This window comes from Methylobacterium sp. yr668 (genome assembly GCF_900116245.1).
Taxonomy (GTDB): Bacteria; Pseudomonadota; Alphaproteobacteria; order Rhizobiales; family Beijerinckiaceae; genus Methylobacterium.
In genome coordinates, this window is the sequence record NZ_FOZY01000010.1 from 1 (window position 1) to 55,285 (window position 55,285).

Annotated in this window: 54 protein-coding genes, 1 tRNA gene, 1 pseudogene and 2 riboswitches (1 of these 58 cut by a window edge); of the genes and pseudogenes, 22 read left to right on the forward strand and 34 right to left on the reverse strand. The window is 69.8% G+C overall.

The features are described 5' to 3' along the window. Window positions 1–380: 380 nt before the first annotated feature. The 7 genes from BM419_RS14495 to BM419_RS14525 form a co-directional block, all read right to left on the reverse strand. Window positions 381–752 (reverse strand): RidA family protein, encoded by a 372-nt coding sequence (locus BM419_RS14495; RefSeq protein WP_091926818.1) that lies wholly within the window; start codon window positions 750–752, stop codon window positions 381–383. A gap of 21 nt (window positions 753–773) precedes the next feature. Continuing rightward, complete coding sequence (locus tag BM419_RS14500; RefSeq protein ID WP_091926920.1) at window positions 774–1,502, reverse strand: amino acid ABC transporter ATP-binding protein; 729 nt, start codon at window positions 1,500–1,502, stop codon at window positions 774–776. Between the two features lie 148 nt (window positions 1,503–1,650). Continuing rightward, window positions 1,651–2,343, reverse strand: a complete 693-nt coding sequence (locus tag BM419_RS14505) for an amino acid ABC transporter permease (RefSeq protein ID WP_091926819.1) — start codon at window positions 2,341–2,343, stop codon at window positions 1,651–1,653. A gap of 51 nt (window positions 2,344–2,394) precedes the next feature. Continuing rightward, window positions 2,395–3,117 (reverse strand): amino acid ABC transporter permease, encoded by a 723-nt coding sequence (locus BM419_RS14510; RefSeq protein ID WP_091926820.1) that lies wholly within the window; start codon window positions 3,115–3,117, stop codon window positions 2,395–2,397. A gap of 110 nt (window positions 3,118–3,227) precedes the next feature. After that, a complete protein-coding gene (locus tag BM419_RS14515) occupies window positions 3,228–4,142 on the reverse strand; it encodes an amino acid ABC transporter substrate-binding protein (protein ID WP_091926821.1) in 915 nt (304 codons plus the stop codon). Between the two features lie 55 nt (window positions 4,143–4,197). Continuing rightward, the gene (locus tag BM419_RS14520) at window positions 4,198–4,845 is read right to left on the reverse strand and encodes an RraA family protein (protein WP_091926822.1); all 648 of its coding nucleotides are present in this window, start codon (window positions 4,843–4,845) and stop codon (window positions 4,198–4,200) included. 44 nt (window positions 4,846–4,889) lie between these two features. Beyond that, entirely contained in the window at window positions 4,890–6,197 is a 1,308-nt protein-coding gene (locus tag BM419_RS14525; RefSeq protein ID WP_175556310.1) for an NAD(P)/FAD-dependent oxidoreductase, read from the reverse strand. Between the two features lie 225 nt (window positions 6,198–6,422). Here BM419_RS14525 and BM419_RS14530 point away from each other — a divergent pair, with 225 nt between their 5' ends. Next, a complete protein-coding gene (locus BM419_RS14530; protein ID WP_091926824.1) occupies window positions 6,423–7,325 on the forward strand; it encodes a LysR family transcriptional regulator in 903 nt (300 codons plus the stop codon). A 194-nt stretch (window positions 7,326–7,519) separates the two neighbouring features. Here the strand turns inward: BM419_RS14530 and BM419_RS14535 are convergent, their stop codons facing one another. The 5 genes and pseudogenes from BM419_RS14535 to BM419_RS14550 all read right to left on the reverse strand — a co-directional run bounded on the left by BM419_RS14535 (window position 7,520) and on the right by BM419_RS14550 (window position 14,293). Then, the gene (locus BM419_RS14535) at window positions 7,520–8,701 is read right to left on the reverse strand and encodes an acetyltransferase domain-containing protein (protein ID WP_091926825.1); all 1,182 of its coding nucleotides are present in this window, start codon (window positions 8,699–8,701) and stop codon (window positions 7,520–7,522) included. Then, window positions 8,701–10,758, reverse strand: coding sequence for a TonB-dependent siderophore receptor (locus BM419_RS14540; protein WP_244540776.1), 2,058 nt, complete (start codon window positions 10,756–10,758; stop codon window positions 8,701–8,703). Before BM419_RS14540 ends, BM419_RS14535 begins: the two co-directional genes overlap by 1 nt. Before the next feature lie 181 nt (window positions 10,759–10,939). Beyond that, window positions 10,940–11,133: riboswitch (cobalamin riboswitch) on the reverse strand. A 479-nt stretch (window positions 11,134–11,612) separates the two neighbouring features. Next, window positions 11,613–12,503, reverse strand: a complete 891-nt coding sequence (locus BM419_RS31945; RefSeq protein WP_139257072.1) for a hypothetical protein — start codon at window positions 12,501–12,503, stop codon at window positions 11,613–11,615. 205 nt (window positions 12,504–12,708) lie between these two features. Then, window positions 12,709–13,392: pseudogene (locus tag BM419_RS14545) on the reverse strand (aminotransferase class III-fold pyridoxal phosphate-dependent enzyme); the annotation flags it as partial. A gap of 826 nt (window positions 13,393–14,218) precedes the next feature. Continuing rightward, window positions 14,219–14,293: transfer RNA gene (locus BM419_RS14550), tRNA-Gly, on the reverse strand. Between the two features lie 254 nt (window positions 14,294–14,547). On the opposite strand from BM419_RS14550, the gene BM419_RS14555 reads away from it, so the two are divergent. Both BM419_RS14555 and BM419_RS14560 read left to right on the forward strand, forming a co-directional pair. After that, window positions 14,548–16,317 carry an N-acetylglutaminylglutamine amidotransferase gene (locus tag BM419_RS14555; protein ID WP_056527957.1) on the forward strand — a complete coding sequence of 590 codons (1,770 nt, stop codon included), beginning with the start codon at window positions 14,548–14,550 and terminating at the stop codon, window positions 16,315–16,317. 118 nt (window positions 16,318–16,435) lie between these two features. Beyond that, window positions 16,436–17,260 carry a class II glutamine amidotransferase gene (locus tag BM419_RS14560; protein WP_020092830.1) on the forward strand — a complete coding sequence of 275 codons (825 nt, stop codon included), beginning with the start codon at window positions 16,436–16,438 and terminating at the stop codon, window positions 17,258–17,260. A 2-nt stretch (window positions 17,261–17,262) separates the two neighbouring features. Here the strand turns inward: BM419_RS14560 and BM419_RS14565 are convergent, their stop codons facing one another. Continuing rightward, window positions 17,263–17,601 carry a flagellar protein FlaG gene (locus BM419_RS14565; protein ID WP_091926827.1) on the reverse strand — a complete coding sequence of 113 codons (339 nt, stop codon included), beginning with the start codon at window positions 17,599–17,601 and terminating at the stop codon, window positions 17,263–17,265. 236 nt (window positions 17,602–17,837) lie between these two features. Between BM419_RS14565 and BM419_RS14570 the strand changes: the two genes are divergently transcribed. Continuing rightward, window positions 17,838–18,374, forward strand: a complete 537-nt coding sequence (locus BM419_RS14570; RefSeq protein ID WP_091926828.1) for a TY-Chap domain-containing protein — start codon at window positions 17,838–17,840, stop codon at window positions 18,372–18,374. A gap of 22 nt (window positions 18,375–18,396) precedes the next feature. On the opposite strand, the gene thiC is transcribed toward BM419_RS14570, so the two are convergent. After that, on the reverse strand, window positions 18,397–20,283 hold the full coding sequence (thiC, locus tag BM419_RS14575; protein ID WP_091680898.1) for a phosphomethylpyrimidine synthase ThiC: 1,887 nt from the start codon (window positions 20,281–20,283) through the stop codon (window positions 18,397–18,399). A 71-nt stretch (window positions 20,284–20,354) separates the two neighbouring features. Beyond that, window positions 20,355–20,460: riboswitch (TPP riboswitch) on the reverse strand. A 114-nt stretch (window positions 20,461–20,574) separates the two neighbouring features. Here thiC and BM419_RS14580 point away from each other — a divergent pair. From BM419_RS14580 to BM419_RS14590, 3 genes are all read left to right on the forward strand, one after another. After that, entirely contained in the window at window positions 20,575–21,405 is an 831-nt protein-coding gene (locus BM419_RS14580; RefSeq protein ID WP_091926829.1) for an alpha/beta hydrolase, read from the forward strand. A gap of 15 nt (window positions 21,406–21,420) precedes the next feature. Beyond that, complete coding sequence (locus BM419_RS14585) at window positions 21,421–21,795, forward strand: HNH endonuclease family protein (RefSeq protein ID WP_091926830.1); 375 nt, start codon at window positions 21,421–21,423, stop codon at window positions 21,793–21,795. A gap of 116 nt (window positions 21,796–21,911) precedes the next feature. Beyond that, the gene (locus tag BM419_RS14590) at window positions 21,912–22,982 is read left to right on the forward strand and encodes an acyltransferase family protein (protein ID WP_091926831.1); all 1,071 of its coding nucleotides are present in this window, start codon (window positions 21,912–21,914) and stop codon (window positions 22,980–22,982) included. 6 nt (window positions 22,983–22,988) lie between these two features. Here BM419_RS14590 and BM419_RS14595 read toward each other — a convergent pair whose 3' ends face one another. Both BM419_RS14595 and BM419_RS14600 read right to left on the reverse strand, forming a co-directional pair. After that, window positions 22,989–23,234, reverse strand: coding sequence for a hypothetical protein (locus tag BM419_RS14595; RefSeq protein ID WP_020092823.1), 246 nt, complete (start codon window positions 23,232–23,234; stop codon window positions 22,989–22,991). A gap of 100 nt (window positions 23,235–23,334) precedes the next feature. Further along, window positions 23,335–23,838 (reverse strand): hypothetical protein, encoded by a 504-nt coding sequence (locus tag BM419_RS14600; RefSeq protein WP_091680853.1) that lies wholly within the window; start codon window positions 23,836–23,838, stop codon window positions 23,335–23,337. A gap of 184 nt (window positions 23,839–24,022) precedes the next feature. On the opposite strand from BM419_RS14600, the gene BM419_RS14605 reads away from it, so the two are divergent. Then, window positions 24,023–24,406, forward strand: a complete 384-nt coding sequence (locus BM419_RS14605) for a hypothetical protein (protein WP_026604872.1) — start codon at window positions 24,023–24,025, stop codon at window positions 24,404–24,406. 37 nt (window positions 24,407–24,443) lie between these two features. On the opposite strand, the gene BM419_RS14610 is transcribed toward BM419_RS14605, so the two are convergent. Together BM419_RS14610 and BM419_RS14615 are read right to left on the reverse strand one after the other, a co-directional pair. Further along, window positions 24,444–25,160: a YoaK family protein gene (locus BM419_RS14610; protein WP_091926832.1), complete on the reverse strand. Its 717-nt coding sequence runs from the start codon at window positions 25,158–25,160 to the stop codon at window positions 24,444–24,446. Window positions 25,161–25,164: 4 nt separating this feature from the next. Continuing rightward, window positions 25,165–25,383 carry a hypothetical protein gene (locus BM419_RS14615; protein WP_091926833.1) on the reverse strand — a complete coding sequence of 73 codons (219 nt, stop codon included), beginning with the start codon at window positions 25,381–25,383 and terminating at the stop codon, window positions 25,165–25,167. 96 nt (window positions 25,384–25,479) lie between these two features. Between BM419_RS14615 and BM419_RS14620 the strand changes: the two genes are divergently transcribed. From BM419_RS14620 to BM419_RS14630, 3 genes are all read left to right on the forward strand, one after another. Further along, window positions 25,480–26,349, forward strand: a complete 870-nt coding sequence (locus tag BM419_RS14620; protein WP_175556311.1) for a LysR family transcriptional regulator — start codon at window positions 25,480–25,482, stop codon at window positions 26,347–26,349. Between the two features lie 253 nt (window positions 26,350–26,602). After that, window positions 26,603–28,789, forward strand: coding sequence for a transglycosylase domain-containing protein (locus tag BM419_RS14625; RefSeq protein ID WP_091926834.1), 2,187 nt, complete (start codon window positions 26,603–26,605; stop codon window positions 28,787–28,789). A gap of 292 nt (window positions 28,790–29,081) precedes the next feature. Then, window positions 29,082–30,632, forward strand: coding sequence for a GGDEF domain-containing protein (locus BM419_RS14630; protein WP_091926835.1), 1,551 nt, complete (start codon window positions 29,082–29,084; stop codon window positions 30,630–30,632). A 13-nt stretch (window positions 30,633–30,645) separates the two neighbouring features. Here the strand turns inward: BM419_RS14630 and BM419_RS14635 are convergent, their stop codons facing one another. Continuing rightward, the gene (locus tag BM419_RS14635) at window positions 30,646–31,485 is read right to left on the reverse strand and encodes an aldo/keto reductase (protein WP_056527978.1); all 840 of its coding nucleotides are present in this window, start codon (window positions 31,483–31,485) and stop codon (window positions 30,646–30,648) included. A gap of 297 nt (window positions 31,486–31,782) precedes the next feature. On the opposite strand from BM419_RS14635, the gene BM419_RS14640 reads away from it, so the two are divergent. From BM419_RS14640 to BM419_RS14650, 3 genes are read left to right on the forward strand one after another with little or no spacing between them, the layout of a single operon-like run. Continuing rightward, a complete protein-coding gene (locus BM419_RS14640) occupies window positions 31,783–32,856 on the forward strand; it encodes an adenylate/guanylate cyclase domain-containing protein (RefSeq protein ID WP_091926836.1) in 1,074 nt (357 codons plus the stop codon). Continuing rightward, window positions 32,856–33,059 (forward strand): hypothetical protein, encoded by a 204-nt coding sequence (locus tag BM419_RS14645; protein WP_056527984.1) that lies wholly within the window; start codon window positions 32,856–32,858, stop codon window positions 33,057–33,059. Before BM419_RS14640 ends, BM419_RS14645 begins: the two co-directional genes overlap by 1 nt. Next, window positions 33,056–33,538, forward strand: coding sequence for a YaiI/YqxD family protein (locus BM419_RS14650; protein ID WP_091680845.1), 483 nt, complete (start codon window positions 33,056–33,058; stop codon window positions 33,536–33,538). Before BM419_RS14645 ends, BM419_RS14650 begins: the two co-directional genes overlap by 4 nt. 42 nt (window positions 33,539–33,580) lie before the next feature. On the opposite strand, the gene BM419_RS14655 is transcribed toward BM419_RS14650, so the two are convergent. The 7 genes from BM419_RS14655 to BM419_RS14685 form a co-directional block, all read right to left on the reverse strand. After that, a complete protein-coding gene (locus tag BM419_RS14655; RefSeq protein ID WP_056527989.1) occupies window positions 33,581–33,841 on the reverse strand; it encodes a BrnA antitoxin family protein in 261 nt (86 codons plus the stop codon). Window positions 33,842–33,847: 6 nt separating this feature from the next. Next, window positions 33,848–34,165 (reverse strand): hypothetical protein, encoded by a 318-nt coding sequence (locus BM419_RS14660; protein ID WP_020665400.1) that lies wholly within the window; start codon window positions 34,163–34,165, stop codon window positions 33,848–33,850. 299 nt (window positions 34,166–34,464) lie between these two features. Next, a complete protein-coding gene (tolA, locus tag BM419_RS14665) occupies window positions 34,465–35,460 on the reverse strand; it encodes a cell envelope integrity protein TolA (protein ID WP_056527992.1) in 996 nt (331 codons plus the stop codon). A 4-nt stretch (window positions 35,461–35,464) separates the two neighbouring features. Continuing rightward, on the reverse strand, window positions 35,465–35,959 hold the full coding sequence (locus tag BM419_RS14670) for an ExbD/TolR family protein (protein ID WP_056527994.1): 495 nt from the start codon (window positions 35,957–35,959) through the stop codon (window positions 35,465–35,467). Between the two features lie 54 nt (window positions 35,960–36,013). Continuing rightward, a complete protein-coding gene (locus BM419_RS14675; protein ID WP_020092809.1) occupies window positions 36,014–36,703 on the reverse strand; it encodes a MotA/TolQ/ExbB proton channel family protein in 690 nt (229 codons plus the stop codon). A 132-nt stretch (window positions 36,704–36,835) separates the two neighbouring features. Next, entirely contained in the window at window positions 36,836–37,306 is a 471-nt protein-coding gene (locus tag BM419_RS14680) for a hypothetical protein (protein WP_056527997.1), read from the reverse strand. A 74-nt stretch (window positions 37,307–37,380) separates the two neighbouring features. Beyond that, window positions 37,381–37,860, reverse strand: a complete 480-nt coding sequence (locus BM419_RS14685; RefSeq protein ID WP_020092807.1) for a hypothetical protein — start codon at window positions 37,858–37,860, stop codon at window positions 37,381–37,383. A gap of 413 nt (window positions 37,861–38,273) precedes the next feature. On the opposite strand from BM419_RS14685, the gene BM419_RS14690 reads away from it, so the two are divergent. Both BM419_RS14690 and BM419_RS14695 read left to right on the forward strand, forming a co-directional pair. After that, window positions 38,274–38,702, forward strand: coding sequence for an Hsp20 family protein (locus BM419_RS14690; RefSeq protein WP_012320108.1), 429 nt, complete (start codon window positions 38,274–38,276; stop codon window positions 38,700–38,702). A gap of 102 nt (window positions 38,703–38,804) precedes the next feature. Further along, entirely contained in the window at window positions 38,805–39,089 is a 285-nt protein-coding gene (locus BM419_RS14695; protein ID WP_020092805.1) for a BQ00720 family protein, read from the forward strand. 41 nt (window positions 39,090–39,130) lie between these two features. Here the strand turns inward: BM419_RS14695 and BM419_RS14700 are convergent, their stop codons facing one another. After that, window positions 39,131–39,898: an alpha/beta hydrolase gene (locus BM419_RS14700; RefSeq protein ID WP_056527999.1), complete on the reverse strand. Its 768-nt coding sequence runs from the start codon at window positions 39,896–39,898 to the stop codon at window positions 39,131–39,133. Window positions 39,899–40,005: 107 nt separating this feature from the next. Here BM419_RS14700 and BM419_RS14705 point away from each other — a divergent pair, with 107 nt between their 5' ends. The 3 genes from BM419_RS14705 to moeB all read left to right on the forward strand — a co-directional run bounded on the left by BM419_RS14705 (window position 40,006) and on the right by moeB (window position 42,904). After that, window positions 40,006–41,292, forward strand: coding sequence for a glycosyltransferase family 4 protein (locus BM419_RS14705; protein ID WP_020092803.1), 1,287 nt, complete (start codon window positions 40,006–40,008; stop codon window positions 41,290–41,292). A gap of 200 nt (window positions 41,293–41,492) precedes the next feature. Beyond that, window positions 41,493–42,014 (forward strand): translation initiation factor IF-3, encoded by a 522-nt coding sequence (gene infC, locus BM419_RS14710; RefSeq protein ID WP_020092802.1) that lies wholly within the window; start codon window positions 41,493–41,495, stop codon window positions 42,012–42,014. 104 nt (window positions 42,015–42,118) lie between these two features. After that, window positions 42,119–42,904: a HesA/MoeB/ThiF family protein gene (gene moeB, locus BM419_RS14715; protein WP_091926837.1), complete on the forward strand. Its 786-nt coding sequence runs from the start codon at window positions 42,119–42,121 to the stop codon at window positions 42,902–42,904. On the opposite strand, the gene BM419_RS14720 is transcribed toward moeB, so the two are convergent. The 5 genes from BM419_RS14720 to rpmI all read right to left on the reverse strand — a co-directional run bounded on the left by BM419_RS14720 (window position 42,893) and on the right by rpmI (window position 48,175). After that, window positions 42,893–43,774 carry a DUF1186 domain-containing protein gene (locus BM419_RS14720; protein WP_091926838.1) on the reverse strand — a complete coding sequence of 294 codons (882 nt, stop codon included), beginning with the start codon at window positions 43,772–43,774 and terminating at the stop codon, window positions 42,893–42,895. The genes moeB and BM419_RS14720 overlap by 12 nt on opposite strands. Window positions 43,775–43,783: 9 nt before the next feature. Next, window positions 43,784–46,204, reverse strand: coding sequence for a phenylalanine--tRNA ligase subunit beta (gene pheT / locus BM419_RS14725; protein WP_091926839.1), 2,421 nt, complete (start codon window positions 46,202–46,204; stop codon window positions 43,784–43,786). Between the two features lie 99 nt (window positions 46,205–46,303). Next, the gene (pheS, locus tag BM419_RS14730; RefSeq protein ID WP_042674687.1) at window positions 46,304–47,386 is read right to left on the reverse strand and encodes a phenylalanine--tRNA ligase subunit alpha; all 1,083 of its coding nucleotides are present in this window, start codon (window positions 47,384–47,386) and stop codon (window positions 46,304–46,306) included. Window positions 47,387–47,542: 156 nt separating this feature from the next. Continuing rightward, window positions 47,543–47,920 carry a 50S ribosomal protein L20 gene (gene rplT, locus BM419_RS14735; protein WP_012320099.1) on the reverse strand — a complete coding sequence of 126 codons (378 nt, stop codon included), beginning with the start codon at window positions 47,918–47,920 and terminating at the stop codon, window positions 47,543–47,545. Window positions 47,921–47,971: 51 nt separating this feature from the next. After that, window positions 47,972–48,175, reverse strand: coding sequence for a 50S ribosomal protein L35 (rpmI, locus tag BM419_RS14740; protein ID WP_007561407.1), 204 nt, complete (start codon window positions 48,173–48,175; stop codon window positions 47,972–47,974). A gap of 466 nt (window positions 48,176–48,641) precedes the next feature. On the opposite strand from rpmI, the gene BM419_RS14745 reads away from it, so the two are divergent. From BM419_RS14745 to dapE, 3 genes are all read left to right on the forward strand, one after another. Then, complete coding sequence (locus tag BM419_RS14745; RefSeq protein ID WP_026604868.1) at window positions 48,642–49,772, forward strand: glycosyltransferase family 4 protein; 1,131 nt, start codon at window positions 48,642–48,644, stop codon at window positions 49,770–49,772. 148 nt (window positions 49,773–49,920) lie between these two features. Continuing rightward, a complete protein-coding gene (locus BM419_RS14750) occupies window positions 49,921–52,266 on the forward strand; it encodes an amylo-alpha-1,6-glucosidase (protein ID WP_020092796.1) in 2,346 nt (781 codons plus the stop codon). Between the two features lie 80 nt (window positions 52,267–52,346). After that, a complete protein-coding gene (gene dapE, locus BM419_RS14755; protein WP_091926840.1) occupies window positions 52,347–53,525 on the forward strand; it encodes a succinyl-diaminopimelate desuccinylase in 1,179 nt (392 codons plus the stop codon). Here dapE and truA read toward each other — a convergent pair. Continuing rightward, window positions 53,507–54,268, reverse strand: a complete 762-nt coding sequence (gene truA / locus BM419_RS14760) for a tRNA pseudouridine(38-40) synthase TruA (protein ID WP_091926841.1) — start codon at window positions 54,266–54,268, stop codon at window positions 53,507–53,509. The genes dapE and truA overlap by 19 nt on opposite strands. 220 nt (window positions 54,269–54,488) lie before the next feature. Further along, window positions 54,489–55,285: the 3' portion of a methionyl-tRNA formyltransferase gene (gene fmt / locus BM419_RS14765; RefSeq protein ID WP_091926842.1), read on the reverse strand. 133 nt of this gene lie beyond the right edge of the window; only the last 797 of its 930 coding nucleotides appear in the window; its start codon lies beyond the right edge, outside the window; it ends in the stop codon at window positions 54,489–54,491.

Consider the following 55,285-nt stretch of genomic DNA (forward strand, 5'->3'; position numbering starts at 1 on the left):
ACGCCCAGCCCAAATCCCCATAGGCCCGCCCGCCATCCCGCGGGTTCGTTCATCCAAGACTTTCGTACGCCTCGCGGCGACCGAAACTCTTCAGGTTTTGCGACGGTCCGCTTCCAGGACTACGATCAAGAAAGCGGACGTTCGAAACTGGGTCTTGTTGCTCTTTCGCGCCGTCCAAGCGAGCCATAAGTGTGGGTAGAGCAACGTCGAGTGTCGGACGGACGAGGGATCAATAAATGCATCGCGAGAGCTTTGTATATCTGAGCACCCGCGACGCAGTTTGTTTCGAGCATGACAACGATCTACGCTGATCGCTGGCATTTTGTCATGCCGTATGTCAGTCTATTACAGGATACCGTAAATTAGATTGCTCGAACCTCTCACTTGCCGAACCATGCCGTCACTTCGATTTCCACATCGACATTTTGCGAGAGTTTGGCCTCAACGGTGCTACGCACTGGAAGGGCAGCCCCGAAGTACCGGGCATAGACCTCGTTGAACTCCTTCATCATCTGGATGTCGGACAGCCAGACCGTGCAGCGGATGACGGAGGTGAGATCCAGATCGAACTCCGCGAGCGACGCCTTGATAGTCTCGATCACGTTCTCCGTCTGGACCTTGATGTCTCCCCGCAGCGGGGTCAGGTCAGCGTTCTTCGGCGTCTGTCCGGATAGGAACAGGAGATCGCCCGCGCGCACGGCCTTCGACAGAGGCGCGGAAAGCGGTGAGTCGTAGCGTTGCAGTGCAGTCATCGTACATACTCCAAAGTCAAGCTAGTGCTGCAGGATCTTGGACAGGAAGGCCTGCGCCCGCTCCGACCGGGGGCTGCCGAAGAAGTCGCCCTTCGTGGCGTCCTCGACGATCTCGCCCCGGTCCATGAAGATCACCCGATCGGCGACCTTGCGGGCGAAGCCCATCTCGTGGGTCACGACCATCATGGTCATGCCTTCCTTGGCGAGTTCGACCATCACGTCGAGCACCTCGCCGACCATCTCGGGGTCCAGCGCCGAGGTCGGCTCGTCGAACAGCATCACCACCGGGTTCATGGCCAGCGCCCGGGCGATGGCCACGCGCTGCTGCTGGCCGCCGGAGAGCTGGCCCGGGAACTTGTTCGTGTGGGCGCCGAGCCCGACGCGGGCGAGCAGGTCGAGGCCGCGCTTCTTCGCGTCCTCGGCGCCGCGCCCCAGCACCTTGCGCTGGGCGATGGTGAGGTTTTCGGTGATCGACAGGTGCGGGAACAGCTCGAAGTGCTGGAACACCATGCCGACCCGGGAACGGAGCTTCGGCAGGTTTGTCGCCTTGTCGGCGACCTTGGTGCCCGCCACCGTGATCTGGCCCTTTTGGAAGGGCTCCAGGGCGTTCGCGCACTTGATGAGCGTCGACTTGCCCGAGCCCGAGGGGCCGCAGACCACCACCACCTCGCCCTTGGCGACCTTGGTGGTGCAGTTCGTCAGCACCTGGAAGCTGCCGTACCATTTGCTGATGTCGTCGATGGCGATCATCGTCTCGCCGGGCGCTGTCTGAGGCGTCCCGGGCACGAGGCGACCGGGCTGCAGGCCGGCGTCCTGAGGCGCATAGGTCGCGTCGGCGACGGGTTCGTCAGCATTGGGGGTGGGCATCGGGGAGGAAGTCATGGTCGGTGCCCCCTGATCAGCGGATGATGGCGACGCGGCGCTGCAGGCGGCGCACCAGGAACGAGGCCGAGAAGCAGATCGCGAAGTAGACGGCGGCTGCGAAGACATACATCTCGACGAGGCGGCCATCGCGCTGGGCCACCTTCGAGGCGGCGCCCATGAAGTCGGTGAGCGAGAGCACGTAGACCAGCGACGTGTCCTGGAACAGGATGATGGTTTGGGTCAGCAGCAGCGGCAGCATGTTGCGGAAGGCCTGGGGCAGGATCACGTTGCCCATGGTCTGCCAGTAGTTCATGCCCAGCGCCTTCGCAGCGGCCGTCTGGCCCTTCGGGATCGACTGGATGCCGGCGCGCATGATCTCGGCGAAGTAGACCGCCTCGAACGCGGTGAAGGTGATTAGCGCCGACGGGAAGGCGCCGACCTGGATCGGCGTCGAGGATCCGGTCAGGTAGGCGCCGATGTACGGCACCAGGAAGTAGAACCAGAAGATCACCAGGACCAACGGCAGGGAGCGGCACAGCTCGACGTAGCCCTTGGCGAGATGCCACAGGCCAGGGATGCCTGACAGGCGCGCCATGGCCAGCAGCGTGCCGATGACCACGCCGCCCACGGCCGCCATGGCGGTGAGGGTAACTGTGAAGACCATGCCCTGCCCGAACAGGTAAGGCAGCGACGAGCCGATGACGGAGAAATCGAAGTTCGAGAGCATCGGCGCCTGTCCGAGATGGCCGTCGGGTCGGTGGTCGGTGGCGGGCCTACCTCAGCGCTGGCCGGGGATGGCGACCGCCTTCTCGACGAAGGTCGCCGCCGTGACGACCACGAGGTTGATGACGACGTACAGGAGCGTCGCCGCCGTGAACGCCTCGAACACCTGGAAGGAGAATTCCTGCATCGAGCGCGCCCGGCCGGTCAGCTCCAGCAGGCCGATGGTCAGCGCCACCGACGTGTTCTTGAGATTGTTGAGGAATTCCGAGGTCATCGGCGGCAGGATGATCCGGTAAGCATTGGGCAGCAGCACGTAGCGATAGGTCTGCGCCGTGGTGAAGCCCATCGCCGTGCCTGCCATCCGCTGGCCCCGCGGGAGGGCCTGGATGCCGGCGCGGACCTGCTCGGCGACGCGGGAGGCGGTGAAAAAGCCGAGGCAGACCACCGCCGTGTAGAACGGCGCCTCGGGCAACTGCTTGATCGCGTCCCCGAGGCCCTTCGGCAGCACCTCCGGCAGTACGAAGTACCAGAGGAACATCTGCACCAGCAGCGGCACGTTGCGGAAGATCTCGACGTAGGTCGTGCCGATGGCGTTCGCCGTCTTGCTCGGCAGCGTGCGCAGCACGCCGATGAGAGAGCCGAGGCTAAAAGCGATCGCCCAGGCGCAGAGCGCCGTCACGATGGTCCAGTACAGGCCGGACAGGAGCATGTCCGCATAGATCCCGGTCCCCTCCGGGGACTGGTCGAAGAAGATGCTCCAGTTCCAATTGTAATTCATGCTGTCTTCCCGTTCGCGCGGCCCGCTCCTTGTTCTTGGACGGCCGACCAGGTCGGGACCTGTCGGGCCGCCAGCGGAGCTTTGGCCTTCAGCTGCCATGGAACCGGGCGTTACTTCGGCGGAAGCTGATAGGCGGCGGGGTCCGGGCTATCGGTCGGATGCTCGAATGCGTTCTTGAGCTCCGCCGGCATCGGGAAGTTGTAGTTGATCCCCTTCGGAGGGACGGGCGACAGGAACCACTTGTCGTAGATCGCCTTCATCTCGGGGCTGCGGTACAGGTCCGCCGTCGCCCGGTCGACCACCGCCTTGAACGGCGCGTCGTTGCGGCGAAGCATGATGCCGTACGGCTCGGGCAGGCCGAACGCCTCCTCGCTGATGGCGTAGGCGGCGGGGTCCTTCGAGATCGCGATCAGGACGCTGAGCTGCACGTCGTCCATCACGAACGCGGCCGAGCGGTCGGTCTCCAACAGCAGGAAAGACTCGACCGTGTCCTTCGCGGGCTGAACGGTGATGCCGAGCTTGCGCTCGTTGTTGACCCGATTGAGCTGAACGATGTTGGTCGAGCCGGAGACGGACGTGACGGCCTTGTTCCTCAGATCCTCGACCTTCCGCAGGTTGTTGGCCTTCTTGTAGGCAAACTTGCTCGCCGTCACGAAGTGCGAGTTCGTGAACGTCACCTGCTTCTGGCGCTCGGGGTTGTTGGTGGTCGAGCCGCATTCAAGGTCGATGGTGCCGTTGGTCATCAGCGGGATGCGCGACGACGACGTCACCGGCAGCATCTCGACCTTCAGGTCCGGCGCCGCCAGCTCCTTCTTCAGGGCCTCGACGACCTTGCCGCAGATGTCGATGGTGTAGCCGACGTACTTCTGGTTGTCGTCGATGTAGCTGAACGGCGGGCCGCTGTCGCGGACACCCAGCACGACCTTGTTGCCCTGCTTGATCTTCAGGAGGGTTCCGGTCAGGTCGCCGGCCATCGCCGGGCCGGCCAGCACGGCGGCCGCCATGATCACGCCCAAGATGCGCATCGTTTCCTCGCTACGGTCGGTTGTCGAAGGTGGGGTAGTTCGCGCGTTTGATCGTTCAGGCCTTGGTGACCTTGCCGTACCGGCCGTCGTAGCGGCCCTCCCGGATCATCTGCAGGACCTCGGCCTCGCGGGCTTCCTGGGCCCGCACCGCCTCGATCAGGGCGCCGGCTTGGGCAGGGGGGAAGCTCACGACGCCGTCGAGGTCGCCGACCACCACGTCGCCGGGCTCTACGACCCAGCCGCCGACGCTCACCGGCACGTTGATCGCTCCCGGTCCCTGCTTGTAGGGTCCCCGGTGGATCGCCGCCCGGGCGTAGCAGGGAAAGTCTGAGGCCAGGAACGCATCGGCGTCGCGGATCGCCCCGTCGATCACGAAGCCGACCGCCCCGCGACTTTCGGCGATGGCCTTCATGATGTCGCCGACCAGCGCGCGGGTGGTGTCTCCCCCGCCATCTATCACGAGGACGTCGCCGGCACGCGCCACGTTGAGCGCTTGGTGGATCGCGAGGTTGTCCCCTGCGCGCACCCTGACCGTCAGGGCCGTGCCGACGAGCTTGCCACCCCGGTGGAACGGTCGAAGCCCCACTATGCCCGGCAGTCGGTCGAGGTTGTCGCTGATCGTCGCCGTTGCGGCGTCCCTGAAGGCCGCGATGACATCCGGATCGACGGACGGCGGCAACGGCTGGTGGCTCACACCGGTCATGCGTGCACGTGCTCCCTGTGGTTTCTGGGCGGCGGCGCGGTGCTTCAGGCCGCCCGCGCGTCGGACTGCCGGCGCCGGAAGCGGTCGAGGTTGAACGGCGCGGGATCGAGCGAGGGGGTCCGTTGCAGCATCACGTCGGCGAGCAGCTGCGCGGAGATCGCAGCGGTGGTCAGGCCGATGTGCTGGTGGCCGAAGCAGTAGAACAGGTTGCGGTGGCCGCTCGCCGCCCCGATCGCCGGCAGGGCATCGGGCAGCGACGGGCGCACGCCCATCCAGCGGGTCGCGCCCTCCCGGCGCAGCCCAGGCAGGTACGGGACCGCCAGCTCGTAGAGCTTGTCCGACCGCCTGGGGTTCATCGGCGCGTCGGTGTTCGCGAACTCCACCGTGCCGGCCAACCGGAGGCCGCCGCGCATGGGCGTGGCGGCGAAGAACGGCTCGGCCATGACGCACGGGCGGCTCAGCGACACCTCCGCTCGCGGCAGCATGAGATGGTAGCCCCGCTCCGAGATCAACGGGATGGTGTAGCCGAGCGGCGCCAGCAGCTCGTCGGACCAGCGACCGGCCGCCACGACGACCTGACGGGCCGCCACCGGTCCGGTCGAGGTGTCCAGCAGCCAGCCCTCGCCCTGAGGGTGCAGCTTGGTCACGGCCGTCTGCCTCAGGGTGCCGCCCTTGGCCCGCACGCTCTCGGCAAACCGCGCGCCTAGTGCCCCCGGGCTGACGCAGCGGGCGTTGTCCGGGAAGTACACGGCGCCGGCGATGTCGGTGGCCAGGGCCGGCTCCATGCGACGGGCCTCGGCGCCGTCGATGCGCTCGGCGACGATGCCGTGCTTGCGCAGCATCGGGATCGCGGCGGCCTTCTGCTCCAGGGTCGCCTGCGTCCGGCACACGACCAGACTGCCCCGCACGTCGATCATGTCCTCGGCCCCGGCTGCGGCCAGCAGCGGCCGGTAGCTCGTGACCGCGTCGCGGCACAGGGCGGCCAGCGCCTCGACGATGCGGGACAACGGCTTCGGCCGGGACGCCGCCATCAGGCGGATGCCCCACGGCACCATCCGATGCGCGTAGGAAGGGCGGATCACCAGCGGCCCTGACGGGTCGAGCATGAGCTGGGGCAGCCGGCGCATCATCTCCGGGGAGGCGGGGGGGAAGATGCTGCCGCGGCTGAGGTAGCCCGCGTTGCCGAACGAGGTGCCGCTGGCAGGCTCCTTCGGGTCGAGCAGCATGACATGGCGCCCTTCGAGCTGCAGGCGGACGGCCAGGGCCAGCGCGACGATGCCGGCGCCGATGATCGCCGTATCGCAGCTGCCGTCCGGACCGTTCGTAAGGTTATCCAGGGAGAGTGTTGGCATCTCGGGGCACCGCGTCGGGATCTGGCCGTCGACCACCGAACGATGCCTTCGCGGCATCCGGTCTGGTTCGTTGCCAAAAACTATGCCCCATCCGGACCGTAAAAAAGCGATAGTTACGACTGTTTTGTGATCGATTTATCGACTGATAACTGGCACTGATTCGTGCCGTATGCGAAGGTCTTGGGCACGGTCGGGCCACGCGCCGCGACCGTGCCGGAGCCCGTTATGATCACCCTGCGCCAGCTCGAAGCGTTGCAGTCTATCGTCCAGCTCGGGACCTTCGAGCGCGCGGCCGACCGGCTCAACCTGACACAATCGACCATCTCGAAACGGATCCAGGAGCTGGAGGCCGCCACCGGGGTCGTGATCTTCGACCGCCGGCAGAGGGCAGGCGTACGCCTGACCGAGAAGGGCGAGCACCTGTTGGCCATCGCAGGGGAGATGCTGGAACTGCAGCACCAGTTGCTGGCGGTTCAGCACGCCAAGGCCGCACCGGCGCGCAGGCTCAGGCTCGGCGTGACCGAGCTCTCGGCGCTGACATGGTTGCCGCGCCTCGTGAACGAGCTTCGGGCACACCATCCGAAGATCCTGATCGAGCCGCGGGTCGAGACGACCCGGGAGCTGCACGCCTTGCTCAACGACGACCTGATCGACGTGATCGTGGTGCCGGAGACCGATTACGGCCCCCACCTGGCGTCCTTGCGGCTTGCGGAGGTGGCAAATGCCTGGATGGCCCGGCCCAGCCTGGTCGACACGACCTCCGCGATCCCGATCGCCTCACTAGCAAGCTATCCCCTACTGACAATGGATAGCCGCTCTGGGGCGGGCCAGTTCTACAACAGGTGGCTCAAGCTTGAGGGGATCAAGTTCCCGCACGTGATCCTGTGCGACAGCCTCACGGCGCTGGTTGGCCTGACCGTCGCCGGCGCCGGTGTGTGCCTCCTCCCGCGCGAATGCTTCGGGCCGCTGCTCGACGAGGGGAAGCTGGTGCTCATCCCTACCGAGCCGCAGATGCCGCCGATCCCCTACGCCGCGATCTACCGGACCGACCGGCCTACCGCTTTCAATGCAGAGATCGCCGGACTGGCCGCTTCAGTCTGCGATTTCACGCGCCAGCTACAAGCTTGAGGACGCGTCGTGCCGGCCTGATCTCCTCACTGAATTCCTTTATGCAGCTATTTATGGACAAGCCTTCAAAGCAACAGATAGCGAGGTAGCGCTGCTCCGATTAACGTCTGCTTTCAGGCTTTCATCCAATCGAAATTAATGGCTGCATTGGGTCGCAACCAGACCGTCTCTTAGCCAAGCTGATGGGTCTGACCCTAGAGGTACTTGAGCCAAGCGATGTCGCGTCGCGACGCCTTGAGGCGCGAAAACCAAGCGGTCGGGAAGTAGAGGGGCGCGATCAGCCCTACGTACCAAACCAGAACCCACGCGTAGTCTGATACGGCGAACACGGTGCCCTGCGTCGGGCCCCAGAGCGCGAAAGCGCCATGGTAGAGCAGCCGTAGAACCGTGAGATGGACCACGTAGAAGAAGAGCGGCGCGCCTCCGAACACCGCCAGCGCCGCGACGACCGGGCGGTCGCCCAGGCGCTCCAACATGACCAGCAATAGCGCCCCGATCCCGAGCGTCAGGAGCAGGAACAGCAGCGAGGGCGGATACTTCGTCAACGAGCAGAAGCTCATCGCGGTCCGCAGGGCGTCCTCGTCGACGACGAACCACGGTTTGTCTCCGTAGCCGTTCGCCAGGCGTAGCACCGCGAAGGCGACCAGCATCGTGATGCCGATGGCCGCAAATCGGCGCACGCGCGTCCGTGGGGCGACGCCGGGCAAGAACCACGGGCCGATGGCATAGCCGAGAGCGATGACCCCGATCCAGGGAAGCACCGGGTAGGTCGTCTTGGCCACCAGACCGAATGGGAGCGCGATGACGTCGCGCTGGTGCAGCATGGCCCAGGCGGCGAAGAAGGGATCATCGGGCCGGAGTTGGATGGGGTCGAGGAGATTGTGCCCGCAAACGATCAGCGTCCCGACCGCGAAGAGAACCGAGCGCGGCAGGCCGATCATCGCCGCCAGGACGATCATGCTCACGCCGATGCACCAGATCACCTGAAGCCAAAGGGTCGGGCTGGCGACGCCCCAGTATAGCTCCGAGAGGTAGAAGACCTCCAGAGCCATCAGCACGAGGCCGCGCTTCACGAGGAAGGCGCGCGTCTCCGCCAGGGTGTGCCGGGTGCTGAACAGGTACGCGGCCACCCCCGTGAGCGCGATGAAGATGGGCGCGCACAGGCTAACCGCGAGGCGCGCGAGATACAGGCCCGGCAGGGCGGTCCTGGCATCCATCGGGTCGGCGACCGGCACGTGCAGGAACCAGGTTTCACGCAGGTGGTCGAGGAGCATCAGCACCATTACCAGCCCGCGCAGGGCATCGATGGAGACGATGCGTCCGGTCCTGACCGATTTCTCCGCCGGCGCCCCCAGCGTGCCCGGATGCACACTCATCAGAACCGCGCCGTCATGCTGACGGTCACCCGTCGGGGCTCGCCGACGCCGACCCAGAAGGCGTTGTAGGAGCGCTCGTAATAGGTCTCATCGAAGAGATTATCGACGTTGAGCCCGAAGCGCAGGTTCTCGTAGCGGTAGTAGGCCAGGGCATCGGTCAACACGTAGCCCGGGAGCCGGAACCGCTCGTTGCCGCTGTCCCCAAGGCGCGCGCCGACCGCGCGGATGCCACCGCCGAACCCAAAACCCTTCCAGTCGCCGGCCTGGACCTCGTAGACGCCGAGCAGGCTGCCCGAGTGGCGCGGGATGTTGAGCAGCGGCGAGCCGACCCGCAGGACCTCGTCGCGGGTCACCGCCGCGTCGATGAAGGCATAGCCGCCGATAACCCGGAACTCGGGTGTAACCTGTCCGACGAAGCTCAGGTCGAAGCCCTGGCTACGCACGGCGCCGGCGGCAATCTGGAAGAAGAAGTCCCTCGGGTCGGTCGTGAGGACGTTCTCCTTCTCGATGTGGAAGGCCGCGCCGGTCACGCTCAGGCCGGTGAAGAGATCGAGCTTGACGCCGGCCTCGTAGCCGAAGCCGGTCTCGGGGGCGAAGGGTCGGGTCGCGATATCGAAGCCGGTGTTGGGTCGGAACGAGGCCGCCACGTTGCCGTAGAACGAGAGGAAGGAGAGCGGCTGGTAGACGAGACCCGCACGCGGTGAGAAGCCGGTCCGGTCCTGCTCCGTCCGCTCGTTGCCGACCTTGTCGCGGAAGGTCTGGTTGTAGAAGTCGGTCCGGTTGCCGAGGAGCAGCTTCCATTGCGGGCTGAGCGCGATCTGGTCCTGCACGTAGACGGCGGTGTTCCCGACGTTCTCGCTCGCGCTGTAGCGCCGCGTGAAGGGCGGCTTGGGCTGGCCGTAGACCGGGTTGAACAGGTCGATGGCGAACGGGTCGAGCCGCGGCGTCGAGCGCAGCAGGTTCTCGGTGCTGTTGTAGCGCTCGTGCTCAAGGCCGAGCAGCACTGTGTGCGCGAACGGCCCGGTATCGAAGTGCCCGACGAGCTCGGCCTGCCCGATGGCGACGCCCCAGGTGAAGTCGTGCCGGCGGAACTCGCGCAGCAGGGTGCGGCCGTCGTCGAGGAGGCCGGTTGCGCCTGTCTGCAGGCCGGTCAGGCTGCCGGTGTTGAAGTGGCCGGCAACCCTGAGCTGCCAGTCGGCATTGAAGGCGTGATCCAGGCGGATCTGCAGGATCCCGGCTTCTGACACCGAGTCGTCGCCCGGCTCACCGAAGAATCGCGAGCGCGGGACGAGGCCCAGGCGGTTGTTCACCGCGACCGTCCCGCGGTCGAAGGTCTGACGGTTGCGAAGGTACTGCGCCTCGACGGTGAGCTTGGTGTCTGGGCTAATCAGCCAACTCACCACGGGCGCGACCAGGACACGGTCGCCGTCGACGAAATCGCGAAAGCTGTCCTGCCGGGCGAGCGCGCCGTTGAACCGGTAGAGGACGGTGCCCTCCTCGTTCAGCGGTCCGCCGGCGTCGACGGTGGTGCGCGCCGTGCCGAAGTTCCCGAACAGGGTACCCATCTCGACGAAAGGCAGCGCCACGGGCTGCTTGGTCAGAATGTTGACGGTGCCGCCCGGGTCGCTGCGTCCATAGAGTGCCCCGCTCGGACCTTTGAGCACCTCGATGGACTGCACGTTCTGTGTGTCCGGCGCGCCGTTGTAGCCGCGGGCGATGTTGAAGCCGTTGAAGAAGATGTCTTGGGTAGCGAAGCCGCGCACCGAGTAGAGCGCGAGGTTCTGGGCGCCGAAATCATTCTGCTTGTTGACGCCCGGGACGTAGTCGAGCGCTCGTTCGACCCGGGTGGCGGCGGTGTCCCGGAGGACCTCCTGGGGCACGACGTCAACCTGCTGGGGCAGAGAGAGCCGCGGCGTCACCGTCTTGGTGCCGCTGTAGAGATCTTTGACCTGATAGGTGGGGGCGGCGGTGTAGCTGCCCTCGACCGAGAGCGGGTCGAGTACGACCGAGGCCGGAGCGGGGTCAGCTTGTAGGCCCTGGGCGGTCGCTGGGGCCAACCCAAGGGAGACGAGCGCGAGCGATGCGACGGATGCGCGAAGCCGCCATTGCGGAGCGGGACGGGACACGGGCCTGGGACCTCGGGACGGCAGTGGCACGTCACCGCGAACGAGGCCTGGGCCACCGCCTCACGAGGCAGCGCTTCGACACCCGCCAGGACACCCCGCCCGACGCGTTTCGCGTGTGACCACGGCTGACGGCAGGTCTCCTGGCTCGCGGGTCATCGCCCTCGCACCGTCTTCCCGGGGTGACCCAGTGACATGGTGGTGAAGGGCTCACCGCTTACAGTTGCGGGGGCAGCCACGGCATCGGGCTGTCACCCTCACCGCGTTCCCTTTTGATCCCCGAAGGGAACCGTCACGGCCCAGCTACAGCCTCACGAACCCGTGAGTCAACGACGGCGTCCAAATAGCTCTGCCGTCACGCCGGCTGTCTAGCTTGGCCATTTTAGCGAGTGTCGAACGTCCGCTATTCAAGTTTGACGCTCCAAAGCTGACTGGCCGGAAACCACCCACCCCAGTCATCCCGACGGGCCTACTGGTGAGACCGACGCTGGCCGAAAGAGGAATGGCTGCTTCGAGATAGGCCTACTGCGAAGGCGGACCCTGCTCTACCGAGCCAAGCTGATTGAACGAGCCGCCGTTGCCGCAATGTGCCATTCGATACCTGCTCGACAACCTCCTCGCGGCGTACAGGGTGGATCAAGATTTGGCCTAACCGATGGGATTGCCGTCAGGCGACCAAAAGCTTAGAGCTGCGGGACCTTTTTGCGCCAACTTGGCAGACATGTAGCAGGATCGGCGCATCAATCTGTCCTGCTCAGGTTCAGACGCCACAAAGACCGTGAGATCCCCTAACCATAGGATGGACGCAGCGGACTCAGCGTCGCCAACGGCGAAAGGTGTGCCACACGCTCCTTTCCTCGCGAGCTGGGTTCAAGAAAGGGCTGATCGAGCATGCATACGGAGCGCGACAGCAGAAGCAGCAGAGCCGCCGCTGCTCGCGCGCCGCCGTGCGGTGCGATCCAGTAGCGGAGGTCCGGCCTGCCCTTTGGAGCGCCCGCTCTGAACGGGCGCTCACCTAACCACGCCTTAAACCCGAAGCCGCTGAAACCAACACTGCTGTCCGGCTCATCGTCCGCCTCACGACAGGTGTCGTAGCATTCTGTCACCATGGCAACGAGATCGGCGAAGCTCGTACCTGCCGGCGCCACCTCCGGCATGCCTTTCCAGTATCCGAGCACGTCAAAGGTGATCGGGTAGTCCAGCCGGCCTCGGCGAATGCCAACAATCTCCTCGATCGGCCAAGTCACCCGGCTGCCGCGCCCCGGACCAACAGGCGCGACACGATTCATCTGCGGGATGCCAGCCGTCATGCCGGCTGCGCGAAGAAGTTCGTACTCCCACGGGCCGCGTACGAAGCGATCGTGCAGAACAGTGCCGTTGCCGCGCCAGCCCACTCCGAGCACGTGTGCGCCGGCATCGACGTCGATGAGGTGCTGCACCGCATCCGGTATGGGACCTGGCGGCGTGCTCCATTTGCCTGGTCCCCGGCGCGCGATAACGCCTGGTTCGCCCGTGAAGTAGAAGACCTTGAACCCGGCTACGCCAGCGTAGCGGACAGTGCCGGATCCGGATTGAAGGTCACGACCGTGTGCAGTGAGAATGCGTAAGGAGGCATCGCGCAACGTTGTTCGAACGATGCCTAGTGGCGCTTCGATATGGCTGGCGTAAGGGGCGGGCATAAGGGCGCTCCGAGTTGAGACCCTTCTTCAGATCACCCGGATTTGTGAAAACGTCAAAGGCCAAGATGCTCCGGATGCTGCTCGCACATTTTGCTGAAGCTTCTCGCGAGCGAATTGCCCAACCAGGCGACATTCGCCGATCTACTCGCCGCGTCCATCTCGCCGAGATCGGTCCGACCCGTCGTGCGGATCTGGTCTATCGGGCTCACGCGGCGATCGTGTCGAGGGCACGGCCGACGGCATCGAACATGGTGCCGATCTGCTCCGCGGTGACGATCAGCGGCAGGCAGAAGCACAAGGAAACGCCGATGGCGGAGGCGATCACCGCTTGTTCGAGGGCGGCGGCCTGGATCGCGGTGCCGGCCGCTCCGGGCTTCGCGCCGGGTGCCTTCGCGGGCTTCAGCTCGAGGGCCCCGATAAGGCCGACGCCGCGCAACGTCTTCACCAGGGGGTGCTCGGCGAGGCCCGCCAGCCGCTCGAGGAAGAGCGGGCTCAGGCGCCGGCAATTCCCCACGAGGTCGCGCTCCTCGATGATCCGGATGTTCTCCAGGCCCACCGCGGTGGCGACGGGATGGCCCGAGGCCGTGTAGCCGTGGCCGAGCACGCCGAGCCGGGCGGATTCGTTGGCGATCGGCTCGTAGAAGTTCGCGTTCATCAGGATCGCCGAGAGGGGCATGTACGAGGAGGAGATTAGCTTCGAGAGCACCATCACGTCCGGCTCGATGCCGAAGGTCTCGCAGCCGAACATCGCCCCCGTGCGCCCGAAGCCGCAGATCACCTCGTCGGCCACCAGCAGCACGTCGTAGCGGTGCAGCACCGCCTGGATCTTCGCCCAGTATTTCTCCGGCGGGACGCAGACCCCGCCCGAGGCCATCACCGGCTCCGCCCATTCTTTCTCTCTCTAATCACGTCATAAAAAGAGAACAAGTTTCCCGAGGCGACGTCCGCCAGCACATGCTTTCTTCAACGACAGGTCGGCCACGAGTCGCCGCTACCGAGCGATTTCGCGCTCATAGTTGGCTCTGCGATCACCGTATCGTCGGGATGTTCGGAGGCTGGCTGGCGTCGACGTGATACTGCCTGCAACGGCGCGTGCTGCGCGTTCCTTCGTCGCATGCTACGATCGAAGGTGCTACGAAGCCGAACGCATTGCGATCCTCGTGTCACCCAGCAAGTGCCAGGGCGTCGCGGGATATAGGAAAACCGCACGACAGCGAAGGAACCGAACGAAGGAACTAACTTGCGCCGCGCATCCAAGCGTGGGGAGAAACCCGTGCTTTAAATGGGGAGTCAGGGGAGAAAGCTTGGGGGATCGTCTCCTAAATCATTGTCACCGCTCGTTTTTCTGACGCGAAAAAAAGTGGTGGAGCTGAGGGGAGTCGTACCTCCGGGATTCAGACTGTGAGACGAGCGGACGCCAAGGCGGCAATACGGCTTGGGTGCCGCTCCAAGCCCAGATAGGGCCAATGATGATACTCAGGGCACCGTCTGCCGGTCGCCGAATCTACAAGAAGCAATCGATCTTACGCGGTCAGAGGCTGCCGATATCGGAACGCAGGAAGGAGCGGGATTGCGGTTGTGCAGCGCGTTCCATCAGCACCGTCACCGTCAAATGAGCAGACGCCCGTTGTACGCGCGTTGTACGGCCCCTCAAGGTCTTTCGTCAGCGAGGCCGCGTTTGTGCAGCTAACCCGTTGTACACTTACGGGTTTTTTTGGAGCGGGCGATCGGGATCGAACCGACGACATTCAGCTTGGGAAGCTGACGTTCTACCACTGAACTACGCCCGCCGACATGGTCGGCACGGATAAGGTCTGTCGCGGAGCGCGAACTCCGAACGGCGCCGTGCGCTCATGTACGGCCACGGTCTAGCAGTTCGACGGCGATGGCGTCAAACGGGTCCGGCATCTCCCGGTCGTGATCCCCGGGCGACCCCGCGTGAGCCCGGCGCGGCGTCCCGGCCGGGTCGGCGGAACGCCGCGGCGCGCGAGCCGTTTCGCTCGACGAAGCGCGCGTGGCGCCGGACCGAGACCCTGCTGACACCATGTGCGGAATCTGCGGCGAGATCTGCTTCGACCGGCCGGCGGACCCCGCCGCCGTCGACGCGATGATGGGGTCTCTGCGGCCGCGCGGGCCCGACGCAGCGGGGCTCTTCGGTTCCGGCCGGGTCGTTTTCGGCCATCGCAGGCTCAAGATCATCGACCTGTCCGAGGCCGGGCAGCAGCCCATGATCGATCCCGCCCTCGGGCTCGCGATCGTGTTCAACGGCTGCATCTACAATTTCCGCGCGCTGCGCGCCGAACTCGAGGCGAAGGGCTACGCGTTCTTCTCGACGAGCGACACCGAAGTGGTGCTCAAGGCCTTCCACGCCTGGGGAACTGCCTGCGTCGAGCGCTTCGCCGGCATGTTCGCCTTCGCGATCCTGGAGCGGGATTCCGGGCGAGTCGTGCTGGCGCGCGACCGGCTCGGCGTGAAGCCGCTCTATTACAGCGAGACGAAGGGCCGCTTCCGCTTCGCCTCGTCGCTCCCGGCCCTGCTCGCCGCCGGCGACGTCGATACCGCGGTCGATCCGGTCGCGCTCCACCACTACATGAGCTGGCACGCGGGCGTCCCGGCCCCGCTCACCATCCTCAAGGGCGTGCGCAAGCTGCCACCGGCGACGATCCTGACGATCGAGCGGGACGGGACGCGGCACGCGTCGACCTACTGGACCCTGGCGATCGGCCCCCGCGCGGCCGACCGTGGCCGGACCGAGGCGGACTGGCGCGAGGCCGTCCTCGACGCCCTCGGCACCGCTGTCGAGCGCCGGCAGGTCGCCGACGTCCCGACGGGGGTTCTCCTCTCGGGCGGCCTGGACAGCTCGCTGCTGGTGGCCCTGCTGGCGCGCGGTGGCCAGCGCGGCCTCAAGACCTTCTCGGTGGGCTTCGACGCGGTGAACGGCGTCGAAGGCGACGAGTTCAAGTACTCGGACATCATCGCCGAGACCTTCGCCACCGACCACACGAAGCTCGCGGTCGACGGCACCCGGACGCTGGAGGCGCTGCCCGCGGCCATCGCGGCGATGTCGGAGCCGCAGATGAGCCACGACGCGGTGGCCTTCCTCCTGCTCTCGCAGGAGGTCGCCAAGCACGTGACTGTGATCCAGAGCGGGCAGGGCGCCGACGAAGTGTTCGGCGGCTATCACTGGTATCCGAAGCTGATGGGCTCGACGGACCCGGTCGCCGACTACGCGAAAGCGTATTTCGACCGCGACCATGCCGAGATGCGGGAGGCCCTGACGCCCGACATGGTCGGCGGCGATCACAGCACCGACTACATCGCGACCTTCTTCGCGAACTCGCGGAGCGACAGCGCCATCGACAAGACTCTGCAACTCGACCAAGAGGTCATGATGGTCGACGATCCGGTCAAGCGGGTCGACAACATGACGATGGCCTGCGGCCTCGAGGCGCGGGTGCCGTTCCTCGACCATGACCTCGTCGAGCTGGCGGCACGCATCCCGGCGGAGCTCAAGGTCCGGGACGGCGGCAAGTACATCCTCAAGGAAGCCGCGCGGGCTGTCGTCCCCGCCGAGGTGATCGACCGCGAGAAGGGGTACTTCCCCGTTCCCGCGCTGAAGCACATCCGCGGCCCGTTCCTCGACTACGTTCGCGACGTGCTGGACCGTCCCGAGGCGCGCGCGCGCGGCATCTTCAACCGCGCCTACGTTGATCACCTGCTCGCCGATCCCGACGGCACGCTGACGCCCAAGGGCAACTCGAAGCTCTGGCAGGTGGCCCTTCTGGAGAGCTGGCTCCAGACGCACGGCGTCTGAGACGGGCCGCGGCACGCCTTTCGCGACGGATCGTGATCGATCGCGCGCTCAAGGTGCCGCGCTTTGTCCACGATCGTCCCGGATCAGCCGGTCGACAGACACCCGGAGAAGCCCGTCGATGTGCCGCTGGATCGCCTATGCGGGACGCACCATCCCGCTGGAGCACTACGTCACCGAGCCGTCCCACAGCCTCGTCTCGCAGAGCATCGCGGCGCTCGAATCGACCGCGGCGACCAACGGCGACGGGTTCGGGCTCGGCTGGTACGGCGATCACCCGGAGCCCGGCCGGTACCGCGAGGTCCAGCCCGCCTGGTCGGACGACAACCTGCGCTACCTGTGCCGGCACCTGCACTCGCACCTGTTCTTCGCGCACGTGCGCGCCGCGACCGGCACGCCGATCACCCGGCCGAACTGCCATCCCTTCGCCTGCGGTCCGTGGCTGTTCATGCACAACGGCTATATCGGCGACTGGAGCCGCCTGCGGCGCCCGGTCGAGGCGCTGATCCCGGACGAGCTGTACCCGTCGCGCGCGGGGACCACCGATTCCGAAGCGATCTTCCTCGGGCTGCTGGGCTGCGGCCTGATGGGACCGGGGCCGCGCCGCGATCCTGTCGAGGCGACGGCGCGCGCGCTCGCGCGCCTCACGGATCTCGCCGGGCCGCATCCGTTCCGGTTCACCGCGGCGCTGGCCGACGGGCGCGATCTCTACGCGTTCCGCTACGCCGCGAACGACAAGGCGAACTCGCTCTACTACCGCGCTTCGGAGGGCGGCGTGGTCGTCGCCTCGGAGCCGCTCGACCGGGATCACGGCACCTGGACGACGGTCGCCGAGAACAGCGTGCTCGTCGCGCGGCGGGACGCGCCGGTGGAGATCCTGCCGCTGGCGCAGTTCGGCCTAGCCGCGCCGCCGGTCGACGATTCGGTCCGCCGGCTGCGCGCCTGAGTTCAGGCGACGCGGGAGAGGCTGCCGCTCTGCGAACCCTGCGCGCTGCGGGCGGAATCGTAGGCGCGATTGCGCAGGGCGGTCTCGCTCGGGAGCTGGTCGATCACGTTGCCGGACGACGGATCGACCACCTGGAACACGATCGAGCTGGTGTCCGGATCCTGGATGTACCGCGCCTTGCCGCCGTTCGTGCCGATGTCGAGCTTCACCGCGGGCTCGAGCGGCTTGGCGGAGGTCTCGGGCTCGGGCGCCTGCTGGGTCACGGCGGCGGCGGCCGTCGCTCCGAGCGCGTCGAGGCCCTGCGGCCCCGGCGTCGTGGATGTCAGCGTTCGGATCTCCATCGCCGGTCTCCTGCGATCCTGTGATCGAAGGATTGAGGCGCGGTCCTGCCTAATCGTTCCTTAATGGCGACCGCCGGTCCACCGGATGATGCGGCGGGATCGGAGATGCGATGAACATCGCGTTACCGGGGCGACACAAATCCGTGCTGAATTTTCTCCTGGGTCGACTCGGCGCCCAGCCGGTTCGTCTTCCCGCAACGGGAATGCGGCCCGCCCCGCGCAGCGTGGAGCACGCGATGTACAGGATCTCGGCGATGCTCGTCTTGGTGACCAGTCCCGCGCTCGCCGCGCCGGCCGCGGCTGGCGATCCGGGTACGCGCGCGCCGTTCATCCGCGAGCACCGCTGCGCCGTCGTGGAGCGTCTCGACGCCATCCACAGGCGCGGGCCGGTCGACGTCTCGCGCGACCGCTTCATCGTCGTCGCGCCGCACGGACAGGCGCAGCGCTACGTCCAGTGCATCTTCCAGGATCGGGATACGCGGATGTTCTGCGAGGCCGCGTCGGGCGCCTACGGGCCACCCGGCCGAAGGCGCCTGCGGCTGGATGCGACGGCACGGCAGGCGCTGGCGGCGCTCGGATACGTCCAGGCGGACCCGGCGGAGAACTTCGCGCGCCTGGTGGAGCTGGGATCGCCGCCCGACACGGGCATCGCCGCGGATCTGATGCTCGCGGCGCTGCACGATGCCTACGGCGCCCGCCCGGGCGACATTCTCGATATCGAGGCCCCGCACGGCGGAACGCCGGGGCGGGGCTGCGGCGCGCCCGAATCCTGAGCGGACCGGGCGCGCCGCCATCTCACTCGGCGGCGTCGACGTAGAGCTTGCCGCCCTCGGCCAGGAATTCCTGCGACTTCGCCCGCATGCCGGCCTCGGCCTCGGCCTTCGACATCGCGGGCGCCGCGCCCACGACCTCGCCGGCCTCCTCCATCGCCAGCACCTCGGCGCGCAGGTCCTGCGTGATCTTCATCGAGCAGAATTTCGGCCCGCACATCGAGCAGAAATGCGCGACCTTGTGGGCGTCCTTCGGCAGGGTCTCGTCGTGGAAGCGCCGGGCGGTATCCGGATCGAGGCCCAGGTTGAACTGGTCCTCCCAGCGGAAGTCGAACCGGGCGCGGCTGAGCGCGTCGTCCCGGAGCTGCGCGGCGGGATGCCCCTTGGCGAGGTCTGCGGCGTGGGCGGCGATCTTGTAGGTGATGACGCCGGTCTTCACGTCGTCCCGGTCCGGAAGGCCGAGATGCTCCTTCGGCGTGACGTAGCAGAGCATCGCGGTGCCGAACCAGCCGATCATGGCGGCGCCGATGCCCGAGGTGATGTGGTCGTAGCCGGGGGCGATGTCGGTGGTCAGCGGGCCGAGGGTGTAGAACGGCGCCTCGCCGCACTCCTTCAGCTGCTTCTCCATGTTGACCTTGATCTTGTGCATCGGCACGTGGCCGGGGCCCTCGATCATCACCTGGCAGCCCTTGTCCCAGGCGACCTTGGTCAATTCGCCCAGCGTCTCCAGCTCGCCGAACTGGGCGGCGTCGTTGGCGTCGGCGATCGAGCCCGGGCGCAGACCGTCGCCCAGGGAGAACGAGACGTCGTAGGCCCGCATGATGTCGCAGATCTCGTCGAACCGCTCGTAGAGGAACGATTCCCGGTGCCCGGCGAGGCACCAGCGGGCCATGATCGAGCCGCCGCGCGAGACGATGCCGGTGACGCGCCGCGCGGTCAGCGGCACGTGGGCGAGGCGCACGCCGGCATGGATGGTGAAGTAGTCGATGCCCTGCTCGGCCTGCTCGATCAGCGTGTCCTTGAAGACCTCCCAGTCGAGCTTGAGCGGGTCGCCGCCGACCTTCTCCAGCGCCTGGTAGATCGGCACCGTGCCGATCGGGACCGGGCTGTTGCGGATGATCCACGAGCGAATGTTGTGGATGTTGCGGCCGGTGGACAGGTCCATGACCGTGTCGGCGCCCCAGCGGATCGACCAGACGAGCTTCTCGACCTCGTCGGCGGCCGAGGAGGTCACGGCGGAGTTGCCGATGTTGGCGTTGATCTTGACCAGGAAGTTCCGGCCGATCGCCATCGGCTCCAGCTCGGTGTGGTTGATGTTGGCCGGGATGATCGCCCGGCCGCGGGCGATCTCGTCGCGCACGAATTCCGGGGTGATGAAGGGCGGGACCGAGGCCCCGAAGCTCTGGCCGTCCGCGAGCGCGGCCTCGGCGCCCGCGAGCATGGCCTCGCGGCAGACGTTCTCGCGATGGGCGACGTAGATCATCTCCTCGGTGATGATCCCCGCGCGGGCGAACTCGTACTGGGTCACCATCTGGCCCGGGGCCGCCTTGCGGATGGTCCGCTCGGCGGGGCAGGGGGCCACGAGCTTGTCGCCCGCGAAGCCGTTATCCTCGGGCTTCACCGCCCGCGGCGCGACGGCCGCGTAACCGCGGGCCGCGACCCAGGGCTCGCGCACGCCGGGAAGGCCGGCGTTGAGGTCGATACGGGCATCGGTCTCGGTGTAGGGGCCCGACGGGTCGTAGACCCGCACCGGCTCCTCCTTCGGATCGGAGAGGACGATCTCGCGATAGGGAACGCGGATGTCCGGCCGCCCGGCCGGGTTCGCGTACGCCTTGCGCGATCCGGTGACCGGACCCGTGGTCACGGTCTCGGGGCTGCCTTTCACGTCCTTCGGGAGAACGGGTGCGTTCATCGTGGGCCTCTCCTCGTGCTGGAGCGGTCCGGTCCACGCGATGGCCGAGATGAGATGAGGTCGCGCGAGATGCGACCGCAGGTTCCCGTCCCTCCGCCGGTATGAGCCGGATCAGGTTCAAGGGTCAGGGCAGCGTGCCCAATCTCAGCCCTCTTCAGGGCCCCCCTCGGAACGGTTCCAGACTCGGGCCCGCGGACGGCTTTGTCAATGCTGACCGGCCGCCCTAGAAAACACATCCCCGAAACCGTTCGTCCGAACGCACGCGTTCTCCCCCGCCGCAATCGCACCGCAATGCGCCTCATCGCCGGCCTCCTGCTCGCCGCGCTCATCCTCTGCGGGCTGGCCTGCGCCGCGCTCGCGCTCGGGCAGCGCCGGTTCCTCTATCCGGGCGCCTTCGGGCCGCAGAACCCGTGGACGATCCCGCCGGGCCTCGCGACGATCACGGTCGCGACCCCCGACGGCGAGACCCTGCACGGCCTGTGGCGGCCTCCGCGGCCGGGCTGCGGCGTCGTCGTGAGCTTCCACGGCAACGGGTCCCGCCCCGAGCCGCACGCGGCCCGCTTCGCCGCGGAGCCCTGGCGGGCGCGCGGCTGGGGCGTGCTCACTGTGGCCTATCGCGGCTACCCCGGCTCCACCGGCAGCCCCAGCGAGGACGGGCTAATCCGCGACGGGCTGGCGGCCGTCGAGGCCGCGCGGGCGCGGGCGCCCGACGCGCCGATCCTCCTCCACGGACACTCCCTTGGGGCCGCCGTGGCCGTGGCCGTCGCCGAACGGGTGCCGACGATCGGCCTGTACCTGGAGGCGCCGTTCGACTCGATGACCCACACCGTGCGGCTGCATGTCCCGCTAGCCCCGATCTGGCTCCTGCGCGACACGTACCGCTCGGACCTGCGCATCCGCGACGGGTCGGCGCCCGTGCTGATCGTGCAGGGCCGCGACGACACGGTGGTGCCGGCCAAGCTGGCGCGGAACCTCGCCGAGGCGGCCGGGCCGCGGGCGCGGATCGACGTGATCCCGGGGGACCACGTCTCCATCCTGGGGAGCCGGGATCGCGAGGCCGAGGCGCTGTTCGGACAGGGCGTCGGTCCGGCCTGCCCGCAGCCGGTGGACCAGCAGGGGTAGGAGAGGGAGGCTCGCGTGGTCGGACGGCGCTCGCAGCGCTGGAGCGCCGAGGATCCGGACGCGCCGGGCGTCCCAGGCCCGCCGGACCCGGTCTGCCCCCTCTGCGAGCGCCCGATCCCGCGCCGCGCCCGCTCCAGCCTCCATCACCTCACGCCGAAGCTGAAGGGCGGGACCCATCGCGGCACAGTCCGGCTGCACCAGATCTGCCACTCGGCGATCCACGCCCGCTACAGCGAGGCGGAGATCGCCAAGCGCCTCGCCGACATCGAGGCCCTGCGCGCCGATCCGGAGATCGCGCGCTTCCTCGTCTGGGTCCGCGGCAAGCCCGACGATTTCCACGCCGCCACGCGCATGACCCGCGAGCGGAAGTCGGCGCGCCGCAAGATCTGACACCTGCCCGGCCGGCGTTTACCGGGCGTTCGTCACATCCGCAGGTGGCCGCCGCCCCGTTCCTTGCCGTCAACCCGAACCGGTCCAGGATCGGCCCGATCGCGAGGGTTCGGACGATGGCCGGGGTCGGGGATACGGGGGATCGACTCGCCTGGGTCGATATCGCCAAGGGGATCTGCATCCTCTTGGTCGTCATGATGCATTCGGTCATCGGCACCGGCGAGGCCATGGGCGGCGAGGGCTTCCTCCACCCGGTCGTCGCCTTCGCGAAGCCGTTCCGGATCCCGGACTTCTTCCTGCTCTCCGGCCTATTCGTGGGACGGGTGATCGACCGCGACTGGCGCCTGTTCTCCGACCGCCGGGTCGTCCACTTCGCCTATTTCTACCTGCTCTGGCTGGTGATCCAGTCGGTCGCAAAGTACGGCAAGATCGTCGGCGATGCCGGTCCCGCGGCCTTCGCGGTGCATCTCGCCCACGCACTGATCGAGCCCTATTCCAGCCTCTGGTTCATCTACCTGCTGGCGGTGTTCTCGGTGGTCACCAAGGCCCTGCGCCGCGTGCCCGGCGGCGTGCTCCTCGCCGGCGCCGCCCTGCTGCAGATCGCCGACATCCGCAGCGAGTCGACCCTGATCGAGGAGTTCTGCGCCCGCTACGTCTACTTCGTCGCGGGCTACCTGTTCGCCGGGCGGATCTTCGCGCTCGCCGACGCGGCGCGCCGCCGCGTCCCGCTCGCCCTCTGCGGCCTCGGCGCCTGGGCGGTCCTGGAAGGCTGGCTCGCGCTGACCCCGTCGGGCCTGCCGGATCATCCGACCCTCGCCAGCCTGCCGCTGGTGAGCCTCGCCCTCGGCGGGGCCGGTGCCCTCGCGATCGTGGTGGCGGCGGCTCTCATCGGCCGCGCCGGCGGTCCGGCCGCCGAGGCGGTCCGGACCTGCGGCCAGCGCTCGATCGTGATCTACCTGGCCTTCTCGCTGCCGATGGCCGCGACGCGGGAGATCCTCGTGCGCACCGGCGCGATCACCGATATCGGCCTCGCGAGCCTGACCGTCATGGCGATGGCGGTAATCCTGCCACTCATGCTGGAGCGGCAGGTCCGCGGGACGGCGCTCGACCTGCTGTTCGTCCGGCCGCGCCGGTTCCGGCTGGCCGGGTCCGGGCCTAAGCAGAGCCCGGCCCTGCAGGCGACCTGAGGGACCTCAGCCGTCGAAGGCGATACCGATCCGCCGGCTGCGCCGCCACGCCACGGTGGCCGGGCGCGGTTCGGTGCCCGTGCTGACACGAAGCGCGAAGCGGTCCGGCACGGCCTGATCGTCCTCGACCTCGATCTGCGCGCCGACGTCGGTGGCGTCCCAGACCAGGCAGCTCACCTCGCCGCCGTCGAGCAGCACGGCGCCGAACGTGAAGGCGTTCTTCCGGAAGGTGCCGCGGCGATTCTCCGTCATCAGCTCCTCCGTCCCGTCTCGTGGCTCCGCGGAGCCGGACGATGCCGGATCGCGGTTAACAGGGCAAATACGTTCCCGTGCCTGCCCTGCTCGACCGAGATCAGTACTCGTCGGGATCACCCCGGTAGCGGCGTGGCCCTGGCCCGTAATCGTCGTCGTAGGAGCGGCGCGGCGGCGGGCGGTCGTAGTCGCGGCGGTCGCGGTAGGCGTCGCGCCGGTCGTCGTAGCCGTCATTCCGGTAGCCGCCCCCGCCGCCGTAGGCACCCCCGCCGCCACCGCCGTAGCCTCCGCCGCCGTAGCCCCCACCGCCGCCCGCGTTGATCCGCGGGGCGTACCAGCAGCTCTTCGCCTGGCCCGGCGCCGGATCGCCGAAGGTCTGGGTGTTGCAGGGCACGACGCCGCCCTGCGGGAACGGCCGGCCGTTCGTCCGGCCGGGCACGCCATAATAGACGTTGGTGGGATAGGGCATCCGGCAGACGCCGCCCTCCTGCGCGCAGCCGACCAGGTTCACCGTGTCGAGCTGGTAGGCCTGGGCCGGGGCGGGTGCCAGCGCGCCACCTCCCAGCGTGATGGCCCCGAAGGCCAGAGCGATCCGAATCTGCACGTCCCCGATTCCCCCGTGGTTCGCGGTGCGGGTGCCGAATAATCCGGTCGGCGGCTTCCGGCCAGCGGCCGCGCTCGCTATGGCGTCGCACCAGGATGCGCGCGGGCCGGTCCGCGGCCGGCGCGACGGTGATCGGGCGGAACGCCCCGTCGTCGGACGGGAGACGGCGCCCCGGGAGGCCTTGATGAGGGATGCGTCCGCGCAGGAGCTTCTGCTGCTCAGCGCACTCCAGGAATGCCGGATCCAGCTCGACGCGGCGCGCAAGGACGAGGCGGCCCGCGCCGCCGTCCGGGAGGAGCTCGAGGCCGCACTCCGGCGCGAGGCCGCTCTCGCGGCGGCGATCGTGGAGGAGCGCGAGCGGACCGAGGCCGTCCGCCTCGTGCTTCAGGCGCTGCTGATGAGCGTCCGCCGGTTCGGTCTGCGCCGGCGCCTGTTCGGGGCGCGCATCGCCCGGCTCGGCCGCGAGACGCCGGATTCCGGTCCGCAGGCGGCCCGCCATCCCGTGCTGCTCGCCGAGGCGCGACGGGTGCTGGGTAAGCCATCGCCCGAACCGCCGGCCGAGCGGTGACGGCGGTCGCCGCCCGAGCGCCGCGCGGCGCGGCTCCTCACGGCCCGGCACCGGCGTCTCCTGGCGCCGCGGCCAGGACGATCAGGGCCGTCAGAACGCCGAGCGGCAGGACGATGCTGCCGAAGGCGAGATGGGCGATCCCGAAGGCGCCGAACAGCGCGCCCGCGGCGAAGGCCGCGATCGCCGGGAGCACGCGCAGGAACCTCTCCCGGGTCTGATCGCGCTGTGGGCCGCGTCCCAGGACGAGGTCGGTCGCGTCGATGACGGCCTGGCTGACGCTCACCGTCATGACCGTGGTGGGGGCGAGATGGCCGAGAGACAGGCGGCCGATGGCGTTCTGTAACCCCATGGCCGCGACCGCGAGCATTCCGACGGCGATGGAAGCGGCACTGTCCGCTCCGCCGAGGGGCGACCACACGGTGCCACACAGCCCGAATCCCGCGAGCAGGGTCACCTCCACTGCGAGGAGCCAGGGCAGGGGGTCGAAAGCCCGCCGCTCCAGCGCCAGGGCCAGGATTCGAGCCCCCGCCACCGCTCCGACGAAGACGGGCAGCGCCAGGAGCTTGGCAACCACGCCGCTGGAGCTCGCGACCAGCTCGGCGCCGATCAGGACGAAGTTGCCGGTGACGTGAGCGGTGAAGAGTCCGGTCAGGGCGATGAAGGCCGCCGCGTCGACGAAGCCGGCGACGAATGCCAGGGCGGCGCCCGCGGAGGGGCCGCTCCCGAGGGCCTGCGATCGCGCGGGACGGGTCATCGTCTCACTCGGCGAAGGGTGTCGCCGTCAGACCGACCGGCATCCGCGGGTTGGCGAAGTATTCTGGCCAGCGATCGCAGAGGTACAGGATCGCCACCAGCACGGTGGCGATCGCCAGAAGGGAGGCGAGCACCTCCGTGACCTGTGTCGCCCATTTCCCGAGCGTCGGGATCGCCATGAGGCCGCCGACGAACAGCGTGGTCACGATAACGGGTGCGGACATCGGGGGAGGGTTCGCGGCGCGGCTCTGGGACGGGACTGTCCCGAACCCTAACGCCGCGCGGCGCCCGCGGGTTACCGATATCGGTTATCGTGAACCATGATAGGCAACCCGAACATCGAGCTGCTGCGCTCGTTCCTGGCCGTCGTCGAGAGCAGCAGCTTCACCGCTGCGGCGCAGGCGCTCGGTCTGCGGCAATCCACGGTGAGCGGGCACATCGCGCGGCTGGAGCAGGCGCTGGGTCGCGCCATCCTGACCCGGGACACGCATCGGGTCGCGCCCACGCCGGACGGTCAGGCCCTGATCGGCTTCGCCCGCGACGTGGTCGACGCGCAGGACCGGCTGCGCGCCTTCTTCTCGCCGGAAGGTCTGCGCGGCCGCATCCGGCTCGGCGTCTCCGAGGACTACACCCTGTCGACCCTGGCACAGGTTCTGGCCCGCTTCGCCGATCGGCACGACGCGGTCGATCTGCAGATCACGGTCGGGCTGAGCCGCGCCCTCTATCAGGGCTACGATGCGGGCGACCTCGACTTGATCTTCTGCAAGCGGCGGCGCGGCGACCCGCGCGGGACCTTGGCCTGGGCGGAGGATCTGATCTGGACGGGCCGGCCCGGCCTCGTGCCGGATCCGGCCAAGCCCTTGCCCCTCGTGCTCTACCCGCCACCGTCGATGACCCGCACCTTGGCGCTCGATGCCCTCGAGGCGGTGGGCCGGTCCTGGCGGGTGGCCTGCACCAGCGGAAGCCTGATGGGGCTGCGGGCCGCCGTCGAGGCGGGCCTGGGCATCGCGCCGCACTCGGCCAAGATCCTGCCGCCGGGCCTCGCCGCGATCTCCGAGGCGGCCGGCCTGCCGCCGCTCGGCGCGGTCGAGTTCGTCGTGCTCGGCCCGGGTCGCCACCACGCGGCGGCGACCGCGCTGCAGGAGACGATCCTGGCGAGCACGGGCGAGCTTCAGGGCGCCGCGCGCTAGGGCGGCGTCCTCCCGGCACGCGGTGGCCGGGCTCGATCCCGACCGTTCGGCGCGGTCCTTAACGGATTGGCCAGCCTTTTTCCGCACCGTACCGCGAAGCGGTCACAAACGGTTTCGACAAGGATCGCCGGCGGTGCCGGCCCCGGTGTCGTTGCCGGACGGGGCGCGAAACCGCCGCATTTGGCGTGCGGAAACCGTCCTGCGGCGTGCCTGACGGTCGCGCATCGCGGCGGAACATTCGAGAATGGGATGCATGGCCAAGGGTCGGGGCAGGATTGAGCCGAACTTCGACGTGCCCGAAGGGCGCGCGCGGGATCGCGGCGAACTCGACCTGCGCCTGACCCGTGAGGACCGCCCCGGGGCAGGAGACGGCGTGGCGAAGCGATCGGGCGGCGGAGCGCGGCAGCCGAACAAGGCGCCGGCGCGGACAACGGGGCGGGCGAAGGCCTCGGGTCGCGGCCGACGCCGGCAGTCCTGGCTCGGCCGCATCGTCTACGGCTGCGTCGTCCTCGGCCTCTGGGGGGTGATCGGGCTCGCGGGGCTCATCGCTTACCACGCCTCGCAGCTGCCGCCGATCGACCAGCTCGCGGTGCCGAAGCGTCCGCCCAACATCGCGATCCTGGCGAGCGACGGCTCCCTGCTCGCCAACCGCGGCGAGACCGGCGGCCGCGTCGTGTCGATCAAGGAGCTGCCGCCCTACCTGCCGCGCGCCTTCGTGGCGATCGAGGATCGGCGCTTCTACCAGCATTTCGGCGTCGACCCGGTCGGCATCATGCGTGCCATCGGCCAGAACCTGACCCGGCGCGGCGTGGCGCAGGGCGGCTCGACCCTCACCCAGCAGCTCGCCAAGAACCTGTTCCTGACCCCGGAGCGCTCGGCCTCGCGCAAGATCCAGGAGGCGATCCTCGCGCTCTGGCTCGAGCACAAGTACACGAAGGACGAGATCCTCGAACTCTACCTGAACCGCGTCTATTTCGGCGCCGGCGCCTACGGCGTCGAGGCGGCGGCGCAGCGCTATTTCGGCAAGCCCGCCAAGGAGGTGAGCCTCGCGCAGGCCGCGATGCTCGGCGGCCTCGTGCAGGCGCCCTCGCGCCTCGCCCCGAACCGCAACCTCCCGGCCGCCCAGGCCCGCGCCGCGCAGGTGCTCGCCGCCATGCAGGAGCTGGGCTTCGCGTCGGGGCAGGACGTCAAGGTGGCGCTCGCCCAGCCGGCGAAGCCCGCCAACGCCCGCGGCGGCGGGTCGGCCAACTACGTCGCCGACCTCGTGATGGACGTGCTCGACGATTACGTCGGCAAGTTCGACACCGACATCACAGTCCAGACCACGGTCGATCCGAGCCTCCAGGCGGCGGCCGAGAAGGCGCTCACCGACGAGCTCAACGCCAAGGGCACGCGCTACAACGTCAGCCAGGGGGCGCTGGTCTCGATGCGGCCGGACGGCGCCATCCGCGCCCTGATTGGCGGCCGCGACTACGCGCAGAGCCAGTTCAACCGGGCCACGACCGCCAAGCGTCAGCCCGGCTCCTCGTTCAAGCCCTTCGTTTACCTCGCGGCCGTGGAGCACGGCGCCACGCCCGACACGGTCCGTGAGGACGCGCCGATCCGGATCGGCAACTGGGCGCCGGAGAACTACTCCCACCGCTACGAGGGGCCCGTCACCCTGCGGACAGCGCTCGCCCAGTCGCTCAACACCGTCGCGGTGCGCCTCGGCCAGGAGGTCGGGCCGAAGACCGTGGTCCAGACCGCCCAGCGGCTCGGCATCACCTCGCCGCTCCAGGCCAACGGCTCCATCGCCCTCGGCACGTCCGAGGTCACGCTCCTGGAGATGGTCGGCGCCTACGGGGCCTTCGCCAACGGCGGCATCGGCGTGATCCCTTACGTGGTCACCGCCGTGAAGAGCCAGGACGGGAAGGTCCTCTACAAGCGCTCCGACAACGGTCTGGGCCGGGTCATCGACGCCAACGCCGACGGCATGATGAACGCCATGATGCACGAGACCTTCGTCAGCGGCACCGGCAAGAAGGCCGACATCCCCGGCTGGGACCTCGCGGGCAAGAGCGGCACCACCCAGGATTATCGCGACGCGTGGTTCATGGGCTTCTCGGGCAGCCTCGTGACCGGCGTCTGGCTCGGCAACGACGACGGCGAGCTCACCAAGAAGGTCACCGGCGGCAACCTGCCGGCGGAGATCTGGAAGACGTATATGACCCAGGCCCTGAAGGGGCAGACGCCGGTCCCGCTCCCGGGCCTCAACCGCTGGCGCCGCCAGCCGGAGACGACCGCCTCGGTGGCGAGTGCCGCCCCGGCGGGCCCGGGCGGGCTCCTGGGCCAGATCCTCGGCGAGTCGGACGCCCCGGCGCCGCGCCAGGCCGCGCCGTCGCGGCGCGCCCCGAAGGACGACCGCAACTTCATCGAGAAGCTGTTCGGCATCGGTGACTGACGCTCCGCGGTCTCCGCATTCGTCGGGACCAGGCGGCGGCGCGCGTCGCGGGCGAGAGGCGGCCCGCGGCGCGCGCCGTCGCGCATCCGCGCGACTACGCCTGGGCTCCGGCTCAAGGCGACCGCGTCGAGGCGGGACTGACAGCCGCGGCGGCCTGTATTTGTATTAGCGGCGATTCAGCGCTTCTTAGTGCCGCCAATAACCGCTTTTTCAATCTTCGTGGACGTAAGATCGGGCGAACAGTAAGCCCGTCAACCGCAATGGCGCGGTTCGTGGCAGCCCGATCGAGCCCATGCTCCTGCGCGCGACCGCTACAGCGATCAGAGCTCACCTGGACGATCGCGCCTCGCGCCTGATCGCGGCGGCCGGCACATGCCTGCTGCTCTGCCTCGCGCTGCTCGGCGTCTATCTCTGCCTGGATCTGCGGGACGTCGCTTGGCACAACGCCCGCCGCAACGCCGGGAATCTCCTGGCGGTGATCGAGGAGGGCGTCGGCCACAGCCTGCGGGTCTACGACCTCTCGCTGCGGAACTCCGCACGGCTCGCGAGCCGCGCCGACATCGCGGCCCTGGACCCGGATATTCGGCGCCTGGCGCTGTTCGACACGGCTGTGGCGGGCTCCGGCCTCGGTCCGATCGCCGTCACGGACGCGGCCGGCGACGTCCGGCTGACGAGCGATCCCGGCGTGCGGACCCGGCCCAACATGCGCACGCTGCCGGAATTCGAGTTCCATCGGTCGAATCCCGAAGGCGGCCTGATCCTGTCCGGGCCGACCGTATCTCTCATGACCGGTGAGCCCATCATCCGCATGACCCGGCGCATCCGGACGCCCGACGGCTCATTCGCCGGGATCGTGTCGGGATCGATCAGGCTCGCGCATTTTCAGGCGCTGTTCGAGCGCCTGCATTTCGACGACGGCATCGCTCTGAACGTCTTCCACCGGGACGGGACGCTGCTGATCCGGGCGCCGGCACGGCCGGAGGCGCTCGGCCAGAACATCAGCGCGAGCCCCGGCTACAAGATGTACCGGGCCAAGCCGCGCGGCGAGTTCCAGGGGCGCTCGTTCCTCGACGGCGTCGAGCGGGTCTACAGCTTCGCCGACCTCGACGACCTGCCGCTGATCGTGACCGTGGCGACGGACGTCGACAGCATCCGCAGCGTCTGGATCTACAAGGCGGCGATCGTCGCCGTCCTGATCCTGTGCCTCTGCCTTCTCGCCTTCGGCCTGACGATCCTGCTGCACCGGGAGGTCGGGCGCCACGTGGCCGCGGAAGCCTCCAGCCGCGAGGCCAACGCCGCGCTCGCCGTGCTCGCGCGGACCGACGGCCTGACGGGCCTGCCGAATCGGCGCAGCTACGACGAGCACTTCGCCGTGGAGTGGAAGCGGGCCGCACAGCTGCGGACGCCCCTGGCGCTGTTGATCGTCGATGCTGACCACTTCAAGCAGTTCAACGACCGCTTCGGTCACCAGCGCGGCGACGAGGCGCTGAAGGCGGTGGCGGAGTGCCTGCAACGTTCCCTCGATACCGCCGGGCTGAGCTTCCGGATCGGCGGCGAGGAGTTCGTCGCCCTGTTGCCGGGCAACGACGCGACCGCCGCCAGCGTCGCGGCGGAGCGCGTCCGCCGGGCCGTGGTGAACCTCCGCATCCCCCACGCCCCGGAGGTCGGTGGCATCGCGACGGTGAGCATCGGCGTCGCCTGTGCCGATCCGGCCGGCGGCGATCCGCCCGAAGGGCTGTTCACGGCGGCCGACGCGGCCCTCTACGCGGCCAAGAAGGCCGGGCGCAACCGCGTCCGCGCCGCCGCGCCGGCGGATCCCGTGGCCCTGGCGCTGCGGGCCTGAGCGGCCCCGCGGCTCACAGCATCGGCAGCATCCGGGGCCGCGGTCCGCGGGGGAAATGCGCGTCGATCAGGGCGATCTCGGCCGCACCGAGGTGCAGGTCCGCCGCGCCGGCATTCTCGACGGCCCGGTCCGGGCGACCGGTCTTGGGGATCGTGAACGTGCCCGGCAGCCGGGTCAGGTAGGCGAGGGCCACCGCGTAGGGCGTCGTGCCGTGGTTCTGCGCGATGCCCGCCAGGACGCGGCCGCCCGCGCTGGCCGGATCGGGGAAGTCGCCGCTGCCGAAGGGCGAGTAGCCCACCATGGCGACGCCGTGCTTCTCGCACCAGGGCAGCACGGCGTGCTCGATGGCCCGCTCGTTCAGGTGGTAGAGGACCTGATTGCAGGCGATCCGGTCCGGCCCCGCGATGGCCCGGACGCGATCGAGATCCTCGACGTCGAAGTTGCTGACGCCCCAGGACAGGATCTTGCCGGCCCGGCGCAGATCCTCGAAGCCCGCGATCGTCTCCTCGAGCGGGTGCTGGCCCGGCCAGTGCAGCAAGTAGCAGTCCAGCCGGTCCGTCCGCAGACGCTGGAGCGACGCCTCACAGGCCCGCGCGACGCCCCGGCGCGTCGCGTTGCCCGGCACCACCTTGGAGACGAGGAACACCTCCTCGCGGCAATCCGCGACGGCGGCGGCGACGATCGCCTCGGCGTCCCCGTACATCTCCGCGGTGTCGATATGGGTCATGCCGGCGTCGATCCCGGCCCGCAGCGCCCGGACCGCGTCCGTCCGGTCCGAACTGTCGATGTGCCACGTGCCCTGGCCGATCACCGGCACAGAGACGCGCGTCGCGCCGAAGCTCCTGGCGTACATGGCAGCGCTCCCTCTTCGCTGTCACAGGGGGTTGCTGGCGGCGGTCCGGTCGAGTCCCGGGCCGCCGGCGTATCACGGCTCGGCCGCGCAACAACCCGGCACGCCTTACTCGCGCCATCTTGGGGCGTTGAGCAATGGCATGCGGCCTCCCGCGGCGCTAAACTTTAGGCCCATGCCCGAAGTCCGGCGGCGCGGGCTCGCCGAGTCTGCGCCGCCCCGCGCAGTGCCGCCGCGCAGGGCCACGCGACGCCCGGACCCGCGCACGGTCCGTCGGCTGGCCATGCTGGAGATGCCTCGATGCTGCCGGCCCACCGGATATTCTGGGGTCTGATCCTGCTGGCGGCGGCCGGCGCGGGGTTGCTCTACAACATCATCTTCGCGGCCGGCGCCTCGCCCCTCGCCGGCTTCACGTACGGCCTCTGCATGGGCGCCACGGTGCTGTCCTTCGACCGCGGGCTGATCCTGGCCGGCCTGCAGGCGAAGATCCGGCGGCTGCCGGCCTGGCTCTACGTGCTGGCCGCGGAACTCGCCTACGTCCTGATGATCATGGCGGGCAACGCCCTGGGCGGCCTGCTCGTCTGGGCGTTCGCCCTGACACCGGACGACCTCACGACCGCGACCCGCATGACCGCGCGGGTTCTCGCCTACGCCCTCGCCGTGTCGGGCCTGCTGGTCTTCGTCATACGGATGCGCGACCTGATCGGCGGCGAGGTGTTCGTGAACTTCATGATCGGCCGCTACCACAAGCCGGTGGCGGAGGAGCGGGTCTTCCTGTTCCTCGACGTGGTCGGCTCCACGGCCTTCGCGGAGACCCACGGCGACCTGCGCGCGCAGGAATATCTCAGCGCCGTGTTCGCGACGCTCGCCGAGCCGGTGCGGCGCAACGGCGGCTCAGTGGACGACTATATCGGCGATCTCGCCATGGTGACGTGGCCGATGGCCCGCGGCCTGAAGGACGCGCGCTGCGTCACCTGCGTGTTCGAGGTGCTTGACCGGATCGAGGCCGACGCCGCGGCCTGGACCGCCCGGTTCGGGACGGTCCCGCGGCTCCGGGCGGCGCTGCACGGCGGCTCGGTGGTCACGGCCGAAGTCGGGGTCGACCGCCACAAGATCGCGTATTTCGGCGACGCCGTGAACGTGACGTCGCGGATCGAGGCCCTGTGCCGCCCGCTGGGCGTCGGCATCCTGATCTCGCAGGATCTGCTCAACCGCCTCCCGCGCCTTCCGGCCGGCGTCCGGGCACGGTCCCTCGGCGCCCACGCGCTCCGCGGCCGCGGCGCGCCGCTGTCGGTGGCGACGCTCGAGCGCGGACCCGCCGAGACCGCGCCCGTGGCGGATCTGGCGCCGCGCCGCGCCGCGGTCGCCCGCTGATGGCCGGGGCGAGCACCGCGCGGGCGAACACCCTGATCGCCGTGAAGATGGCGCTGCGCTTCGGGCTGCCGCTGATCGGGCTCGCGGTCTTCGGCCGCGCCGTCGTTCTGTCGGTGGGCGGCGATATCGAGCACGGCCAGTTCGCCCTGGGCGTGCTCCTGATCCTGGCGGGTTTCACCTCGAAGCTGGTGCCCCGGCCATGAGCGACGCGCCGGCGCGCCCGCCGATCTACCTCGACGCCGATGCCTGCCCGGTCAAGGACGAGACCTACCGGGTCGCCGAGCGCTACGGCCTGACCGTCCACGTCGTCGCCAACAGCGTGCTGAACCTGCCGCGCGAGCCCTGGATCGAGCGCGTGGTCGTCGGCTCGGAACTCGACGCCGCCGACGACTGGATCGCCGCGCGGGCCGGACCCGGGAGCATCGTCCTCACCGCCGACGTTCCGCTGGCCGCGCGCTGCGTGAAGGCCGGCGCCACGGTCCTGGCGTTCACTGGGAAGCCGTTCAGCGAGGCCGGGATCGGTCTCGCCCTCGCGACGCGCGACTTGATGCAATCGTTGCGCGAGGCCGGGACCATCACGGGCGGGCCGAAACCGTTCTCGCGCGCCGACCGGTCGGCCTTCCTGTCCGCCCTCGACCGGGCGGTGAACCGGATCCTGCGCGAGCGGCCGAAGCCGGTCTGAGCACCGGTCCCAGGCGCGACGGCGTTCCCCGCGCGGGAGGTCTCAGGCCTCGGCCGCCGGGACGAGGGCCTTGAGCGCCTCGTTGATGCGGTCCTGCCAGCCCGGGCCGTCTTTCTGGAAATGCGCGAGCACGGCGCTGTCGAGGCGCAGGCTCACCACTTCCCGGGAGCCCGGGACCGTTGCCGGCCGCGGCGCGGCCTGCGGCGGCGGAGCGGCCGTCTTCGGGCTCGTCGCGGCCCGGAAGGCCGCCTCGGCTGCCGCGCGCGGGTCGGTGAAGCGGCGGCGGTTGCGGTCTTCGGCCATCGACCCCTAGCCCTTCGCGGTCGTCTTCTTCGGCGCGGCCTTCTTCGCGCTGCCCTTGGCGGCCGCCTTGGCTTCCTTCTCGGCCGCCTTGGCCTGCGCGTCCGCGGCCTCCTTGGCGAGCCGGAGCGAGCGCAGCCGCACCGTCCGCTCGTCCATCGCCTTGATGGCCGCGTGGTGCTCCGCCATCGCCTGGGCGCCCTCGCGAGCCATGCGCTCCGCCCGTTCCGCGCGCTCGGCGCGGTTCTCCGCCCGGGTCTTGGCTTCCGCCTCCGCGTCGCGGGTGGCATTCACCTCGTCGAGGTCGTACTCAGTGTCGTCGTTCATCCTGTCCCTTTCACCCCGGCTCGACGGGTCCGACCCGGCGCAGCCTGCGCGGGACGGGGTCTGAGCGGGTCCGGCCTGTTCGAGGGGCGGGGGGCAAGGCCGGATCGGCGCCCTCCCGCATCGCCGTCAGGCGCGCGGGGAAGGCAGGTTCACGAAGGCTTTAGCATGCCCGCGCGGCCGATGGCGAATCCGGATCGCCGGGTGGGACTGACGGCGCACACCATTCGTACGCGTCCGCCGGACGATCCGGATCGGGCTCGCGGTCGGCCGGGCGGGATCCGGCCCGGATCGTCCTCCGATCAGCGCACGCGGAAGTTGAGCGGAATGGAGACCGACAGGCTGGACTGCGTCACGCCGGGGGGCGCCGCCGGCATCGAGCCGCGCACCGCCGCGAGGGCGGCGCTGTCGATCTGGCCGACGCCGCTGGACCGGGCCACGCCGGCGCCCGTCACCTGACCCGAGCGCATCACGGTGAAGCGCACCACCGCGGTCCCGCCGCCGGTGCCGACGGCCGCGTTCACGTTCATCCGGCTGTGGATCGCCGCGCTGATGGCGCCCTGCCACTGGCGCATGGCGCTCGGATCGTTGCCCGCGGCGGCCCGGCCGGCCGCGTTCGCCCGCGAGGCCGACGCCGAACTCCGCTCGGCGCCAGCCCGCGCCTTGGCCTCGCGCGCCTTCGCCTCGCGCGCAGCCTTGGCCTTCGCCTCGCGGATCTCCTCCAGGCGCTCCTGCCGCGCCTCCTCGCGCTTCTGCTCGCGGAGCTTCTCCTCCCGGATCTTGCGCAGCTTGGCCTCGCGCTCCGCCTTCAGCTTCGCCGGATCGGGCGTCGGCTTGGGCGGCTCCTCGGACTTGGCGACCTCGGTGGGCGGCGGCGCCAGCGGCTCGGCGGCCTCGGACGCGGAGGTGATCACCTGGCTCTGCGCCTCCACGGGCTGAGCCTCCTGCGGCATCTCGACCGCCTGGGTGTCCTCCGGCTTCACCTCGGTCATCTCGGTCGGCGGCGGCGGCTGGACGGCCTCGTCGGGCGGCGTGTCCACCGGCTTCGCCTCCGGCGGGGCTTCCTGGCTCATCTGCTGCTCCGCCGGGGCCTCGGTGGCCGCGTCGGTCATGAGCGGCGCGAGGTCGACGGTGATCTGCTGCTCGCCGGGCGGTGCGGGCGGGGAGAGCCGCAGGAACATCACGGCGGCGAGCACGCAGGCGTGCAGCCCGAGGGCGACCAGGAAAGCGGCGAGCAGCCCGGACGGGCGGCGCTCGCCGAGACCGGCCGGCATATCCGTCGACGTGTAGGTGCTCATCGGCTCAGCGCGCGGTCCCTGCGGGGGCAGCGGGGGCGGCCGGGGCGGCGCCAGGCGAGGCCGGAGCGGCGCCGCCGGGCGACTGCGCGATCAGCGACACCTTGGTGAAGCCGGCTTGCCCGACGAGGCCCATGACCTCCATGACCTTGCCGTAGGGCACGTCGCGGTCGCCGCGCACGAGGATCACCTGATCCTTGTCGGCAGCCGCCATCTCGCGCAGGCGCGGCACGATGCTCTCCATCGTGAACACCTCCTTGGCGATGGACGGGTTGCCGTCCTTGTCGACCGTCACCTCGGCGGGCTTCTTCGACTGCGCGACCTTGGGCGCCGCGGTCTTCGGCAGCTGGACCGGCACGCCGGTGGTCATCAGCGGTGCGGCGACCATGAAGATGATCAGCAGCACGAGCATCACGTCGACCATCGGGGTGACGTTGATGTCGGACATCGGCACGTCGTCGAGGTCGTCGTCGTCGTTCGCGCGAATGGATCCCATCGCCATGGGGCGTCTCCGGTACCTTTACGTTCGGCTCTCTGGGGGCTGGCGCCGGCCGCGCTACTCGGCGGCCGCGCGGTGGGCGCCGGCGCGGTCGCGCGCGAGGCGGTTGCCCAGGACCGAGATATAGGACGAGAAGGTGCTCTGGATGCCGCTCACGTCGCTCGAGAGCTTGTTGTAGGCCATCACCGCCGGGATCGCGACGACGAGACCGATCGCCGTGGCGAACAGCGCCTCCGCGATGCCCGGCGCCACGACGGCGAGGGAGGTGTCCTGGCTCCGGGCGATGGACGAGAACGAGTTCATGATGCCCCAGACGGTGCCGAACAGGCCGACGAACGGGGCCGTGGAGCCGGAGGTCGCCAGCAGCGACAGGCCGGTGCGCAGGCGCTTCACCTCGATGGCGAGGGCGCCCTTCATCGCCCGCTCGATGCGGTCGCGGCGCTCGGCCCGGGTCTCGGAGGAATCCTGATCGCGCCACGCGTCGATCGCCGCCTTCACCACGTGGCCGGCGATGCCGCGATGCTCGCCGTCGAGGCTGCCCCCGGAGCGGACCAGATTCGCGAAGGCCTTGGCCTGGCGCCGCGCGGCGGCGAGCCGGATGACCTTCTCGAACACCACCGTCCAGCAGGCGATCGAGGCGATCACCAGCAGGATCATCACGCCCTTCACGATCGGGTCGGCCTGCAGGAACAGGCCGAGGAACGAGAAGTCGTGGGCCGCCTCGATCGGGGCTTGTGTCGGGTCCATCGCGGGCTCCTGGCGTCCTAGTCTCACGCGGCGTCGCGCCGCCATCGTCTCGGGGTGCGGCGAAAGCCGCAGGCCGCCCGGCGGCTCTCGCCGCCGGGCGGTTTGGTCTCGTCAGCCGTCACACCATCCGCATCAGCGGTCGAACGGCAGGCCGGCCTTGCTGTCGGTCTCGGTCCGCTCGAGGCAGGCCTCGCGGCCCGGATCGCCGCCGTCGCAGGTCAGGACGTCGTTCAGGAGGACGCGACCGACCTTGTTGCAGGCGATGCCGGGGAAATCGAAGATCTTCACGGTGGTCTTCTTCGGCGGCAGCGGCCCGAGTTCGACCGCCACGCGCTTCTGCGCGACGCCCTCGGGGTCGAAGGCGAAGAGATCCACCTTGTAGGACTTGAGGCCCGAACCCTTGTTGTCGATCACCATGGTGATCCGGCAGGCCTCGCCCGCGGTCTCGACCTTGTTGAGCTGCAGCTTGATCGGCGCCTTCTCGGACGCGTCCTGCGCCAGGGCCGACACGACGAGCAGCGCCGAGAGCGCGAAGCAGGCCGCCGTGTCGAGGGCGACACGCCCGATCCGACGGCGGTACAGGGGAGCGCGCAGGGCAAGCACCGTGACAAAGTCCTCTTCGAGTTCGCGCCGGCCGGCGGCTCGGGCCGCGCGGTCCGGGGTGACGGGGAGCCGGATCAGTGCAGCACCGTTCCGGCGGGGCAGGAGGCCGGGGCGAGGCGCTCGGCCGCCGCGTCGAGCGGCCCGACCGCGGCGCGGACCGCCGCCACGAGGCGCGGCGCCGCGTCCTGGCCGGTGATCTCGGCCGCGGCGGCCTCGAGATCCGCCCAGAGGCGCTGCCGGCCCCGGTTGATCAGCTTCACCAGCGCGCATTCGTGGCCGGTCACGCGGCAGCAGCTCGCCGGCATGAACGACCAGTCGCCGTCGCGTTCCGCGCGGAGCGCCCGGATGATCGCGACCACGCAGGCGACGAAGCGGCACCCTTCCGTCGGCCCGAGCAACTGCTCGGCCCCGTCGAAGGCCGCGTTCCAGCAGGCGACGTCGCTGGTCATGTAGCCGGCCGCCACGAAGCGGGCCACCGACAGGGCCAGGATGTCGGCCTCGTCGCCGCACACGTCTGCGACGCGCCGCATCGCCGCGTGGTCCGACGGGGTCATGGGCGTGCTCACGGCTCCGGTGCCTCGCGGAAATGGATCGCGGCGATCGAGCTCGGGAGCCGGATCGTCGCCTGCCGCGGCAGTATCCAGGCCCGCCGCCCGGATCAAGGCCCGGCGAGAAAATCAGAGCAGTTCCAAACTGTTAGAAGAAAGCGTGGCCGTTGCAGGCTTTGCCTATCGATCCCGCATAAATTTGCCGAAACTTCCCGGAAATGCGCGACCACGGGTCGCCGTCGATTCCGGTCCCCTCCCTTGATGGCCCGGAAGGCCTTGGCCATATCTCCGAGTCGCCGGCGTCGTCGCGTCCGGCGGAGCGCTGCCCCAGGCGGGCTCCTGTCGACGAGGTGCTCGAGCATCCTGGGATTGCGGCAGATCCCGGGGTCGGAGGCTTCGCTTTCTGGATGATGGCCGCGATGACTCGATCCTCGCCCTTCGGGCACCCGTTCCTGCTCGGCTTCGACGAGATCGAGCAGGCCCTCGACCGGGTCTCCAAGGCCGCCAACGACGGCTACCCGCCCTACAACATCGAGCGTCTGCCCCGGACCGAGAGCGAGCCCGAGCGCCTGCGGATCACCCTGGCGGTGGCCGGCTTCACCCGCGATCAGCTGGACGTGATGCTGGAGGAGAGCCAGCTCGTCGTGCGCGGCCGGCAGGTCGATGAGCGCGAGCGCCACTTCCTGCACCGCGGCATCGCGGCGCGGCAGTTCCAGCGGGCCTTCCTGCTCGCGGACGGCATGGAGGTGCTCGGCGCCGACCTCGCCAACGGCCTCCTGTCGATCGATCTGGTCCGGCCGGAGCCGGACCGCATCGTGCGCAAGATCGATATCGGCGCCCGCGGCTGACGCCGACCGATTGATTGGCCGGCGCGGATCCCCACATCAGAGCGTCCACCGCCGATGCCTTCAGGATCGGCGGTGGACGCTCTGCCACCCCAGGAGGGCTTTATGACCGATCTGAATCCGTCTCCTCTGACCCCCGCCGATCTCGATCCGGCCGATTTCCAGCCGGCCGATCTCGCGGCGCTGGGCGAGGGGCACATCGCCTACGTCCGGCCGATCCGGTCCGACGAGGTCCGCCGCTTCTTCCCGCAGGCCCCCGAGCTGACGCCCGGCCTCGACCTGTTCGCCCTGCTCTCGGCGAGCGGCGCGCCGATCATGCTCGCCGATTCGCGGGACGTCGTGCTGGCCAACGCCGCCGCTCACGACCTGCAGCCCGTCAGCCTGCATTGACCCTGCACCCGATCCGCTGAGAGGCCTGGCCGGGAGACCGGTCAGGCGATCTCGGCGACCGCCGCCACGAGCCGCGCGATGTCCTGCGGCCGCGACAGGCGGTGGTCGCCGTCGGCGATCAGCGTCAGCACCGTTCCTTCGGCCGGCAGGCGGTCGAGGATCCTCAGGGCGTGCGTGTAGGGGACGTCGGTGTCCCGCATGCCCTGGAGGATGTGCACCGGGCAGCCCGGATCGACTTGGCCGCCCAGCATGCAGTGCTGGCGGCCGTCGTCGATCAGGGCCCGCGTGATCGGGTCCGGCTCCGGCGCGTAGTCGCTGGGCTTCCTGAGGACGCCGTCTCGGATCAGCATGGCGCGCGCCGCCTCGCTGAGGCGGTTCCAGATCAGCTCCTCGGTGAAGTCGAGGGCCGGCGCGATGAGCACCAGCCCCGCCGTGGCCTCCCCGCGCGCGGCCCGGTCGCGGGCAGCGAGGCAAGCGATCCAGCCGCCCATCGACGAGCCGACGAGCACCGGCGCCTCCGTCACGTAGGCCGCCAGGACCGCCTGCGCGTCCTCGAGCCACGACGAGATGGTGCAGTCCGTGAACGTGCCGCCCGAGGCACCGTGCGCGGCGTAGTCGAACCGCACGAGCGTACGGCCCGTCCGTTCGGCCCAGGCATCGAGCGCCGTCGCCTTGGTCGCGGTCATGTCGGAGCGAAAGCCGCCGAGCCAGACCACCGGCGGCCCGCCGCCCGCGCGCACCCGCACGGCGATGCGGCGGGCCGCGTCGCCGATGCCGACGGTCAGGAACTCGGGGGCCGTATCCGTCATCGTTCTCTCCGGTATCCCTGTCTCGACATGGAAGAAGTCCGGTCCTGAACGGTTCGGCTTCAACTCTCGTTTACCGGACCGTAAAGCCCGGCGGCGATGCTGGATCAATGGCAGCGAGCATTTGGCAGATACCGGCCGGGGGCCTGCGCGTCCTCGCCGAGGGCCCGCGAACGGGCGACGGCCCCCACGCCCTGTCGGGGTTCCCGGCGGAGGTCGGGGCGCTGGCCGGCGCCCGCATCCTGCAGATCATCCCCGAACTCGATGCGGGCGGCGCCGAGCGCACCACCGTCGACGTCGCGGGCGGCCTCGCGGCCGTGGGCGCCCGCGCCCTGGTGGCGACCGAGGGCGGACGGCTCGTCGGCGAGTTGCAGGCCAAGGGCGGGCACTGGCTCCGATTCCCGGCCGCGTCGAAGAACCCGGCCTCGATGGCGGTGAACGTCCTGCGGCTGATGGCGCTCTGCCGCCGCGAGAAGGTGCAGATCATCCACGCCCGCTCCCGCGCGCCCGCCTGGGTCGCCCTCGGGGCGGCGCGCCGGCTCGGGCTCCCGTTCGTGACCACCTATCACGGCAGCTATTCCGGCCGGACCGGCGTGAAGGTCCTCTACAACTCGATCATGGCCCGCGGCGACGTGGTGATCGCCAACTCGCATTACACCGCGGACCTGATCCACCGGCTGCACGCCGAGCAGGCCGGCGACCGCGTGCGGGTCATCCACCGCGGCACCGACCTCGCGGTGTTCAACCCGGTGGCGGTCGGGGCCGCCCGGGTCGAGGCGCTGCGCCGGAGCTGGAACGTGGCGCCGCACGAGCGGGTGATCCTGCTGGCCGCCCGCCTCACGGCCTGGAAGGGCCACCGCGTGCTGATCGAGGCCGCCGCGCGGATGCGCGATCGCGGCGTCCCGGACCTGGCCGTGGTCCTCGCGGGGGACCCGCAGGGCCGCGCCGCCTACGAGCGCGAGCTCGACGCGCTGATCGCCGCGCGCGGGCTCGAGGGCATCGTCCGCCGGGTCGGGCACTGCACCGACATGCCGGCGGCCTTCCGGGCCGCCTCGGTGGTCGCGGTGCCGTCCGTGGAGCCCGAGGCCTTCGGCCGCTCGGCCGTGGAGGCGCAGGCGCTCGGCGCACCCGTGGTCGTCTCGGATCTCGGCGCGGTGCCGGAGACGGTGCTGGCACCGCCCGAGACCCCCGCCGGCCAGCGCACCGGATGGCGCGTGCCGCCCGGCGACCCAGCCGCGCTCGCCGCCGCTCTGACCGAGGCCCTCTCCCTCGGCGCGAGCGCCCGCGACGCCCTCGGTCGGCGCAGCCGCGCGCATGTCGAGGCGCACTTCTCCCTGGAGCGGATGGTCGGCGACACGCTGGCGGTCTACGCCGAGCTGCTCGGCCGTTCGACCTGAGGGCATCGGACTCGAATCGCGACGCGGCGGCCGATTATTTCCGGCGTCGCGATGGTAGCCGGTTGACTCTGGCCGCGGTTCCACCAACGTTGTATGTCCGGATGAGACCGGAGCGGCTGGCGGTCAGGAGGTCTTCCTGAAGATCCGCCGTTTCGCCGTTGCAGCAGGAGACCTAAGCCATTCGTAGACCGATGAGAGCCATGCCGGCCCCGCAGAAGGACGGGCCGCGCGCCAACCGCGACATTCGCGGTGTGCGGGAAGTGCAGCTGATCGACGACACCGGGCAGAACCGCGGCGTCGTTCCCTTCTTCGACGCCCTCAATCTGGCCGAGGAGGCCGGTCTCGATCTCGTGGAGATCGCGCCGAACTCCGTGCCGCCCGTCTGCAAGCTGCTCGATTACGGGCGCTTCCGCTTCAACGAGCAGAAGAAGCAGAACGAGGCCCGCAAGCGGCAGAAGACCGTCGAGGTGAAGGAGATCAAGCTCCGCCCCGGCATCGACAAGCACGACTACGACACCAAGATGAAGTCGGTGCACCGCTTCTTCGAGGAGGGCGACAAGGTCAAGGTGACCCTGCGCTTCCGCGGTCGTGAGATGGCTCACCAGGATATCGGTCTGCGCCTCCTGGAGCGCGTGAAGAGCGAGACCGCCGAGATCGCCAAGGTCGAGAGCGAGCCGATGCTCGAAGGCCGGCAGATGATCATGATCCTCGCGCCGCGCTGAGCGGCCCGGATCCAGAGACGCGAGACCCGCGCCGCCTCCTCACCGGGGCGGCGTTGTCTTTTTCAGCGCTTCCGATCGGCGGCGCCGCGGATTATGGGCAGGCGATGGCCCTCGCTTCCGATGAGATCGAACGCTACGCCCGCCACCTCGTCCTCGCGGAGGTCGGCGGTCCCGGTCAGGCCCGGCTCAAGGCCGCCCGGATCCTCGTCGTCGGGGCGGGCGGCCTCGGCGCGCCGCTGATCCAGTACCTCGCCGCCGCGGGTATCGGCACGATCGGCCTCGTCGACGACGACACGGTCTCGCTGTCCAACCTCCAGCGGCAGGTGATCCACGGGACGCCGGACCTCGGTCGGCCGAAGGTCGAGAGCGCGGCCGACGCGGTGGCGCGCCTCAACCCGCACGTGTCGGTGGTCCCGCTCCCGTTCCGGATCGACGCGGACAACGCCGTCGACCTGATCGCCGGCTACGACCTCGTGGCGGACGGGTCCGACAATTTCGCCACGCGCTACGCGGTGTCGGACGCCTGCTTCCGGGCGCGTCGGCCGCTGGTCACGGCGGCTCTGGGCCGCTTCGACGGCACGCTGACCACGATCCGGGCCCACGAGACGGGGCCCGACGGGACGCCGAACCCGACCTATCGCTGCCTCTTCCCGAACCCGCCGCCGCCCGGCAGTGTGCCCGCCTGCGCGGAGGCTGGCGTGCTCGGCGCGCTCGCCGGCGTCATGGGCTCGCTGATGGCCATGGAGGTGATCCGGGCCGTGGCGGGCTTCGGCGAGCCCCTCGTCGGGCGCCTGCTCATGGTCGACGCCCGCGCCATGCGGTTCGAGACCCTGAGCTACGGCTGGGATCCCGAGAACCCGCTCAGCGGCAGCGGCGCCTCAGCCGCCTAGGGGCACCGGCGGCATCCACGGCCCCTCCGCCTCCGCCTTGCCGAGGCAGCACTTCTTGAACTTCTTGCCCGAGCCGCAGGGGCAGGGATCGTTGCGGCCGACATCCTTGAACGGGTTGCGCTGCGGCTCGCCCGCGCCCTCCTCGGCCCAGTCGAGAGCCTCGACCGGATCGTCGAGGTAGCCGTACTGGTAGGGCCCGAGCCGGTCCCGGTCGTCCGGCTTGGTCTCGGCCTTGCGCAGGGCCTCCTTGAACCAGTCGGCGTCGCTGATCTCGTCGGTGAGCCGTCCGTCGGCGCGGGCCGCGGCCGCGCGGGGCGCGAGGTCCCGGAAGCCGAGATGCGCGATCGTCTCCTCCCAGCCGACCCAGGCCGGCCCGTCCTCCACTGCGGCCTGCGCGTCGTCGAAACGGACCAGCAGGTCGTGCATCGCGGCCCGGTCGATCCGTCCCTCCAGGGTCAGGAAGGTGCAGGCGCACATCAGCGCCATGCGCGCGTGATCGTCGACCGTGCTGTCCAGGATCAGCCGGAACAGCGGCTGCGGATCGTCGTCGAACAGGCTCGCCACGACCTTGGCCAGCGTCGCCGTGACGGCGTCACCCAGCACCGCGTCGAGGGTCTCCTCGTCGTGCCGGAGCAGCCTGAGGAGCGGCGCGAGGGCGCGCGTGTCCTGGGCATGGGCCATGACGTGCAGGCCCCAGAACAGGAGGTTCGTCTCCTCCGCTGCCAGCTCGCGCCCGTCGGCGGCCGCCTCGAGCAGCGGCAGCGTCGCCTCCGCGACGGCGGCGGGGTGGTTCAGGGCCTCCCGCAACGCCGCCTTCGGCCGGTACTCGGCCGCCGCGAGGTCGTCGATGAGCAGGGCGATCCGGTCCATGGCGGCGCCTCAGGCCCGGAGCGTCGCGCCCGTCTTGCGGGTGACCTCGGCGACGATCCTGGCGCTCACCGCCTCGATCTCCGCGTCGGTCAGGGTCCGCTCGACGGGCTGGAGACGCACCGCGATCGCCACCGACTTCGCGCCGTCCGGCACGCCCGGCCCCTCGTAGAGGTCGAACACGTCGACACCCGTCACCAGCTTGCGCTCGGCGTTCTGGGCGGCCTTGACGATGTCCCCCGCCGGCACGTCGCGGCCGACCACGAAGGCGAAGTCCCGCGACAGCGGCTGGAATTCCGACAGTGCCAGGGCGGCCTTGGCCTTGGTCGGCTTGAGCTTGGGCAGGGGCAGGGCGTCGAGGACGATCTCGAAGGCCACGAGCGTTCCCTTCAGGTCGAGGGCCTGCAGCGTTCGCGGATGCACCTCCCCGAACCAGCCGATCTCCGTCTTCGGACCGAAGCGCAGCGTGCCGGAGCGGCCGGGATGCAGCCAGGACGGGCCGCCGGGCGTGATCTGGAGGCCGCCGGTCGGCACGCCCAGGCTGCCGAGCAACGCGATGGCGTCCGCCTTGGCGTCGAACGCGTCGACGGTCGCCGCCGTGCCGTCCCAGTGCCGCCCGGCGCCGGCCAGGGTCGCGCCGCCGCGGCGGACCGCCGCCGCGCGGACGGTCTGGCCTTCCGGTACGTCCGAGGCGAAGCACTGGCCGACCTCGAACAGGGCGGCGTCCGGGTAGCCGCGGTCGGCATTGCGTTGCGCCGCGCGCAGGAGGCCCGGCACCAGGCTCGGCCGCATGTCGGACAGCTCCGAGGCGATCGGGTTGGCCAGCACCAGGTCGGCCCCGCCGCCGCCGAACAGGACGGCGTCATCGTGCGGCACGAACGACCACGTGACCGCCTCCATGAGGCCGCGGCTCGCCAGGGCGCGCTTGGCGAGGCGGGTCCGCTTCTGCATCACGGTGAGCAGCGGGCGGCCGATCCCGGCGAGCGGCGGCAGGGGCTCGGCCACGATCCGGTCGAGCCCGGCGATGCGGACGACCTCCTCGACGAGGTCGGCCTTGCCCTCGACGTCGGGCCGCCAGGACGGGGGCAGCACCGTCACCCGGTCCCCGGTGCCGGAGACGTGGAAGCCCAGCGTCTCGAGGATCTGCTGCATCTCGGTGCGCGGCACGTCCAGGCCGGCGAGGCGGCGGACCTCGGTCCAGGGGAAGTCGATGCTGCGCCGGGATTCGGGCGGCGCGCCGGCGACGTGCGCCTCGGTCGGCGTTCCGCCGCAGAGATCGACCACCAGCCGCGTCGCGAGGTCGAGGCCGGGAACCGTGAAGGCCGGGTCGACGCCCCGCTCGAAGCGGTAGCGCGCGTCGGTGATGATGCCGAGCCGTCGGCCCGACTGGGCGATGTTGGTCGGGTCCCACAGGGCCGACTCGATCAGCACGTCCACGGTGCCGGCGTCGCAGCCCGACGCCTCGCCGCCCATGATGCCGGCGATGGATTCGACGCCGTTCGCGTCGGCGATCACCACGGTGTCGTCGGTCAGCGTGTGGGTCCGGCCGTCGAGGGCGTGCAGGCTCTCGCCCGCCCGCGCCCGCCGCACGGTCAGCGTGCCGGCGACCCTGGCGGCGTCGAAGACGTGCAGTGGCCGCCCGCGATCGAAGGTGACGTAGTTGGTGATGTCGACGAGGCTGTTGATCGGCCGCAGGCCGATGGCGCGCAGCCGGGCCTGCATCCAGGCCGGCGACGGGCCGTTCCGGACGCCGCGCACGAGCCGCAGGGCGAACATCGGGGCGAGGTGCCGGTCGGCCGGATCGAGGGCCAGCTCGACCGCGACCGGGCAGGGACCCTCGCCGCGCAGGCCCGGCAGCATCTCGCCCTTGAGCGTGCCGAGGCCGGCCGCCGCGAGGTCGCGGGCGATGCCGTGCACGGAGGTGCAGTCCGGCCGATTCGGCGTCAGGTTGATCTCGATGACCGGATCGTCGAGCCCGGCGTAGAGAGCGTAGGCTTGGCCGACCGGCGCGTCGGTCGGGAGTTCCAGGATGCCGTCATGGTCGTCGCCGAGGCCGAGCTCGGCGCCCGAGCACAGCATGCCGTGGCTCTCGACGCCGCGGATCGTGCCCACCGACAGGGTGATGTTCTTGCCCGGGACGTAGGTGCCGGGCGGCGCGAAGACCGAGACGAGGTCGGCCCGCGCGTTCGGGGCGCCGCACACCACCTGCACGGGGGCGCCCGTGCCGGTGTCGACCGTGCAGACCCGGAGCCGGTCCGCGTTCGGGTGCTGCTCGGCCGTCAGGATCCGGGCGATCACGTAGGGTTTGAGCGCGGCGGCCTTGTCCTCGACGCCCTCCACCTCAAGGCCGATCCGCGTGAGCGTCTCGGCGACGGTGTCGAGGGAGGCCTCGGTGTCGAGGTGGTCCTTGAGCCAGGAGAGGGTGAATTTCATGATGAACCTTCGAGAGCCCGGTATCGGCTCGACCGTCGGAGGAACAGGATCGCGGGGCCGTCGCCGGGGCCGGGGGGGCCGCGGCGGGGCCGGGGCGGCTCAGCCCGTGAGGCCGCCCACGAGGCTCGGCACGTCGAGCGGGCGGAAGCCGTAATGGTCGAGCCAGCGGACGTCGGCCTCGAAGAACGGGCGCAGGTCCGGCATGCCGTATTTCAGCATGGCGATGCGGTCGATGCCGACACCGAAGGCGAAGCCCTGCACCGCGTCCGGGTCGAGCCCGCAATTGCGCAGCACGTTCGGGTGGACCATCCCGCAGCCCAGGATCTCCAGCCAGTCGTCCCCCTCGCCGAAGCGGATCTCGCCGCCCTTGCGCGAGCACTGGATGTCGACCTCGGCGGAGGGCTCGGTGAAGGGGAAGAAGGACGGGCGGAAGCGCATCTTCACGCCGTCGACCTCGAAGAACGCCTTGCAGAACTCCTCCAGCACCCATTTCAGGTTGGCGATGTTGGCCGCCTTGTCGATCACCAGCCCCTCGACCTGGTGGAACATCGGCGTGTGGGTCTGGTCAGAGTCGTGCCGGTAGGTCCGCCCCGGGATGATCACGCGGATCGGCGGCGTCTGCGCCCGCATGGTCCGGACCTGTACGGGCGAGGTGTGGGTGCGCAGCACCTTGCGCTGCCCGTCGCGGTCGGGCGCCAGGAAGAAGGTGTCGTGCATCTCGCGGGCCGGGTGGCCGGGCGGGAAGTTGAGCGCCGTGAAGTTCAGCTCGTCCGTCTCGATGTCCGGACCCTCGGCGACCGCGAAGCCCATGTCGGCGAAGATCGCGGTGATCTCGTCAATTACCTGGGAGATCGGGTGGATCCGGCCGCGCACCTCGGGGGCCTCGCGGACCGGCAGGGTCACGTCGACCCGCTCGGAGGCGAGGCGGGCCTCCAGGGCGGCCTCGGCGAGTTCGGTCTTGCGGGCGGTGACGGCGCCCTGGACCCGGTCGCGCAGCCCGTTGATCAGGGGCCCGCGCTCCTTGCGCTCGTCCGGCGTCATCGACCCGAGCGTCTTCAGCAGATCCGAGACGCTGCCCTTCTTGCCGAGCGCGGCGACGCGGACCGCGTCGAGGGTGGCCTCGTCGGAGGCCGCGCTCACCTGGGCCAGGAGGTCGCGTTCCAGGGTGTCGAGATCGGTCATCGCTGTCTTCGAGCAGGGTTGGCGGAGTCGGCCGTCGGGCCGTGCTCTCGCGCGTTGCGGGCGCCGGCGCAAGCGCGGGGCGCGGGACCTCGTAAACGACGAAGGCGCGGCTCCCTGGGGAACCGCGCCTTCCGTCCGTCTCGCCTCAGGCCTGGATCAGGCGGCCTTGGCGGTGTTCTGCGGCAGCGCGGCCTTCGCCTTCTCGACGACGGCGGCGAAGCTCGCCGGTTCGTGGATCGCCAGCTCGGACAGGGCCTTGCGGTCGACGACGATGCCGGACTTCGCCAGGCCGTCGATGAAGCGCGAGTAGGTCAGGCCGTGCTCGCGGACCGCCGCGTTGAGGCGCTGGATCCAGAGGGCGCGGAACGTGCGCTTCTTGTTCTTGCGGTCGCGGTAGGCATACTGCATGCCCTTCTCGACCGCCTGCTTGGCGATGCGGATCGTATTCTTGCGCCGGCCGTAATAGCCCTTGGCGGCCTTCAGAACCTTCTTGTGCTTCGCGTGACTGGTCACGCCGCGCTTGACGCGGGCCATCGGTTATCTCCTGGATTCGACGAAAGACAGTGGCAACGGGTGCTGAAGGACTTACCGCGCGTTCGGCAGGAAGTACTTCTTCACGTTGGCGGCATCGCCCTCGAACAGGGTCGTGGTGCCGCGCAGGTTGCGGATCTGCTTGGTCGTCCGCTTGATCATCCCGTGGCGCTTGCCGGCCTGGGCGTACATCACCTTGCCGGTGCCGGTGATCTTGAAGCGCTTCTTCGCGCCCGATTTCGTCTTCAACTTGGGCATTTGGCTCTCCGTTGCGCGAAATGATCCCGGACCGACCCGGGAGGATCGGATGAGGTTCGCGCGCTGATGCTTCTGGTGGAGCAGCACGAGCCGCCACGGCAGCCCTATCGGCCGGGCGGTTCGACGCGGGGCGGCTTATGACAGAAAGCTGACGCGGCGGCAACGCCCGCGGATCGGAGCACGAGATCGAGATCCGGGGGAACGCGTCGCCGGGCTCCGGCGTATCGAGCCCTGGGACCGGGCTTCTCTGCACGACGCCCGCGCCGGCGAGCCGGCAACGGCGGGGCAGCGGCCGTTTCGCCCGTGCTGATTCGGAGGAATTCGGGGACGGCTTGCGCGCCGCACAAAACGGCGAGGGACAGCGGGTGCGCCAGGAACCATAACCTTAGCCGTCGGTTTCATTCATGTCCCGCTCAGGCCGGCAGGGTTAGACCCCCCGTCAAATTGGCCAACCAGGAGACACTTCGTGCGCATTGCCCAGATCGCTCCGTTGTCGGAGGCCGTCCCTCCGAAGTTCTACGGCGGCACCGAGCGCGTCGTCAGCTGGATTACAGAGGAACTGGTTCGCCAGGGCCACGAAGTCACGCTGTTCGCGAGCGGTGACTCCGAGACGACTGCCAAGCTCGCGGCCTGCACGCCCGAGGGCCTGCGCCTGCTCGGCTACCGGGATCACACGGCCAGCCACTTGGCGATGCTGCATCAGGTGCACCGCCGCGCGCACGAGTTCGACATCCTGCACTTCCACATCGACCTGCTTCAGTACCCGATGTTCGAGGATCTGAACCATAAGTGCATCACCACGATGCACGGTCGCCTGGACGTGCCGGACTTCATGCCGGTCTACCGCACCTTCACGGGCATGCCGCTGGTCTCGATCTCCGACAACCAGCGCCTGCCCATGCCGCCGACCTCCAACTGGCTGGCGACGATCCATCACGGCCTGCCGGCCGAGAACTGCCCGTACTACCCGGACGCCAAGGGCGGCTACCTGGCCTTCCTCGGCCGGATCTCGCCCGAGAAGCGGCCCGACCGCGCGATCGAGATGGCGATCCGCTCCGGCACGCCCCTGAAGATCGCCGCCAAGGTCGACAAGGCCGATCAGGATTACTGGGACGAGGTCATCGAGCCGATGATCCACCACCCGCTGATCGAGTACATCGGCGAGATCAATGAGGAGCAGAAGAAGGACTTTCTCGGCAACGCCCTGGCGCTCGCCTTCCCGATCGACTGGCCGGAGCCCTTCGGCCTCGTGATGATCGAGGCGATGTCGGCCGGCACCCCGGTGATCGCGTTCCGCAACGGTTCCGTGCCGGAGGTCATCAAGGACGGCGTGGGCGGCGTTCTCTGCGAGAACATGGACGACGCCGTGGCCGCGGTCGCCAAGGTGAAGACCATGAGCCGCGCCGGCGTGCGCCGCCACTTCGAGAGCGCGTTCACCGCCGAGTGCATGGTGAAGAAGTACGTCGCCGCCTACGAGGACCTGCTCGCCCGCGGCGCCGACGTGATCAAGCTGCCGAAGTCCGGCTTCATGCCGCAGTACGGCGAGGTCAACGGCTCCGCGCGTCCGGCGATCCCGGTCGCCGCCATGCCGGCCTGAAAGCCGGCACCGGGCTTGCGAGGCGGGGCCGGCTCGGCCTAGCGTCTTAAAGGCGACTCATCCGTAGGGTGAACAAGGGCTGCTGCATCGAAGGGATGCAGCAGCCCTCTCGATTCGCACCCCTCACTTGCACCCGGAGATGCCCTGCATGGCGGCGGACAACACGGCAGCGGCCCACGATGCGAAGGCCCGGACCGCGGCGAGCGCCGGAAGCGTGGCGCACGGATTCCAGGACGCGGACGACGTCCTCCCGACCTATCACATCGAGGCGCAGACCTCCCTGGTCGAGCGGCCGCTGCGCTCGCTGAAGTTCGGCGAAGCCTTCGGCGTCCTCGATTCCTACGGCGATATCGGCGTCCAGCCCGGCCCGGAAGGCCTCTATTTCCAGGACACGCGCTACCTCTCGCGCCTGGAGGTGACGGTCGAGGGCCAGCGCCCGCTGATGCTTTCCTCGGTGATGCAGGACGATAACGGCGCGCTCAGCGTCGACATGACGACGCCCGACATCCGCATCGACGCCCACGACGAGACCTCGATCCCCCGCGAGACGATCGCGATCGAGCGCACCAAGTTCCTGTTCCGCGGCGCCTGCTACGACCGGATCGGCCTCCGCTCCTACGATTCGAAGCACCGGCGCCTGCGCATCGCCGTCACCTTCGACGCGGATTTCCGCGACCTCTTCGAGGTTCGCGGGACAGATCGACAGGAGCGCGGCAAGCGCGGCGTGCTCGTGGCGAGCGACCGCGAGGTGCAGTTCCGCTACGTCGGCCTGGACGAGATCGTCCGGACGACCTCCCTGCATTTCGGCCCGAAGCCCGATTCGATCGAGCCCGGCAAGGTGGTGTTCGACGTGTCGCTCCCGCCGGAGGGCCGGACCTCCCTGTTCATCCGCGTCACCTTCGAGGCGCACCGGGCCTTCACCAAGCCCCCGACCGACACGATGGTCGGCGAGGACGCGGCCGCCAAGCTGACGCTCGCCGCCAATGCCGGCGGTGCCCGGCGCGAGCCGAAGGATCTCGGCGAGGGGACGATCTTCGCCCGCGCCTACCGCGATTCGCGGCGCGACCTGCGGGCGCTGACGGCGGGCATCACCACGATCATCTCGTCGAACGACCAGTTCAACGAGGGCCTGTGCCGGGCGACCGCCGACCTCTACATGCTCGCGAGCCGAACCCCGGAGGGCATCTACCCCTTCGCCGGCATCCCCTGGTACTCCACGGTGTTCGGGCGCGACGGCATCATCACCGCGATGATGGCGCTCTGGATCGACCCGAAATTCGCCCGGGGCGTGCTGCGCTACCTCGCCTCGACCCAGGCCAAGGCGGTCGATCCGGCCGCCGACGCGCAGCCCGGCAAGGTCCTCCACGAGACCCGGCGCGGCGAGATGGCGATGCTCGGCGAGGTGCCGTTCCGGCACTATTACGGCACCATCGACGGCACGCCGCTCTTCGTGATGCTGGCCTGGGAGTACTACGCGGTCACGGGCGACCTCGAGACCGTGCGGGCGATCTGGCCAGCCCTCGAACTCGCGCTCGAATGGATGGACCGCTACGGCGACCGCGACGGCGACGGCTTCGTCGAGTACGCCCGCGACACCGACAAGGGTCTGGAGAACCAGGGCTGGAAGGACAGCCACGACTCGATCTTCCACACCGACGGTCACCTGGCAAAGGGCCCGATCGCCCTCTGCGAGGTGCAGGGCTACGTCTACGCCGCCAAGAACGGCATGGCGAAGCTCGCGGCGCTCCTCGGCCACGACCCGATGGCGGAGCGCCTCACCCAGGAGGCGGCGAGCCTGCGCGAGCGGTTCGACGCGGCGTTCTGGAACGAGGAGATCGGCACCTACGCGCTGGCGCTCGACGGCGCCAAGAAGCAGTGCGCGGTGCGCTCCTCCAATGCCGGCCACGCCCTGTTCACCGGCATCGCCAAGCCGGAGCGGGCGGCGCGGGTCGCCGAGACGCTGCTGTGCAAGGACGGCTTCAACGGCTGGGGCGTGCGCACGATCGCCAAGGGCGAGGCGCGCTACAACCCGATGTCCTACCACAACGGCTCGATCTGGCCGCACGACAACGCGCTGATCGCGATGGGTCTGGCGCGCTACGACCGCAAGCACGAGGCCGCGCGCATCTTCCAGGGGATGTTCGACACCTCGCTGTACCAGGACCAGAAGCGGCTGCCGGAGCTGTTCTGCGGCTTCATGCGCCGCAAGCAGCGCGGCCCCGTCTCGTACCCGGTTGCCTGCAGCCCGCAGGCCTGGGCGGCGGCGGCGCCGTTCGCGTTCCTGGCGGCCTGCCTCGGCCTCGAACTGGACCACGAGCGCAACCGTGTCCGGCTCAAGAACCCGATCCTGCCGGGCTTCCTCGACGGGGTAACGCTCTACAACGTCAAGCTCGGCGGCTCGCGCCTGGACATCCGGTTCCAGCGCTATGACGACGACGTCACCGTGTCGGTGCAGCGCCGCCACGGCGACGTGCAGGTCGTGGTGACCAAGTAGGGCCCGGGACGGGAGTTCCGGGGCGGCCCGCTTCGGGTTAAGCGGGCCGCGCGGCACGTCGCGCCGCCGAGGACGGGTTCATGCCGGCAGATCATCACGCCCCCGACGCGGCCCTGCGCCTCGCGCAGGACCTGATCCGGTGCCCGTCCGTGACGCCGGAGGATCGGGGCGCCCTCGACGTCGTCGCCGACGCGCTCCGGCCGGCCGGCTTCGCGGTCGAGCGGCCGGTCTTCTCGGAGCCCGGCTACCCCGACACACCGAACCTCTACGCCCGCGTCGGGCGGGACGGTCCGTGCCTCGTCTTCGCCGGCCACACCGACGTCGTGCCGGAGGGCGAGGGCGCGTGGCGCCACGATCCCTTCGCGGGCACCGTGGCCGACGGGATGCTGTACGGCCGGGGAGCGGCCGACATGAAGGGCGGCGTCGCCTGCATGCTCGCGGCGACCCTCGCCTTCCTCGACCGGCGCGGCGCCGATTTCGGCGGCTCCATCGCGTTCCTGATCACCGGCGACGAGGAGGGACCGGCGGTCAACGGCACCGTGAAGCTCCTCGACTGGGCGCGGCGCCGGGGCGAGCGGTTCGACCACTGTGTCCTTGGGGAGCCGACCAATCCGGGCCGGCTCGGCGAGATGATCAAGATCGGCCGGCGCGGGTCGCTGACCGGCAAGCTCACCGTTCTCGGCCGGCAGGGCCACGTCGCCTACCCGCACAAGGCCGAGAACCCGATCCCGGGCCTGCTGCGCCTCGCCTCGGCGCTGGTCGCCGAGCCGCTGGATCGCGGGACGGCGCATTTCGACGCCTCGAACCTCGAATTCACCACGATCGACGTCGGCAACCCGGCCACCAACGTGATCCCGGCGACCGCCCGGGCGACCTTCAACGTCCGCTTCAATGACGACTGGACGGCCGAGAGCCTGGGCGAAGAGATCCGTCGGCGCCTGGAACAGGCGGCCGGGAACGCGGTGCGCTTCAGCCTGGATCTGCAGCCCTCGAACGCGCCGGCCTTCCTGACGCGGCCGGACGCCTTCGTGACGCTGGTCGCGGAGGCGATCCGGGCCGAGACCAACCTGACCCCGACGCTCTCCACGACGGGCGGCACGTCGGATGCCCGCTTCATCAAGGATGCCTGCCCGGTGATCGAGTTCGGCCTCGTCGGCGAGACCATGCACCAGGTCGACGAGTGCGTGGCGGTCGCCGACCTGGAGCGGCTGACGGCGATCTACGGGCGCGTGCTCGACGCCTACTTCCCCGGTTCGTAGTCGACGCCCACGAAGGTCAGCCCGGCGGCCGGGGCCAGCGGCCCGCACCGGCGCTTGTCGCCCGAGGCCAGGATGGCGGCGACCTCGTCCGCCGAGAGTCGGCTGCAGCCGGCGAGCATCAGCGTGCCGACCATCGCCCGCACCTGATGGTGCAGGAACGAGCGCGCCGACGTCGCCACAACGATCTCGTCGTGGAGCGCCATCGGCGCGCGGGCGACGTCGAGCTGCTCCAGCGTTCGGATCGGGCTGTTCGCTTGGCACTCGGCGGCCCGGAAGGCCGAGAAGTCGTGGCGGCCGACGAGGCGCTGGGCGGCTTCGTGCATGAGGTCCGCGTCGAGGGTCCACGGCACGTGCCAGACATGGTCACGCGTCAGCGCCGCGGGGCTGCGCCGATTGAGGATGCGGTAGCGGTAGTGCCGGCGGATCGCCGAGTGGCGGGCGTCGAAGCTCTCCGGCACGGTCTCGGCGGACAGGATCGCCACCGGCTGCGGCCGCAGATGGGCGTTCAGGGCGTCCCGCACCGTGTCGGTCCGCCAGTCCTTGGTGAGGTCGAGATGGGCGACCTGATGGATCGCGTGCACGCCGGCATCGGTCCGGCCCGCGCAGGTGAGCCGGGCCTCCTCGCCGGAGAAGCGCGTGACCGCCGCCTCGATCGCGCCCTGGACCGTGGGATCGTCCGCCTGCCGCTGCCAGCCGCAGAACGGACCGCCGTCGTACTCGATGACGAGCTTGTAGCGGGGCATCAGCCGGCCCCCTCAAGGTCTCTCGATAGCGCTCCGATGTTCGATCTCGCGATACGGCACAGAGCTTCGGAAAGCGGCGCGCGCGATCGTTTCTGCGAGCGTGCCGAAGCGATCCGGCGTCGCGCCGAGCCTCGCCAGGGTGCGCTGCCCTGGGTCGCTTCGCTGCGCTCGCGATGACGGGTCGGGCCGCGCGCCGAATGCCGTGAACGGGCGACGCGCATCAGCCGAGGCGGGCGCCGGGCGTCAGGCGGGCGCCGCGGACGAACTCGGGCCCGTTGGCGCTGCCGCCCTTCCCGGCGCGGTGCAGCTCCAGGAGCCGGACGGCGCCGTCCCCGCAGGCGACGGTGCCTTCGGAATCGCGCAGCGTGCCCGGCGCGCCCGAACCCTCCGCCGGGGCGGCGCGGAGCACCTTCACGCGCTCGGAGCCCTTGCCGAGATCGACCTCGAAGAAGGCACCGGGGAACGGCGACAGCCCGTTGATCCGGTTGGCGACCTCGGCCGCCGGGCGGGACCAGTCGATCCGCGCCTCGTCGTTGGTGATCTTGTGGGCGTAGACGATTCCGTCCTCCGGCTGCGGCGCGAAGGTCAGCGTGCCCGAGTCGAGCGCCGCGAGGGCCCGCGCCATCAGGTCGGCGCCGAGGGGCATGAGCGCGTCGTGCAGGGCGCCCGCCGTCATGCCCGGGGTGATCGGCAACCGCGCCTCGAGGGTGACCGGGCCTGTGTCGAGACCGGCCTCCATCCGCATGACGCCGACGCCACTCTCGGCGTCGCCCGCCATCACGGCGCGCTGGATCGGCGCCGCGCCGCGCCAGCGCGGCAACAGGGATCCGTGCAGGTTGAGACAACCGTACCGCGGCGCGTCGAGGATCGCCTGCGGCAGCAGCATCCCGTAGGCCACGACGACCGCGACGTCCGCCCGGTGCGCCGCGAAGGTCTCGGCGGCTTCGGGCGTGCGGAGCGTCGCGGGCGTCAGGACCGGCGCGCCGAGCGTGTCGGCGAGCGCGTGGACCGGGGAGG

Coding starts and splice junctions, on each gene's coding strand:
- BM419_RS14510 (WP_091926820.1), bottom strand. CDS start 3,117: ATGAATTACAATTGGAACTGGAGCATCTTCTTCGACCAGTCCCCGGAG.
- BM419_RS14635 (WP_056527978.1), bottom strand. CDS start 31,485: ATGTACGCCAGGAGCTTCGGCGCGACGCGCGTCTCTGTGCCGGTGATC.
- BM419_RS14515 (WP_091926821.1), bottom strand. CDS start 4,142: ATGCGCATCTTGGGCGTGATCATGGCGGCCGCCGTGCTGGCCGGCCCG.
- BM419_RS14750 (WP_020092796.1), top strand. CDS start 49,921: ATGGCGGCGGACAACACGGCAGCGGCCCACGATGCGAAGGCCCGGACC.
- pheS (WP_042674687.1), bottom strand. CDS start 47,386: ATGACCGATCTCGACACCCTGGAACGCGACCTCCTGGCCCAGGTGAGC.
- BM419_RS14570 (WP_091926828.1), top strand. CDS start 17,838: ATGTACAGGATCTCGGCGATGCTCGTCTTGGTGACCAGTCCCGCGCTC.
- BM419_RS14645 (WP_056527984.1), top strand. CDS start 32,856: ATGGCCGGGGCGAGCACCGCGCGGGCGAACACCCTGATCGCCGTGAAG.
- BM419_RS14625 (WP_091926834.1), top strand. CDS start 26,603: ATGGCCAAGGGTCGGGGCAGGATTGAGCCGAACTTCGACGTGCCCGAA.
- rpmI (WP_007561407.1), bottom strand. CDS start 48,175: ATGCCCAAGTTGAAGACGAAATCGGGCGCGAAGAAGCGCTTCAAGATC.
- BM419_RS14605 (WP_026604872.1), top strand. CDS start 24,023: ATGAGGGATGCGTCCGCGCAGGAGCTTCTGCTGCTCAGCGCACTCCAG.
- BM419_RS14690 (WP_012320108.1), top strand. CDS start 38,274: ATGACTCGATCCTCGCCCTTCGGGCACCCGTTCCTGCTCGGCTTCGAC.
- BM419_RS14630 (WP_091926835.1), top strand. CDS start 29,082: ATGCTCCTGCGCGCGACCGCTACAGCGATCAGAGCTCACCTGGACGAT.
- BM419_RS14705 (WP_020092803.1), top strand. CDS start 40,006: ATGGCAGCGAGCATTTGGCAGATACCGGCCGGGGGCCTGCGCGTCCTC.
- BM419_RS31945 (WP_139257072.1), bottom strand. CDS start 12,503: ATGCCCGCCCCTTACGCCAGCCATATCGAAGCGCCACTAGGCATCGTT.
- moeB (WP_091926837.1), top strand. CDS start 42,119: ATGGCCCTCGCTTCCGATGAGATCGAACGCTACGCCCGCCACCTCGTC.
- BM419_RS14520 (WP_091926822.1), bottom strand. CDS start 4,845: ATGACCGGTGTGAGCCACCAGCCGTTGCCGCCGTCCGTCGATCCGGAT.
- truA (WP_091926841.1), bottom strand. CDS start 54,268: ATGCCCCGCTACAAGCTCGTCATCGAGTACGACGGCGGTCCGTTCTGC.
- BM419_RS14530 (WP_091926824.1), top strand. CDS start 6,423: ATGATCACCCTGCGCCAGCTCGAAGCGTTGCAGTCTATCGTCCAGCTC.
- thiC (WP_091680898.1), bottom strand. CDS start 20,283: ATGAACGCACCCGTTCTCCCGAAGGACGTGAAAGGCAGCCCCGAGACC.
- BM419_RS14695 (WP_020092805.1), top strand. CDS start 38,805: ATGACCGATCTGAATCCGTCTCCTCTGACCCCCGCCGATCTCGATCCG.
- BM419_RS14495 (WP_091926818.1), bottom strand. CDS start 752: ATGACTGCACTGCAACGCTACGACTCACCGCTTTCCGCGCCTCTGTCG.
- BM419_RS14505 (WP_091926819.1), bottom strand. CDS start 2,343: ATGCTCTCGAACTTCGATTTCTCCGTCATCGGCTCGTCGCTGCCTTAC.
- BM419_RS14595 (WP_020092823.1), bottom strand. CDS start 23,234: ATGACGGAGAATCGCCGCGGCACCTTCCGGAAGAACGCCTTCACGTTC.
- rplT (WP_012320099.1), bottom strand. CDS start 47,920: ATGGCCCGCGTCAAGCGCGGCGTGACCAGTCACGCGAAGCACAAGAAG.
- BM419_RS14700 (WP_056527999.1), bottom strand. CDS start 39,898: ATGACGGATACGGCCCCCGAGTTCCTGACCGTCGGCATCGGCGACGCG.
- BM419_RS14615 (WP_091926833.1), bottom strand. CDS start 25,383: ATGTCCGCACCCGTTATCGTGACCACGCTGTTCGTCGGCGGCCTCATG.
- BM419_RS14525 (WP_175556310.1), bottom strand. CDS start 6,197: ATGCCAACACTCTCCCTGGATAACCTTACGAACGGTCCGGACGGCAGC.
- BM419_RS14565 (WP_091926827.1), bottom strand. CDS start 17,601: ATGGAGATCCGAACGCTGACATCCACGACGCCGGGGCCGCAGGGCCTC.
- BM419_RS14590 (WP_091926831.1), top strand. CDS start 21,912: ATGGCCGGGGTCGGGGATACGGGGGATCGACTCGCCTGGGTCGATATC.
- BM419_RS14555 (WP_056527957.1), top strand. CDS start 14,548: ATGTGCGGAATCTGCGGCGAGATCTGCTTCGACCGGCCGGCGGACCCC.
- BM419_RS14650 (WP_091680845.1), top strand. CDS start 33,056: ATGAGCGACGCGCCGGCGCGCCCGCCGATCTACCTCGACGCCGATGCC.
- BM419_RS14655 (WP_056527989.1), bottom strand. CDS start 33,841: ATGGCCGAAGACCGCAACCGCCGCCGCTTCACCGACCCGCGCGCGGCA.
- BM419_RS14685 (WP_020092807.1), bottom strand. CDS start 37,860: ATGACCCCGTCGGACCACGCGGCGATGCGGCGCGTCGCAGACGTGTGC.
- BM419_RS14535 (WP_091926825.1), bottom strand. CDS start 8,701: ATGAGTGTGCATCCGGGCACGCTGGGGGCGCCGGCGGAGAAATCGGTC.
- BM419_RS14720 (WP_091926838.1), bottom strand. CDS start 43,774: ATGGACCGGATCGCCCTGCTCATCGACGACCTCGCGGCGGCCGAGTAC.
- infC (WP_020092802.1), top strand. CDS start 41,493: ATGCCGGCCCCGCAGAAGGACGGGCCGCGCGCCAACCGCGACATTCGC.
- BM419_RS14610 (WP_091926832.1), bottom strand. CDS start 25,160: ATGACCCGTCCCGCGCGATCGCAGGCCCTCGGGAGCGGCCCCTCCGCG.
- BM419_RS14560 (WP_020092830.1), top strand. CDS start 16,436: ATGTGCCGCTGGATCGCCTATGCGGGACGCACCATCCCGCTGGAGCAC.
- pheT (WP_091926839.1), bottom strand. CDS start 46,204: ATGAAATTCACCCTCTCCTGGCTCAAGGACCACCTCGACACCGAGGCC.
- BM419_RS14500 (WP_091926920.1), bottom strand. CDS start 1,502: ATGATCGCCATCGACGACATCAGCAAATGGTACGGCAGCTTCCAGGTG.
- BM419_RS14675 (WP_020092809.1), bottom strand. CDS start 36,703: ATGGACCCGACACAAGCCCCGATCGAGGCGGCCCACGACTTCTCGTTC.
- tolA (WP_056527992.1), bottom strand. CDS start 35,460: ATGAGCACCTACACGTCGACGGATATGCCGGCCGGTCTCGGCGAGCGC.
- BM419_RS14670 (WP_056527994.1), bottom strand. CDS start 35,959: ATGGCGATGGGATCCATTCGCGCGAACGACGACGACGACCTCGACGAC.
- BM419_RS14640 (WP_091926836.1), top strand. CDS start 31,783: ATGCTGCCGGCCCACCGGATATTCTGGGGTCTGATCCTGCTGGCGGCG.
- dapE (WP_091926840.1), top strand. CDS start 52,347: ATGCCGGCAGATCATCACGCCCCCGACGCGGCCCTGCGCCTCGCGCAG.
- BM419_RS14620 (WP_175556311.1), top strand. CDS start 25,480: ATGATAGGCAACCCGAACATCGAGCTGCTGCGCTCGTTCCTGGCCGTC.
- BM419_RS14580 (WP_091926829.1), top strand. CDS start 20,575: ATGCGCCTCATCGCCGGCCTCCTGCTCGCCGCGCTCATCCTCTGCGGG.
- BM419_RS14660 (WP_020665400.1), bottom strand. CDS start 34,165: ATGAACGACGACACTGAGTACGACCTCGACGAGGTGAATGCCACCCGC.